The sequence below is a fragment of the Thermococcus sp. ES12 genome (genome assembly GCF_012027515.1).
GTDB classification, from domain to species: Archaea; Methanobacteriota_B; Thermococci; order Thermococcales; family Thermococcaceae; genus Thermococcus; species Thermococcus barossii.
Genome location: NZ_SNUP01000002.1, coordinates 108,434 through 162,959, shown reverse-complemented (window position 1 = coordinate 162,959; position 54,526 = coordinate 108,434). Strand labels below are relative to the sequence as shown.

At 54.6% G+C, this 54,526-nt stretch carries 58 protein-coding genes, 4 tRNA genes, 1 rRNA gene and 1 other RNA gene (2 of these 64 cut by a window edge); 28 read left to right on the top strand and 36 right to left on the bottom strand.

The genetic code is table 11. From position 1 onward, the window contains the following. From E3E37_RS05655 to E3E37_RS05645, 3 genes are all read left to right on the top strand, one after another. Nucleotides 1-738 (top strand): 23S ribosomal RNA (locus tag E3E37_RS05655) (it extends 2,292 nt beyond the left edge of the window). Nucleotides 739-898: 160 nt separating this feature from the next. Then, a complete protein-coding gene (locus E3E37_RS05650; RefSeq protein ID WP_167715672.1) occupies nt 899-1,378 on the top strand; it encodes a magnesium-dependent phosphatase-1 in 480 nt (159 codons plus the stop codon). A 1-nt stretch (nt 1,379) separates the two neighbouring features. Further along, nucleotides 1,380-1,946 (top strand): DUF366 family protein, encoded by a 567-nt coding sequence (locus E3E37_RS05645; protein WP_167715670.1) that lies wholly within the window; start codon nt 1,380-1,382, stop codon nt 1,944-1,946. On the opposite strand, the gene E3E37_RS05640 is transcribed toward E3E37_RS05645, so the two are convergent. Further along, nucleotides 1,940-2,551 (bottom strand): hypothetical protein, encoded by a 612-nt coding sequence (locus tag E3E37_RS05640; RefSeq protein WP_167715668.1) that lies wholly within the window; start codon nt 2,549-2,551, stop codon nt 1,940-1,942. The genes E3E37_RS05645 and E3E37_RS05640 overlap by 7 nt on opposite strands. 236 nt (nt 2,552-2,787) lie before the next feature. Further along, on the bottom strand, nt 2,788-3,468 hold the full coding sequence (locus tag E3E37_RS05635) for a PhoI (protein ID WP_371731690.1): 681 nt from the start codon (nt 3,466-3,468) through the stop codon (nt 2,788-2,790). A gap of 128 nt (nt 3,469-3,596) precedes the next feature. Here E3E37_RS05635 and lysS point away from each other — a divergent pair, with 128 nt between their 5' ends. Both lysS and E3E37_RS05625 read left to right on the top strand, forming a co-directional pair. After that, nucleotides 3,597-5,177 carry a lysine--tRNA ligase gene (lysS, locus tag E3E37_RS05630; RefSeq protein WP_167716310.1) on the top strand — a complete coding sequence of 527 codons (1,581 nt, stop codon included), beginning with the start codon at nt 3,597-3,599 and terminating at the stop codon, nt 5,175-5,177. 122 nt (nt 5,178-5,299) lie between these two features. Continuing rightward, the gene (locus E3E37_RS05625; RefSeq protein WP_167716308.1) at nt 5,300-5,884 is read left to right on the top strand and encodes an indolepyruvate oxidoreductase subunit beta; all 585 of its coding nucleotides are present in this window, start codon (nt 5,300-5,302) and stop codon (nt 5,882-5,884) included. A gap of 10 nt (nt 5,885-5,894) precedes the next feature. Here E3E37_RS05625 and E3E37_RS05620 read toward each other — a convergent pair whose 3' ends face one another. Continuing rightward, nucleotides 5,895-7,061 carry an MFS transporter gene (locus tag E3E37_RS05620; protein WP_167715666.1) on the bottom strand — a complete coding sequence of 389 codons (1,167 nt, stop codon included), beginning with the start codon at nt 7,059-7,061 and terminating at the stop codon, nt 5,895-5,897. Between the two features lie 88 nt (nt 7,062-7,149). Between E3E37_RS05620 and E3E37_RS05615 the strand changes: the two genes are divergently transcribed. From E3E37_RS05615 to E3E37_RS05600, 4 genes are all read left to right on the top strand, one after another. Further along, nucleotides 7,150-8,064: a phosphate uptake regulator PhoU gene (locus E3E37_RS05615; protein WP_088865255.1), complete on the top strand. Its 915-nt coding sequence runs from the start codon at nt 7,150-7,152 to the stop codon at nt 8,062-8,064. 66 nt (nt 8,065-8,130) lie between these two features. Beyond that, nucleotides 8,131-9,051: an isoaspartyl peptidase/L-asparaginase family protein gene (locus E3E37_RS05610; RefSeq protein ID WP_167716306.1), complete on the top strand. Its 921-nt coding sequence runs from the start codon at nt 8,131-8,133 to the stop codon at nt 9,049-9,051. Further along, entirely contained in the window at nt 9,051-10,235 is a 1,185-nt protein-coding gene (locus tag E3E37_RS05605) for an MFS transporter (protein ID WP_167715664.1), read from the top strand. The genes E3E37_RS05610 and E3E37_RS05605 overlap by 1 nt, the downstream gene beginning before the upstream one ends. Before the next feature lie 2 nt (nt 10,236-10,237). Further along, a complete protein-coding gene (locus tag E3E37_RS05600; protein WP_167715662.1) occupies nt 10,238-11,185 on the top strand; it encodes a radical SAM protein in 948 nt (315 codons plus the stop codon). Here the strand turns inward: E3E37_RS05600 and E3E37_RS05595 are convergent. Next, nucleotides 11,175-11,666, bottom strand: coding sequence for a hypothetical protein (locus E3E37_RS05595; RefSeq protein WP_167715660.1), 492 nt, complete (start codon nt 11,664-11,666; stop codon nt 11,175-11,177). The two genes, E3E37_RS05600 and E3E37_RS05595, sit on opposite strands and share 11 nt — an antisense overlap. Continuing rightward, complete coding sequence (locus E3E37_RS05590; RefSeq protein WP_088865250.1) at nt 11,666-12,592, bottom strand: serine/threonine-protein kinase RIO2; 927 nt, start codon at nt 12,590-12,592, stop codon at nt 11,666-11,668. Before E3E37_RS05590 ends, E3E37_RS05595 begins: the two co-directional genes overlap by 1 nt. 98 nt (nt 12,593-12,690) lie before the next feature. Between E3E37_RS05590 and E3E37_RS05585 the strand changes: the two genes are divergently transcribed. Then, nucleotides 12,691-13,815: an MFS transporter gene (locus tag E3E37_RS05585; protein ID WP_167715658.1), complete on the top strand. Its 1,125-nt coding sequence runs from the start codon at nt 12,691-12,693 to the stop codon at nt 13,813-13,815. Here E3E37_RS05585 and E3E37_RS05580 read toward each other — a convergent pair. Then, nucleotides 13,802-14,998 (bottom strand): proteasome-activating nucleotidase, encoded by a 1,197-nt coding sequence (locus tag E3E37_RS05580; protein ID WP_167715656.1) that lies wholly within the window; start codon nt 14,996-14,998, stop codon nt 13,802-13,804. The genes E3E37_RS05585 and E3E37_RS05580 overlap by 14 nt on opposite strands. A gap of 219 nt (nt 14,999-15,217) precedes the next feature. Between E3E37_RS05580 and cas6 the strand changes: the two genes are divergently transcribed. Continuing rightward, entirely contained in the window at nt 15,218-15,967 is a 750-nt protein-coding gene (gene cas6 / locus E3E37_RS05575; RefSeq protein WP_088865247.1) for a CRISPR-associated endoribonuclease Cas6, read from the top strand. Here the strand turns inward: cas6 and E3E37_RS05570 are convergent. Then, nucleotides 15,924-16,832: a glycosyltransferase 4 family protein gene (locus E3E37_RS05570; RefSeq protein ID WP_167715654.1), complete on the bottom strand. Its 909-nt coding sequence runs from the start codon at nt 16,830-16,832 to the stop codon at nt 15,924-15,926. The genes cas6 and E3E37_RS05570 overlap by 44 nt on opposite strands. A 56-nt stretch (nt 16,833-16,888) precedes the next feature. On the opposite strand from E3E37_RS05570, the gene E3E37_RS05565 reads away from it, so the two are divergent. Both E3E37_RS05565 and E3E37_RS05560 read left to right on the top strand, forming a co-directional pair. Then, nucleotides 16,889-18,211 (top strand): glycosyltransferase, encoded by a 1,323-nt coding sequence (locus E3E37_RS05565; RefSeq protein WP_167715651.1) that lies wholly within the window; start codon nt 16,889-16,891, stop codon nt 18,209-18,211. A gap of 5 nt (nt 18,212-18,216) precedes the next feature. Continuing rightward, entirely contained in the window at nt 18,217-18,582 is a 366-nt protein-coding gene (locus E3E37_RS05560) for a DUF2304 domain-containing protein (RefSeq protein ID WP_088865244.1), read from the top strand. Here E3E37_RS05560 and E3E37_RS05555 read toward each other — a convergent pair. Genes E3E37_RS05555 through E3E37_RS05545 form a run of 3 tightly spaced genes read right to left on the bottom strand, consistent with a single transcriptional unit; the run spans nt 18,579 to nt 20,279 of the window. Then, nucleotides 18,579-19,115: a cytidine/deoxycytidylate deaminase family protein gene (locus E3E37_RS05555; protein ID WP_167715649.1), complete on the bottom strand. Its 537-nt coding sequence runs from the start codon at nt 19,113-19,115 to the stop codon at nt 18,579-18,581. The two genes, E3E37_RS05560 and E3E37_RS05555, sit on opposite strands and share 4 nt — an antisense overlap. A gap of 6 nt (nt 19,116-19,121) precedes the next feature. Continuing rightward, nucleotides 19,122-19,907, bottom strand: coding sequence for a M48 family metallopeptidase (locus E3E37_RS05550; protein ID WP_088865242.1), 786 nt, complete (start codon nt 19,905-19,907; stop codon nt 19,122-19,124). Between the two features lie 6 nt (nt 19,908-19,913). Next, complete coding sequence (locus E3E37_RS05545; RefSeq protein WP_088865241.1) at nt 19,914-20,279, bottom strand: BlaI/MecI/CopY family transcriptional regulator; 366 nt, start codon at nt 20,277-20,279, stop codon at nt 19,914-19,916. Nucleotides 20,280-20,420: 141 nt separating this feature from the next. On the opposite strand from E3E37_RS05545, the gene E3E37_RS05540 reads away from it, so the two are divergent. Continuing rightward, nucleotides 20,421-20,498: transfer RNA gene (locus E3E37_RS05540), tRNA-Arg, on the top strand. 349 nt (nt 20,499-20,847) lie between these two features. Here the strand turns inward: E3E37_RS05540 and E3E37_RS05535 are convergent. Continuing rightward, nucleotides 20,848-20,925 (bottom strand) — tRNA-Val (locus E3E37_RS05535). Nucleotides 20,926-20,967: 42 nt separating this feature from the next. After that, complete coding sequence (gene dph5, locus E3E37_RS05530; protein WP_167716304.1) at nt 20,968-21,762, bottom strand: diphthine synthase; 795 nt, start codon at nt 21,760-21,762, stop codon at nt 20,968-20,970. 103 nt (nt 21,763-21,865) lie between these two features. Between dph5 and E3E37_RS05525 the strand changes: the two genes are divergently transcribed. Beyond that, nucleotides 21,866-22,597, top strand: coding sequence for a helix-turn-helix domain-containing protein (locus tag E3E37_RS05525; protein WP_088865239.1), 732 nt, complete (start codon nt 21,866-21,868; stop codon nt 22,595-22,597). A 2-nt stretch (nt 22,598-22,599) separates the two neighbouring features. Here the strand turns inward: E3E37_RS05525 and E3E37_RS05520 are convergent, their stop codons facing one another. Further along, on the bottom strand, nt 22,600-23,385 hold the full coding sequence (locus E3E37_RS05520) for a 4-phosphopantoate--beta-alanine ligase (RefSeq protein ID WP_167716302.1): 786 nt from the start codon (nt 23,383-23,385) through the stop codon (nt 22,600-22,602). Nucleotides 23,386-23,589: 204 nt separating this feature from the next. Between E3E37_RS05520 and E3E37_RS05515 the strand changes: the two genes are divergently transcribed. Next, a complete protein-coding gene (locus E3E37_RS05515; RefSeq protein ID WP_167715647.1) occupies nt 23,590-24,432 on the top strand; it encodes a sulfide/dihydroorotate dehydrogenase-like FAD/NAD-binding protein in 843 nt (280 codons plus the stop codon). After that, entirely contained in the window at nt 24,433-25,872 is a 1,440-nt protein-coding gene (gene gltA, locus E3E37_RS05510) for an NADPH-dependent glutamate synthase (RefSeq protein WP_167715645.1), read from the top strand. It abuts the gene before it with no gap. A gap of 12 nt (nt 25,873-25,884) precedes the next feature. Here gltA and E3E37_RS05505 read toward each other — a convergent pair whose 3' ends face one another. Together E3E37_RS05505 and radA are read right to left on the bottom strand one after the other, a co-directional pair. After that, nucleotides 25,885-26,349, bottom strand: a complete 465-nt coding sequence (locus E3E37_RS05505) for a hypothetical protein (RefSeq protein WP_167715643.1) — start codon at nt 26,347-26,349, stop codon at nt 25,885-25,887. 219 nt (nt 26,350-26,568) lie between these two features. Further along, a complete protein-coding gene (gene radA / locus E3E37_RS05500) occupies nt 26,569-27,570 on the bottom strand; it encodes a DNA repair and recombination protein RadA (RefSeq protein WP_167715640.1) in 1,002 nt (333 codons plus the stop codon). A gap of 129 nt (nt 27,571-27,699) precedes the next feature. On the opposite strand from radA, the gene E3E37_RS05495 reads away from it, so the two are divergent. Beyond that, nucleotides 27,700-28,599, top strand: a complete 900-nt coding sequence (locus tag E3E37_RS05495; RefSeq protein WP_167715638.1) for an MBL fold metallo-hydrolase — start codon at nt 27,700-27,702, stop codon at nt 28,597-28,599. On the opposite strand, the gene E3E37_RS05490 is transcribed toward E3E37_RS05495, so the two are convergent. From E3E37_RS05490 to E3E37_RS05480, 3 genes are read right to left on the bottom strand one after another with little or no spacing between them, the layout of a single operon-like run. Beyond that, the gene (locus E3E37_RS05490; protein WP_167715636.1) at nt 28,591-29,382 is read right to left on the bottom strand and encodes an SDR family NAD(P)-dependent oxidoreductase; all 792 of its coding nucleotides are present in this window, start codon (nt 29,380-29,382) and stop codon (nt 28,591-28,593) included. The two genes, E3E37_RS05495 and E3E37_RS05490, sit on opposite strands and share 9 nt — an antisense overlap. Before the next feature lies 1 nt (nt 29,383). Beyond that, entirely contained in the window at nt 29,384-29,935 is a 552-nt protein-coding gene (locus E3E37_RS05485) for a TetR/AcrR family transcriptional regulator (RefSeq protein WP_167715634.1), read from the bottom strand. Further along, nucleotides 29,925-30,419, bottom strand: a complete 495-nt coding sequence (locus E3E37_RS05480; protein WP_167715632.1) for a flavodoxin family protein — start codon at nt 30,417-30,419, stop codon at nt 29,925-29,927. Before E3E37_RS05480 ends, E3E37_RS05485 begins: the two co-directional genes overlap by 11 nt. Before the next feature lie 95 nt (nt 30,420-30,514). Here E3E37_RS05480 and E3E37_RS05475 point away from each other — a divergent pair, with 95 nt between their 5' ends. After that, entirely contained in the window at nt 30,515-31,687 is a 1,173-nt protein-coding gene (locus E3E37_RS05475) for a nicotinate phosphoribosyltransferase (protein WP_167715630.1), read from the top strand. A 64-nt stretch (nt 31,688-31,751) separates the two neighbouring features. On the opposite strand, the gene E3E37_RS05470 is transcribed toward E3E37_RS05475, so the two are convergent. The 4 genes from E3E37_RS05470 to E3E37_RS05455 form a co-directional block, all read right to left on the bottom strand. Beyond that, nucleotides 31,752-31,955 (bottom strand): ferredoxin, encoded by a 204-nt coding sequence (locus E3E37_RS05470; RefSeq protein ID WP_088865231.1) that lies wholly within the window; start codon nt 31,953-31,955, stop codon nt 31,752-31,754. Between the two features lie 160 nt (nt 31,956-32,115). Beyond that, nucleotides 32,116-32,325, bottom strand: coding sequence for a ferredoxin (locus E3E37_RS05465; RefSeq protein ID WP_232460767.1), 210 nt, complete (start codon nt 32,323-32,325; stop codon nt 32,116-32,118). 228 nt (nt 32,326-32,553) lie between these two features. After that, nucleotides 32,554-33,081: a metal-sulfur cluster assembly factor gene (locus tag E3E37_RS05460; RefSeq protein ID WP_167715628.1), complete on the bottom strand. Its 528-nt coding sequence runs from the start codon at nt 33,079-33,081 to the stop codon at nt 32,554-32,556. A 62-nt stretch (nt 33,082-33,143) separates the two neighbouring features. Continuing rightward, entirely contained in the window at nt 33,144-33,884 is a 741-nt protein-coding gene (locus E3E37_RS05455) for an ATPase (RefSeq protein WP_167715626.1), read from the bottom strand. A 92-nt stretch (nt 33,885-33,976) separates the two neighbouring features. On the opposite strand from E3E37_RS05455, the gene E3E37_RS05450 reads away from it, so the two are divergent. Next, nucleotides 33,977-34,933, top strand: a complete 957-nt coding sequence (locus E3E37_RS05450) for a DNA methyltransferase (protein ID WP_167715624.1) — start codon at nt 33,977-33,979, stop codon at nt 34,931-34,933. Here the strand turns inward: E3E37_RS05450 and E3E37_RS05445 are convergent. The 3 genes from E3E37_RS05445 to E3E37_RS05435 form a co-directional block, all read right to left on the bottom strand. Then, nucleotides 34,930-35,544, bottom strand: a complete 615-nt coding sequence (locus E3E37_RS05445; RefSeq protein WP_167715622.1) for a hypothetical protein — start codon at nt 35,542-35,544, stop codon at nt 34,930-34,932. The genes E3E37_RS05450 and E3E37_RS05445 overlap by 4 nt on opposite strands. A gap of 36 nt (nt 35,545-35,580) precedes the next feature. Further along, nucleotides 35,581-36,531, bottom strand: coding sequence for a DNA adenine methylase (locus E3E37_RS05440; protein ID WP_167715620.1), 951 nt, complete (start codon nt 36,529-36,531; stop codon nt 35,581-35,583). Between the two features lie 99 nt (nt 36,532-36,630). Continuing rightward, nucleotides 36,631-37,083 (bottom strand): plasmid mobilization protein, encoded by a 453-nt coding sequence (locus E3E37_RS05435; protein WP_167716300.1) that lies wholly within the window; start codon nt 37,081-37,083, stop codon nt 36,631-36,633. Between the two features lie 132 nt (nt 37,084-37,215). Between E3E37_RS05435 and bpsA the strand changes: the two genes are divergently transcribed. Beyond that, nucleotides 37,216-38,271, top strand: a complete 1,056-nt coding sequence (bpsA, locus tag E3E37_RS05430; RefSeq protein WP_167715619.1) for a N(4)-bis(aminopropyl)spermidine synthase — start codon at nt 37,216-37,218, stop codon at nt 38,269-38,271. Nucleotides 38,272-38,290: 19 nt separating this feature from the next. Here bpsA and E3E37_RS05425 read toward each other — a convergent pair whose 3' ends face one another. The 11 genes from E3E37_RS05425 to ffs form a co-directional block, all read right to left on the bottom strand. Beyond that, entirely contained in the window at nt 38,291-40,069 is a 1,779-nt protein-coding gene (locus E3E37_RS05425; protein ID WP_371731689.1) for a hypothetical protein, read from the bottom strand. Nucleotides 40,070-40,102: 33 nt separating this feature from the next. Beyond that, nucleotides 40,103-42,076, bottom strand: coding sequence for a S8 family serine peptidase (locus E3E37_RS05420; protein ID WP_167715617.1), 1,974 nt, complete (start codon nt 42,074-42,076; stop codon nt 40,103-40,105). 292 nt (nt 42,077-42,368) lie between these two features. Beyond that, the gene (locus tag E3E37_RS05415; protein ID WP_167715615.1) at nt 42,369-44,186 is read right to left on the bottom strand and encodes an aldehyde ferredoxin oxidoreductase family protein; all 1,818 of its coding nucleotides are present in this window, start codon (nt 44,184-44,186) and stop codon (nt 42,369-42,371) included. Between the two features lie 189 nt (nt 44,187-44,375). Next, nucleotides 44,376-45,503 (bottom strand): tungsten cofactor oxidoreductase radical SAM maturase, encoded by a 1,128-nt coding sequence (locus E3E37_RS05410; RefSeq protein ID WP_167715613.1) that lies wholly within the window; start codon nt 45,501-45,503, stop codon nt 44,376-44,378. Nucleotides 45,504-45,629: 126 nt separating this feature from the next. Further along, a tRNA-Gly gene (locus tag E3E37_RS05405) sits at nt 45,630-45,707 on the bottom strand. Nucleotides 45,708-45,719: 12 nt separating this feature from the next. After that, nucleotides 45,720-45,796 (bottom strand) — tRNA-Phe (locus E3E37_RS05400). 55 nt (nt 45,797-45,851) lie between these two features. Further along, nucleotides 45,852-46,739, bottom strand: coding sequence for a hypothetical protein (locus E3E37_RS05395; protein WP_167715611.1), 888 nt, complete (start codon nt 46,737-46,739; stop codon nt 45,852-45,854). Between the two features lie 14 nt (nt 46,740-46,753). Further along, nucleotides 46,754-47,473 carry a 7-cyano-7-deazaguanine synthase QueC gene (gene queC / locus E3E37_RS05390; protein WP_167716296.1) on the bottom strand — a complete coding sequence of 240 codons (720 nt, stop codon included), beginning with the start codon at nt 47,471-47,473 and terminating at the stop codon, nt 46,754-46,756. A 156-nt stretch (nt 47,474-47,629) separates the two neighbouring features. After that, nucleotides 47,630-48,535, bottom strand: coding sequence for a dihydroorotate dehydrogenase (locus E3E37_RS05385; RefSeq protein WP_088865223.1), 906 nt, complete (start codon nt 48,533-48,535; stop codon nt 47,630-47,632). 35 nt (nt 48,536-48,570) lie between these two features. Further along, nucleotides 48,571-49,569, bottom strand: coding sequence for a pyridoxal-phosphate dependent enzyme (locus E3E37_RS05380; protein ID WP_088865222.1), 999 nt, complete (start codon nt 49,567-49,569; stop codon nt 48,571-48,573). A 49-nt stretch (nt 49,570-49,618) separates the two neighbouring features. Beyond that, nucleotides 49,619-49,932: signal recognition particle sRNA (gene ffs, locus E3E37_RS05375), an RNA gene on the bottom strand. Nucleotides 49,933-50,055: 123 nt separating this feature from the next. Here ffs and E3E37_RS05370 point away from each other — a divergent pair. From E3E37_RS05370 to E3E37_RS05340, 7 genes are all read left to right on the top strand, one after another. Beyond that, a complete protein-coding gene (locus E3E37_RS05370) occupies nt 50,056-51,492 on the top strand; it encodes an FAD-dependent oxidoreductase (RefSeq protein WP_167715609.1) in 1,437 nt (478 codons plus the stop codon). Beyond that, entirely contained in the window at nt 51,489-51,995 is a 507-nt protein-coding gene (locus E3E37_RS05365) for a 4Fe-4S binding protein (RefSeq protein WP_167715607.1), read from the top strand. Before E3E37_RS05370 ends, E3E37_RS05365 begins: the two co-directional genes overlap by 4 nt. Further along, nucleotides 51,992-52,183, top strand: a complete 192-nt coding sequence (locus E3E37_RS05360) for a hypothetical protein (protein ID WP_088865219.1) — start codon at nt 51,992-51,994, stop codon at nt 52,181-52,183. The genes E3E37_RS05365 and E3E37_RS05360 overlap by 4 nt, the downstream gene beginning before the upstream one ends. 20 nt (nt 52,184-52,203) lie before the next feature. Next, nucleotides 52,204-52,476 (top strand): (2Fe-2S)-binding protein, encoded by a 273-nt coding sequence (locus E3E37_RS05355; protein WP_088865218.1) that lies wholly within the window; start codon nt 52,204-52,206, stop codon nt 52,474-52,476. Continuing rightward, nucleotides 52,469-53,635 (top strand): FAD-binding oxidoreductase, encoded by a 1,167-nt coding sequence (locus E3E37_RS05350; protein WP_167716294.1) that lies wholly within the window; start codon nt 52,469-52,471, stop codon nt 53,633-53,635. The genes E3E37_RS05355 and E3E37_RS05350 overlap by 8 nt, the downstream gene beginning before the upstream one ends. Nucleotides 53,636-53,708: 73 nt before the next feature. Beyond that, nucleotides 53,709-54,386, top strand: coding sequence for a UMP kinase (gene pyrH, locus E3E37_RS05345; RefSeq protein WP_167716292.1), 678 nt, complete (start codon nt 53,709-53,711; stop codon nt 54,384-54,386). 66 nt (nt 54,387-54,452) lie between these two features. Next, a protein-coding gene (locus E3E37_RS05340) for an NAD(P)/FAD-dependent oxidoreductase (RefSeq protein ID WP_167716290.1) crosses the window boundary here: on the top strand, nt 54,453-54,526 show its 5' end (the start). Its footprint extends 1,246 nt past the window's final position; the window shows 74 of its 1,320 coding nt (coding positions 1-74); its start codon is at nt 54,453-54,455; its stop codon lies beyond the right edge, outside the window.

Below are 54,526 nucleotides of genomic sequence, written 5' to 3'. Positions count from 1 at the left end.
CCGTACGGCTAACCCCCGATGGGGGGACAGCGGTAGGTGGGCAGTTTGGCTGGGGCGGCACACCCTCGAAAAGGTATCGAGGGTGCCCTAAGGTCGGCTCAGGCGGGTCAGGAATCCGCCGTAGAGTGCAAGGGCAAAAGCCGGCCTGACTGGACCCGTAACAGAGGCGGGTCCAGCCGCGAAAGCGTGGCCTAGCGAACCCCTGTGCCTCCCCGGTGGGGGCCAGGGATGACAGAAAAGCTACCCTGGGGATAACAGAGTCGTCTCGGGCGAGAGCCCATATCGACCCCGAGGCTTGCTACCTCGCTGTCGGCTCTTCCCATCCTGGCCCTGCAGCAGGGGCCAAGGGTGGGGGTGTTCACCCATTAAAGGGGAACGTGAGCTGGGTTTAGACCGTCGTGAGACAGGTCGGATGCTATCTACCGGAGGTGTTGGCCGCCTGAGGGGAAGGCTCCCCCAGTACGAGAGGAACAGGGAGCCGCGGCCTCTGGTCTACCGGTTGTCCTACAGGGCACAGCCGGGCAGCTACGCCGCGTCCGATAAGGCCTGAAAGCATCTAAGGCCGAAGCGGTCCCCGAAAATAGGCGGCCACTCCCAGGCGCAGGGGGTCGGGCGACCGGTCCTTTGCCTGGGACGAGGGCTCGGGAAGAAGACCCGTTTGATGGGGCGGGGATGTAAGCGGGAAGGGAAACCGACCCGTTCAGTCTGCCGCTCCCAACAGCCCGAGGTTTCTGCCTCTGAAAGGGGGGCTGGGCATTTGATAGGTCAATCGGCCTGTGCACGGTCCTGGCCCTAAATCTCGTTTCTGCTGGTTTGTTTTATCGCAATGTTAAACCTCGGTAAAGATGCTTTTCCACAACCGTTAAAACTCCGTCAGCGGAGCTTTTTTGGTGGTTTGATGAAGCTTTTGGTTCTCGACCTGGACGGCACACTCTGGGATCACCCCGACGCCTCCCGACTCAGCCCACTCTACGAGTTCCACGGCGATTATCTGGTTGATTCCAACGGGCAAAAACTCCGTCTCTTTCCCGGCGTGAGAGAGTTCCTCGAGTGGGCGAGTGGCAGGTTCATTCTGAGCATAGCGAGCTGGAACATTGAAGAGCGTGTCAGACCAATCCTTGAAGGCTTTAGTCTCTGGGACTACTTCCTGTTCCCGAAGATAGAGAACCACCCGAACAAGGCTGACATGATTAGGACGACAATAGGGGAACTCCAATCAACCGGCTATGACGTGGATGGGGTTATCTATGTGGATGACAGAACCCTTCACGTCGAAGACGTGCGAAAGGCCCTCCCGAATCTCAAGTTCATCCACATGTGGGTCGATGCAAAAAGCTTTGAGGAGCTGAGGGAACTCCTTGAAAGGATGGGGTGGTAACATGGAGCTGATGATCGTTAAAGAGAAACGCATCGACTATGACGGTTCTGCTATAGGAAGCCACTGGGCTTACAGGAACTTTGGAATACTTGGCAACTCACTCGTCGTCTTCCGGGGGAAGTGCAATGTCAAGGTCGAGGAAATGATTGACATCGAGGATCTCCGCCAGAGCAAGGAAATCAGGAGCGACGACATGGTGCACTACATAATCGAGGTCTTCGATTTGGTGAACACTCTCTTCGCCTCAACCCTTCAGAAGCTCTTCATAGCAAGGCTCTGCGAGGTTCTGGCTGAATACGGCGTGAAAACCACCAGAAAGGGCGACGACATCTACGTCAACGGAAAAAAGCTCAGCATTTCGATAGCCACTGTTTCCCCGGTCAGCGTAAAAATCCACATCGGGATAAACGTTGAAGCTAGGGGAATTCCTAAGGGTGTAGATGCCATCGGCCTGAAGGAGCTCGGTATAATGGACGTTGAGGGGTTCATGGAGAGGACCGGAAAGGCCCTCGTGGAGGAGTTCAAGAAGGTGAAGAAGGACAGCCTCAAGGTAAGATGGGCTCAGTAGAGGAGGAACAGAACGCTCCCGACCAGCGGAACGGCCAGGTTATCATCGAGCCAGGGCTGGTATTCCGCGAGCATCAGAAGGGCAGCCCAGCCTATTTTTCCCATTGCACTCGCGTCGAGGAAGATGAACGCTATAATGACCGCCGTTACGAGATAGCCGAGACTTCCCGTCCAGTGCTTCCTCAGTTTCACGTTGAAGCCGTGACGTTTGAAGTAGAAGTGCCTGATTATCCCGGTGACGCCGTCGCTTATTGCCATGGCAAGCAAAAGGGCCGTCGCATAGCTTCTCGGCAGGATCAGGGGTATAGCCGAGGCCGAAAACGCGAAGAACACCTCGCCGTAGTTGTGCTCTATCTGGTACCACGAGAACTCCCTTCTCTTCAGATGTGGCCAGAGCTGAAAGACTCCGAAGATGAACGCCGCCGCACTGAAGACTTCCTCTGGAATCAGGCCGTAGTAGAACATCAGAACAGCAGGAACGATGCTGAAGTGGATTATCTTCCTGTTCACCCACGCCCATTCCGGCCCGAGCTTTTTTGTAAGACCTATCGCGAGCAGTATGAACGCCGCTGCGATGGCCGCATAGATGACCCAGCCAGGGAGCATGCTTTCCACCAAAAAATGAGAGGGGGTTGGGGTTAATATGAGTTGCCCCCGAAAGCCCCTCCAGCGGTCTCCAGCACCGTGATGAAATCACTCGCATGGACTACAATGTACCAGTCATCCGTTCTTGTCAGCTCTCCCCTGGATTTTCCAACAAGCTCGCCATAAAGTCCCTGAATTTTGACCCTTGGCTCCGTTGTCGAGAGCTTGAGAGTTATCTCGACCGGCCTTCCGTTCTCTCAAACGATACCGACTTTCAGTCCCGCCCTTGTCTCCCTCCTCTTCTTCAGGCCGAGCTTCAGGTAGCCGAGCCGTTCCTCAGGGACGCCGTTTTCCTCCGCTTTCTCCATGAAATACTCCTCCGCAAGCGTCAGCCCGTGAAGCCCAAGGGAGTATCCGAAAACCGGGATTCCGAGGTCTTTTCCCCTCCTCCCCTTGTAGGCGTAGACCTCTATCCTTCCTCCCGAGCCTCGGGAGGCAGTGTAAAATCCGTTTCCTTCGCCGTTCCGGAATTCAGTGAGGAAGTCCAAGAGCCGTTCGTATGCAGAGAACGGCAGCGAAAAGCTCGCCCATGTCCCCCAAACACGGGGAGGAACCGAGACGAAGCCGAGCTCCTCAAGGTGATATTCCTTGGGCCTGGGCCTGAGCACCAGAAAACCCCTTTCCGTGAGCTCAAGCTCCAGGGAAGACCTCTCGCCCGGAACCACGCTAAACTTGCCATCGTCTTCAAAGTCCCTCGCCTTTAGAAGGCGGCCCCTGCGAACCCGCCGTTCCCCCCGCGAGCTGACGACCACTGGGATGGGTGTTTTCTTCCCGCTCTCCCTGTCGTATGGTACCTTAAAGCCGGCCTTGAGCAGTTCCTCCTGGATCTCCAGTGAGGCCGGGAAGAAGACCTGAATCCTCAACGGTTCCAGTTCCATGGGAATACCTCTTGTTACTTCGGGAAGTAGTTTTACTATCGTAACTTATAAAATTTTCCCTCTTCAAGTTGTTTTGACGCAAGCTTAAGCTTAAAAGCCCCTCCGCAGAGCTAAGCCCGGTGGTGAGAATGGTTCACTGGGCGGATTACATGGCTGAAAAGATAATTCGTGAACGTGGTGATAAGGAGGAGTACGTCGTCGAGAGCGGGATAACGCCGAGCGGTTACGTTCACATAGGCAACTTCCGCGAGTTCTTCACGGCCTACATAGTGGGCCACGCTTTGAGGGACAGGGGGAAGAAGGTCAGGCACATCCACATGTGGGACGACTACGACCGCTTTAGAAAGGTGCCGAAGAACGTTCCAGCGGAGTGGAAGGAGCACCTCACGAAGCCGGTCAGGGAAGTCCCGGACCCATGGGGCTGTCACGATAGCTACGCCGAGCACTTCATGGAGCTCTTTGAGAGTGAGGTGGAGAAACTTGGAATTGAGGTGGACTTCCTCCATGCCTACGAGTTGTACAAGTCAGGGGAATACGCCGAGGAGATAAGGACGGCTCTTACCAAGCGCGGCGAGATAAAGGCCATACTCGACAAGTACCGCGAGAGAGCGAAGCAACCCCCTCTGGAGGAAGACTGGCAGCCGGTTATGGTTTACTGCCCGAGTTGCAGGAGGGAGGCTGAGTTCGTAGCCTGGGACGGCGAGTGGAAAGTTTCTTACCGCTGTCCCCACTGCGGGAGCGAGGGCGAGACCGACATAAGGGAGGGCAACGTCAAGCTAAGGTGGAGAGTTGACTGGCCGATGCGCTGGGCACACTTCAAGGTGGACTTCGAGCCCGCTGGAAAGGACCACCTAGCCGCTGGAAGCTCATACGACACGGGAAAGGAGATATCCGAGAAGGTCTTTGGCTGGAGGGCACCCCTCACTTTGATGTACGAGTTCGTTGGAATCAAGGGGCAGAAGGGCAAGATGAGTGGCTCGAAGGGTAATGTGATACTCCTCAGCGACCTCTACGAGGTTCTTGAGCCAGGAATAATCCGCTTCATCTACGCCAAGGCGAGGCCCAACAAGGAGCTCAAGATAGACCTTGGCCTCGGCCTGCTCAACCTCTACGACGAGTTTGACAGGGTGGAGCGCATCTACTTTGGCATTGAACGGGCCAAGAATCCCGAGGAGGAGGCCGAGCTGAAGAGAACCTACGAGCTTTCGATGCCGAGGGTTCCGGAGAGGCTGATAGCACAGGCTCCCTTCAGGTTCCTCGTTACACTCGTCCAGATGCCGCATCTGGACGAAAACGGAATAATTCGCGTCCTCCAGGAGCAGGGGCACGTTCCTGGGGAGCTGAGCAGTGAGGACGTTGAGCGCATAAGGCTCCGCATAAGGCTCGCCAGAAACTGGGTTGAGAAGTACGCTCCCGACAACGTGAAGTTCAGCATCCTGAAGAGGCCACCTGAGATCGAGCTGAAGCCCGAGGTCGGGGAGGCCATGCTCGAGGTCGCGGAGTGGCTCGAGGGCCGCGAGAAGTTCACCGTTGATGAACTCAACAACGCGCTTTACGATGCCGCCAAGAAGCGTGGGATACCCAGCAAGGAGTGGTTCAGAGCACTCTACAACCTCTTCATTGGAAAGGATCGCGGTCCGAGACTGGCCCCGTTCCTTGCCTCGCTCGATAAGGAGTTCGTTGTTAAGCGCCTTCGCTTAGAAGGCTGATTTGAGTTCTTACAAATCTTTTCGCCATTTTCCTGTGGTATTTTCGGGCTTTAATCCAGCCAGTCGAATGTTCTTGACAACAGGTTTTTATCCGCTCCCTCCAATGCATTTCGGTGGTGCCCATGGAGTTCAACCTCATAATCACCGGAGTCGGCGGTCAGGGCGGTTTAACGCTCTCGCGCATAGTCGGGAACGCGGCGATGCACGAGGGCTACAACGTCCGCATAGGAGAGACCCTTGGAATGAGCCAGCGCTACGGGAGCGTTCTGAGCTACCTGCGCTTTGGAGAGGAGGTCTACTCGCCCCTCATCGAGGAGGGCAAGGCCAACCTCATGCTGGCCCTCGAGCCGGCCGAGGCACTAAGGAACGCCCGCTTTCTGGGTAAAAGCAGCGTGGCCGTCATCAACGCATACCCCATACACACCGCAACGACCCTCGTCGGCAAGGAGCGCTATCCGGAACTCAATGAAATCGAGGAAGCGGTAGCAAAAATTTGCCCGGTTCACATGATGAACTTCCAGCGCGAGGCGGATAGGATAAACCCCAGAACGCTTGGAGTTTTAATGCTCGGATACGCCTATGGAAATGGCCTCCTACCGCTCAGGAAGGAGTCCCTCTACGAGGGTATAAGGCTCACCCTGAGGGAAAAGCTCTGGGAGGTCAACTTCAGGGCCCTGGAGCGGGGAATCGAACTCGCGAAGGGCTGAGCTTTTCTTTTCACTTGTTGTGCTTTATAAAGAAGGCGTAGAATATCGCCGTCGCTATCACGTAGAGCGTCGCCGTTGCGTAGAAGGGATAACTCAGGGACATTCCGAAGAGCAGACCGCCGACGTAGTTCCCGCCGCCGCGCATAAAGGTGGAGAAGGCTCTTCTGATTCCCGCCGCGGTCGCCTTCTCCTCCGTTGAGAAGAATCCCATCATGAAGGAGTCGTTTATGGGCCACACGATGTTCATGAGGATCGAGCGGATTATGTAGAGGGCCGCCGCCAGCAAGAAGGTCTCTATCGAGGGGAATATAGCGAAGAGAAAGGCCGCCATGCTCTGGAAGGACGTTATGACCCTCACCGGCCCTATCCTGTGAACCAGCCTCGGAAGGCCGAAGGAGCCCAGGCCCATCGCCAGCTGCTGGAGGAAGAATACTCCGCTTATAGCCGCGAGCGTCTGTCCGAACTGGAGCTTGAAGTAGAGGCTCATGTAGGGTATCGTTATTCCGGCACCGAAGCCTATCAGAGCACTCGGCAGGGAAAACTTGAGCATCTTCACGACCAGCTCGCGGCTCCAGTTTATCTTCGGGTTCCTGACCGGGACGTCGCTTATCATGAGCAGCGCCGGGATCACGAGGGCGAACTGGAGGAGCGCAAGCGAGACGACCAGCCGGTAGGCGGTCCCCTCACTCACCCCCAGTTCGGTGAAGAAGTCGGGTGCAAAGCCCGCTATCAGGACTCCGAGGGCGTTGAATATTGTTCCTAGGCCAAAGCTTATCGAGAAGGCGTGGTGCCTCTGCCCCTCTCCGACCTCCTCACTGAGGAGGGCGGTAAAGTTTGGCTGTCTCATACCAATGTTGGCGCCGACAAGGAAAAACCCAAGGGCGAGGACGTAGTCGTTTACCGCCGCCACCTGGAGGAGTCTCCCGGCCAGCCCAAGGAGGGCGGAGATGATGAGGGTTTTTCTGTAGCCAAGCCTAAGTGAAACCTGACCCGCTATCAGGAAGAACAGCCCGCCGGTAAACGTCTGTATCGAGAAGAACGTCCCCATCTGTGCCATGTCGTAGCCGAGAACGGCCAGATAGAACGGCATAATGAATATGGAGAACTGGAGGAAGAGCTGACCCGCTGCGTTCGCCGCTATGAGTATCTTCGCGTCCCTGCCGTAGCCTGAGAGCATGGTGAAACGTCCCTCATAGCGTTTATAAGCCTATCGAATCGAAGCCTTTTATACCTCCCGCGCCTTCTATATATTGACGGTGATATCTATGGAGTTCCGGAAGATACAATTTACCGGCAGGAGTTCATACATAATCTCACTCCCCAAGAAGTGGGTCAGGGAGCACGGGCTTGCCCAGGGCGACGTCGTTCCGCTCCTCATAAACCCGGACGGCAGCATAACAATCTTCCCCAAGGAGCCAAGGGAGGTAAGCGAGAAGAAGATTCTGGACATCTCGAAGGAGTACTCGCCCGATATGGCGGTCAGGCTCGTTATCTCTGCCTACATCCAGGGCTACGACGTCCTTGAGATTCACCTCGTCGAGGAGATGCCCATATACAAGGTCAAGATAAGGAAGGTTCTCCAGAGCCTTCCGGGGGTCGAGATAATACTCGATGAGCCCCAGCGCATGGTCGCCAAGAGCCTGCTCGACGAGGAAGAGGTTAATCTCGCGGAGCTCCTCAACAGGATACGCTCCCTAATAATCTCTATGCTCGGTGACCTTGAGCTCCTCATTCAGAACCCCGGTGACGCCGAGATTCTACGCGACATAAACGACCTTGAGAACGAGCTGGACAGGTTCTACTTTCTCATAATCCGGGCGGTGAACAGACTGCTCAGCAAGCGCGGTGTTACAGAGGAGAGCGGCATAATCAGGAGAACCTTTGACCTGCTCGGCATACTCTTCATAGTCAGGAACATCGAGCGCATAGGGGATCACATAACGCGCATAGCCGAGAACCCCAGCGAGATAAACGTGACCTACCTGAAGGAGAAGTTCGAAGGGATGATGGCACAGATAGAGGAGAGGGACCTGGGCAAGATAGACAGGCTCATGCTCGAGCTGAAGGAGGAGATACGTTCCATCGACTACCGCCAGTCAATCGCGCTTGAGAGCTACCGCAGGATTCTCGAGTACCTTGAGAACATCGGCGAGACGATAATCAACATGGCGCTGAGCTGAGGTTCCTGTCTTTTCGTTTCCACAACCCTTTTAACCGTTCGAGGGCTTTTTATTACGGTGGTTCTCATGGTCGCGATAATAGTTCACGGCGGTGCCGGCACCATAAGAAAGGAGGAGCGCATCCCGAAGGTTATCGAGGGTGTCCGGGAGGCGGTTCTGGCAGGATGGCGTGAACTCAGGCGCGGTTCCGCCCTGGACGCGGTCGAGGAAGCGGTGAAGGCCCTTGAAGATAACCCACTCTTCAACGCTGGAACCGGCTCTGTTCTGACCCTCGACGGCAAGGTGGAGATGGATGCCGCTATAATGCGCGGAAAAACCCTCGATGCAGGAGCCGTTGCCGGAATCTGGGGGGTCCGGAACCCGATAAGCGTCGCGAGGAAGGTGATGGAGAAGACCGACCACGTGCTCCTCATCGGGGATGGTGCCGTGAAGTTCGCAAGGCTTCTCGGCTTCAAGGAGTACGACCCGGTTACCGACGAGAGGCTGAAGCAGTGGGAGGAGCTGAGGAAGAAGCTCATCGAGAGGGGCGAAACGAAGCACTGGAAGAAGCTGAACGAGCTCATCAAGGAGTACCCCGAAGTCCTCAGGAGCACGGTCGGAGCGGTAGCTTTCGACGGCGAGGAGGTAGTCGCTGGAACCTCAACCGGGGGAGTTTTCCTCAAGATGTTCGGAAGGGTTGGTGACACGCCGATAATCGGCGGCGGCACCTACGCCAACGAGGTTGCCGGGGCTTCCTGCACTGGCCTCGGCGAGGTCGCGATAAAGCTGGCGTTAGCCAAAAGTGCCACCGACTTCGTCAGATTAGGCATGGACGCCCAGAGCGCGAGCGAAGCCGCGATAAGCCTCGCGACCAAGTACTTTGGCCCCGATACCATGGGCATCATAATGGTTGACTCCAGGGGCAACGTCGGCTTCGCAAAGAACACCAAGCACATGAGCTACGCCTTCATGAGGGACGGCATGGAGGAACCGGAGGCTGGTGTTTAGTGGGCGCTACCAGGGACATCTGGTACCTGCACTTCGCGACGTTCTTCTTCTTTCTCGGAATAGCCCTAGTCGGTCCTCTCATATCGCCCTTCGCGATATCCCTCGGCGCCGACCCGTTTCTGGTTGGAATAGTCGCCGCGGTCTCCGCGGTCGTGGCCCTCGTGACGAAGCCCCTCGGCGGCTTCCTCGGCGACAGGGGGCTGAGGTTCCACCTGATGGTGGCCGGGACGGTTCTAGGCATCGTTGCCGGGGTTCTCTACGTGCTCTCCTACTACACATCCCAGCTCTGGCTCTTCGCCCTCGGCAGGGGGCTTCACGGTTTCGCGATGGGCATATTTTTTCCGCCGAACCTCTCCACGGCCATAGACCTCGCGCCTAAGGGCCGCGTTGGCGAGACCCTTGGCTGGAGGGGCACGATGTTCTCGCTCGGCAATCTCATCGGTCCCGCTTTGGGGGGCTACATAACCGACTTCTCGGGCTTCACCGTAGCCTTTTCAGTCGCGGCCTTTCTTTCGCTAGTCTCCACGCTTCTCGTCCTCAACGCCTACCGTCACGTGGGCAAGCACCTGCCCAGGCGGAGGAAGAGCGAGGAGAGGGCCAGCTACCGGCAGCTCCTCAGCCCCTTCTTCGTCTTCGCATCCCTTGGCCTGCTCTTCATGAGCCTCGCCTACAGCGGCCTCAACACGTTTTTGCCTGCCATCTACAAGGTCTCGGGCCTTGGAACGGCCGCCTTCGGGACTTACGCCAGCATAATGGGCGCCTCCTCCCTCTTTACAAGGGTCATAGGGGGAAGGCAGGCCGACCTCAGGGGCCCCGTCAAAGTAGCCTCTTTGGGTCTTTCCCTAATCATAGCGGCCTACGTTATTCTCAACGCTCGCCTCTTCCCTCCAGGGGCCTACGTCAGCGCCGCGATAATCGGAGCCGGCTTCGGTCTGGCCGTTCCGTCGCTCCAGATGATGGCCCTGGCCTACCTCCCCGAGAGGATACGCTCCTTTGGCTCGGGCATATACACGATGTTCTTCGACCTCGGTTTCCTCATCGGTCCGGTTCTCCTCGGTTACGTGGCCAAAGCTTCGGGCTACGGCGCCGTCTTTCCGCTTCTCCCCTGGATAGCCTTCCTGGCCCTGCTCTCGGTTCAGCTCCCAAGGTTTTTAAGCTCTGGAAGTGAGCCTGGTGGGGGGTAGAGATGCTCGTCAGGGTCTCCTACGGAACGGCGATAGCTATGGGACTGATAAGGGCCAGAATGCTTGCCAGACCAACCACCGCGTACCTCATGACCTACCATGAGGGTCGCTGTCGAAACAACTGCGCCTTCTGTCCCCAGGCGAGGGAGAGCAGGGCGGACCTGAAGAAGCTCTCCCGAATAACCTGGCCAGCTTTCGAGGTGGAGGAGGTCGTTGAGGCCCTGCCCTCGGGCCGCTTTGCGAGGATATGCCTCCAGACTGTTGACTATCCAGGTCTGGTTTCCGATGTTGTCGAGCTCCTCGACCTTTTCCAGCCGCTGGGCCTTCCGGTCTCGGTTTCGATAACCCCTGTGGGCAGGGATGTACTTGAGGAGTTCAAATCGAGGGGCGTTGACTACATTGGCGTCGGCCTGGATGTGGCCAGCGAAAGGCTCTACCCGGAGATAAAGGACTCCCTCTACTCGTGGGGCGAGATGTGGCGTTTCACGGAAGACGTCATCGGGGTGTTTGGTGAGGGGAGAGCTCTCGTGCACCTTATAATAGGCCTCGGCGAGACCGACAGGGAGGCAGTCGAGACCATCTGGAGGGCGTACTCAATGGGGGCCTGGGTTTCCCTCTTTGCCTTCACCCCCATAAGGGGAACCCGCCTTGAGAACTCGAAGCCTCCGAGCGTTGAGAGGTACAGGAGAATTCAGTTGGCCCATTACCTGATAAAAGAAGGGCTTGCAGAACCGGGAGATTTCGAGTTTGACGGGAATGGCTCCCTGGTGGGATTTGGACTCGGGAGGTACGAACTCGCCGAACTCGTTCCTCCGGAAGCGTTCGCCACCCACGGCTGTCCCGGCTGCAACAGGCCATATTACAACGAAAGACCAAAGAAAGAGCCCTACAACTTCCCAGAAAGTCCTGGCAGGGACTACGTGAGGCGCGTTCTGGACTCTATCCTTTGAGGAGCCCGATTATCTCGTTGAACTCTTCCAGCGAAAACCGCTCCTCGACCTTTTCTCCCCTCGCTATCCTCACGAGGGCTTGAACGAAGCGGTGGAGCTCCTCATCGTCCTTCACCAGGCCCAGCGTAACGTCCATTCCTTCGGCGATGTCGCCGAGCCTTTTCTCTTCCTTCATTATGAACAGAACGTCTCCGAGCCTCTTCACCCCGAGCCGGTACAGATCCTCGTTCGGGGCCCTGTGTATGCCCCTTAAGGCACACTTGACCGCTCCGCGGTAGTTGTCCTCCTGGAGGAAAATCTCCGCGAGTCTGAAGCAGGCCTCGAAGTAGAACTCCGGCTCTTCCTCCCTCGCGAGCTCCATTATCTCGTCAAGTTTCCACTTGGCGGTTTCAAGGTCTCTGGCGTTCTCCGCCTCTAGGGCCTCCCGGAAGAGCCTCATAATCCTCTCACGTCTGTTCAGCGGTTCGTATTTTATCACCATCATCCCTCACCCCTGCTCTCAAGCCAGGCCTCTTCAAATGCCGGCCAGATATCTTCAAATCTTCTCTCCACGCGCCACCTTCTCCTGAACGCGTTGAGGAGAACCGTGAGGTCCCTTTTGAGAAGCTCGTAGCTTTCGGGACGGGCCGTTGTAACGTACTGGGCCCAGTCAATTATCAGAACCCCTCCGTCGCTGGTCAGAACGACGTTGAACTCGCTCATGTCGGAATGAACTATGCCAAAGCGGACTATTTTGAGGTACTCCTCCAGAACGCGGTCGAGTATCTCACCGGCCTCCCCCTTCGTCAGGTCGGTATCCTTCAGCTCCGCCAGTTCGGTTCCGTCTATGAACTCCATAACGACCACGTGCCGGTTCCACGCTATCGGCCTCGGAACCCTGGCTATCGGGCTGAGCAGGGTCAGCGCCTCGTACTCCTTCTTCGCTATGAGCCTCGATACGTAGAGCCAGCTCGTGTGTCTCTTGTCCTGGAATACGTGCCCGTGATAGGCCGCTTTTCTCGATGCGGTTCTTCCACCGATGCGGTTGAACTTAACTGCCACCTTCTCGCCAGAGGGTGTCACCCCAACATAAACGTCGGCGTCCTTTCCAACGCCTATCTGGGCGGTGCTTATGGCCTCAACCACTCCCTTCCTGGCCAGGGCCCTTATCGCCAGAACATCGTAACCGTGTATCGTGAGCTGGTAACCGATGTAGCCTATATCGCTCCTCCGTCTGACCAGGGACATGTCATCGAGCTTGCCCAGCCTGAAGGATGCGGTTTCCACGTCAACCCTCGCGAACCTGGCTATGTCCTCCAGCGGGACCCACCTGTGGTGACGCATGTTCAGCTCTACCCCTCTGAGTATCCTGAAGTCCAGGTCACGTAGGTTGGGGTAGGCCTCAAGTGCCAGCAGCTTGCTCACCATCTCCCTTCCCTGAGGTCGGTTTCCGGCAGGGATTTATAAAGGTAGTTGGCCGTTCCTGTCCAACATGCTTTTAAACGTTAAACTGCTTATCGAAGAGCATGAGGAAGAAGCTCCTTGCCCTGGTAAGCCTCGGCTGGGTCTTCAACTACGCCCACAGGATGGCCATCCCGCCCCTTATTCCGATGATAAGGGCTGAGCTTGGCATAAGCAACGCCGAGGCGGGACTTCTGATGACAGCTCTATTGCTTCCCTACGCCTTAATACAGGTTCCCGCTGGTTATATCGGGGACCGCTTTGGCAGGAAGAGGCTCCTCGTCCTGAGCATAATCGGCTACTCCCTCTCATCGGCCCTCATAATTTTCGCACGTCATTACCGGGAGCTTCTCGCGGTCCGGGCGCTGTACGGCATCTTCTCCGGTCTGTACTACGCCCCGGCCACCGCGCTTATAAGCGATGTTTACAGGGAGAGGAAGGGCTCCGCACTGGGCGTCTTCATGGTGGGCCCTCCAGTGGGGAGCGGGTTGGCTCCTCTGATAGCCGTCCCGGTGGCGATGAATCTTGAGTGGAGATACGCCTTTCTTGTGCTCTCGGCCATGAGCCTCGTAATTGGCGTTGCCCTAGCCTTCGCCGTCAGGGGGGAGGTCTCCAGGCCCTCCGGGGTTAGGTTCTCAATCCCGAAGAACGTTTTCCTTCTCAGCGCCGCGAACTTCATAGTTCTAGCGGCTTTCTTTGGTCTCCTCACGTTTCTGGTTTCTTTCCTCGTGAGCTCCGGCGTTTCTTTTGAGACGGCATCCCTGCTGTTCTCCCTCCTTTCCGTTATAGGGATAGCCGGCTCTCTATTCGGCGGCCGGCTGTACGACAGAATAGGAAGGGAAAGCATCGCCGTGGTCTTCGGGCTCAACGCCCTCCTGACCCTTCTCCTGGCCCTCACGGCTTCCCCCTGGGTGATAATCCCCCTCGGGTTAACGTTTTACTCAGTGGGCGCCGTAGTCACAGCGTACACCTCGGAAAAAGCAACCGGAGAAAATCTCGGCTCCGTCATGGGCTTCGTCAACATGGTTGGATTCTTCGGTGCAACGGTGGGTCCGTACCTGACAGGGCTCCTCATCGACGGTTTCGGCTACGCAAGGGCCTTTCTCTCGATACCCGTCATGTACCTGCTGGCGTGGGGAATAATCCGGGTGGAAGAAAAGCTGGAAAGAAAGGAAATCAGCCGTACATGACCTCGTGCATGGCTATCTGCTGGGCCAGCCTCTGTTCCGCCCCGAAAACCTTCTCTATTGCCTTGAGGAAGTCATCCTGGGTGACATATTCGCGCCTCGCCCTTATGGCGAACATTCCCGCCTCGGTCGCTATGGCCTTCAAATCGGCACCGCTCGCTCCTTCGGTCATCTCCGCTATGATGCGCAGGTCAACGTCCCTGAGGTTCATCTTCCTCGTGTGCACCTTGAGTATCTCCAGCCTTCCCTTGAAGTCCGGGAGCGGGACCTCTATGAGCCTGTCGAACCTACCGGGTCTCAGCAGGGCGGGGTCGAGTATGTCCGGCCTGTTGGTTGCAGCGATAACCTTAACGTTTCCACGCGGGTCAAAGCCGTCCATCTCGGCGAGAAGTTGCATTAGGGTTCTGTTCACTTCCCTCTCGCCGCCGGTGGTTTCGTCCATCCTCTTCGCTCCGATGGCGTCTATCTCGTCTATGAATATTATCGTCGGGGCCTTCTCCTTGGCGAGTTCGAACAGCTCGTGAACCAAGCGGGCGCCCTCGCCGATGAACTTCCTCACCAGCTCGCTGCCGACGACCTTTATGAAGGTGGCGTTGACCTCGTGGGCGAGGGCCTTTGCCATGAGGGTCTTTCCACAGCCCGGAGGACCATAGAGGAGAACACCCTTTGGCGGTTCGATTCCGACCTTCTCGAAGAGCTCCGGGTGCCTGAGTGGGAGCTCTACCGCCTCTCTCAGCTCCTGAAGCTGTTTGTCCAGACCTCCGACGTCCTTGTAGCTAACCTCAGGCCTCTCGATGACCTCGAAGCCGAGAACGCTCGGATCCTTCTCGCTGGGGAGGACCTCCACGACGGCCATCGTTCTCTGGTCAAGGGCAACCCTTGCCCCTGGTCTCAGATTTTCCCGCTCTATCCAGGGGGCTATTCTTACAACGAAGCGCGGTCCGTTGTAGTTCTGGACTATTGCCCTGTCCTCGTCAAGCAGTTCGAGGAGCGTGCCCGCGAAGGCAGGGGGTTGCCTCAGTCTAGACATCTCCATCCTGAGGCGGGAAAGCTCCCTCTCCAGCCTCTCTTTATCGGCCTCCAGGGTTCTCACCTGGAGTTCAAGCTGTCTAATCCTCCTTTTGAGATACATGATGTAATCATCGTACTCGTCCGATGGTTTAACTCCGACGTCTTCAACGCTCATAACCTTTCACCTCTCACGTTTCAAACTGTGTAGAAGGGTCTTTTTAACTCTATCCTTTCCATGCATGCTTTGGGGCACCCGGCTTTATATACCTTTGGTGCGGAACGTGCGGATTTTTCCTGACTTAATTTTGAAGTAATGGAACCATGGTTTATTTGCGAAATTCTTATTAACTTCGAGTACCAACTATAAAGGGGTTATAGCAAGGGGTGGGATGTAATGAGAGTTGAGATAAAGTTCAGGCCCGCAAAGGAGGGCACGATTCTCCCGTTCAACTATAACTATGACGTTTACACCCAGCTTCTTGAGAAAATGGCCATAGTTTCGCCCGAGATAGCCCGGGAGGCTGAGGTGAGTCACGTTGATTACTTCACCTTCTCCCGTATCATGGTCAGGAAGCGTGAACTTATCCCCGATAAGGGAATAAAGGTGCTCTCCGATGACGTTTCCCTTTACGTCTCGTCTTCCTCCAGCGAGCTGATAAAGGCCGTGGTTGAAGGCTTCATTGACAGCCCGGTTCTCCAGCTGGGCGATGCGGCCTTCATAGCGGACGACATCAAAATCTTGAAGGAGCCCAGAATACGGGATGGGGCGCTCTTTTCAACGCTCAGCCCGATAATGGTAAGAACGGTCAAGCTGAGCGGCAACAAGATGAAGATATGGGACCTGTATCCAAGCGAGGAGGCCTTCTTCGACAAGCTCCGCAAGGTCATGCTGATGCGCTACTCGGCAATAATGGGCTCTATGCCCGAGGAGAGGGACTTCACGATAGAGGTGATAAAGTTCAAACCCGTCAGGATACTGGTAAGGGATACCTACTACCGCGGCTCCCTCATGATATTCCGCTACCATGGCTCCCTGGAGATAGCCCGCTTCGGCTATGAAAACGGCTTCGGTGAAAAGACCCGCTACGGCTTTGGAATGGTCAAAGTGATTGATGAAGAACCCAGACGAGAAGGCCAAGAGTGAGTTCTATCAGCCACACAACCGCGACCAGTTTGGGCTCAGTCACTTTAACCCTTCTCATTATCATTCCCAGAAAGCTGGGATACGGGGGTGCCTGAAGGGTCCCGTCTGGCAGGACCATCGTTCTCCCGTGCCTCCTTACGCCAAAACGAACTCTCGTTGCCTTTATCGTGAAGTCCAGAAAGTGGGGAAGCAGGAGCAGCGCCGCGTACGCCTCGACCTTTCCAGCAATCGCCACGAGGCCTACGAGTGCCCCAACGCTGAGAGTTCCGGTGTCGCCCGGAAAAACCCTTGCGGGGTATCTGTTCCACCAGAGAAATCCGAGAATCACTCCCAGGCCGGCAAGGGCAACTAACCTCGCCTCTCCATCTGTTATAACTGCCAGAACACCGAGGATTATGGCGGACGTCCCCATCTCCAGGCCGTTGAAGCCGGCCAGCAGGTTCACCAGGTTTGCCGAGCCGGTGACGAAGAGTACCGCGAAGAGGGGATACAGGATGCCGAGATTGATGGTGTAGCCGAATACGTTAATCTCCGGGGCGATGTTGAAAAAGGCCACCGGAACCGAGACTATAAGTGAGAGAACGACCTTGTGAAGCTGTCTCAGGTTCGTCAGGTCATCCACGATTCCAACGACCCCGAAGAGCAGGAAGACCATGAGAATCCTCGCGATTTCCCCGCTCACGAAGGGTGCCAGGGCCACGGGGAGTGACAGGAGAACGGCCAGGCCCCCCATTTCCGCAACTTCCGGCTGATTCACCTTGTGAATGTCTCTCCCGACGATTCCGGCTTTTTTCATCCTCGCGGCTATATATGGGGTTAGGATGAGCGTCAGGGTTAAACCTATAAGCGGAGCGGCCGCTATCATATTTGGACACCCTGATTCCTTAGGACTGGCCAAAAATAAACCCTTCGGTGGACACCATGGACGTGAGGCTCGTAGTTTTTGACCTCGACGGGACGCTGGTCGGTGCGCCCAAACCCTTTGCGGAATTGAAGGAGGAGCTCAAATCAAGGCTCTCCGAGATGGGGATACCCGAGGAAACCCTCGGCGACCTGACCCCCATGTACGAGAACCTGCTGAGGCTCTCAAGAGAGACCGGAAGGGACTTCGGGGAGCTTTATTCCATCCTGGTCGAGCTTGAGGTCGAAAGGATAAGGGACAGCTTCCTCTTCGATGGAGTTCTTGACGTTCTGAATTTCCTGCGGGATAGGGGTGTTGAGATGGCGATAATGACAAGAAGCTCCCGTGAGGCGACCATGAAGGCTCTGGAGATGCATGGCATTTCTGAGTATTTTTCACTGGTCTCGACGCGGGACGACGTCTCCCCTGAGGAGCTCAAACCGAAGGCCGGTCAGCTGGAACGAATAATAGGTGCCTTTGGCGTTGAACCCACCAGGGTTCTGGTCGTTGGCGACCACGGCTACGACATCCTACCGGCCAGGGAAATCGGAGCGCTGAGCGTCATGATAACCGGCCATACCGCCGGAAGGATGAGCTTCTCGGTGGATTCCACGCCCGACTTCGAAGTGCAGGATATGAAGGGTCTCCTGTCCCTCCTGGAGAACATTCTGAACACCTACGTCGTAGTGCCGGCCTACAACGAGGAGAAGACCCTGGGGGGCGTCTTGGACGATCTTCTCCGGTACTTCCGGCGGGAGGAAATAGTTGTCGTCAACGATGGCTCCAGAGACAGAACTAGGGAGATAGCCCGCTCGAAGGGTGTTCACGTTCTCACGCACCTGGTCAACAGGGGACTGGGCGGTGCTCTCGGAACAGGAATCGCATACGCCCTCAGGCGGAATGCTAGGCTTATACTGACGTTCGACGCCGACGGCCAGCACCTCGTGAGCGACGCCCTGCGCGTCATGAAGCCCGTCGCCGAGGGGTTGGCAGACTTTGCCGTCGGTTCGAGGCTGAAGGGAGACACCAGCCAGATGCCGTTCGTAAAGCGCTTTGGAAACTTCGTTCTCGATGCGATAACAGCCGCCTTTGCCGGGAAGTACGTGAGCGACAGTCAGAGCGGGTTGAGATGTCTCAGCAGGGATTGCGCGGCCAGGATAAGGATAACCTGCGACCGCTATGCGGTTTCGAGTGAGATTATAATTGAAGCGGCCAAAAATCGGTGCCGCATCGTTGAAGTGCCCATTCGGGCCGTTTATACCGAGTACTCGATGAAGAAGGGAACGAACGTATTGGAGGGAGTTAAGATAGCCCTCAACCTGCTCTTCGACAAGCTGAGGTGATGGGGATGTATGCCGTTCAGTACATAGCCATAGTGGTCGTGCTGGCCCTGATGCTGTACGTGATGGGCAAGTACGGGAAGAAGGAGTTCGAGTGGGGCGATTTCCTCTTTTGGGAGTCCCTCCTCGTGGTGATGCTCCTCATAGCGATATTTCCGATAGAGATTGCAATGGCGATAAAGCAGCTGCTCGGACTTGGCAGGGGTCTCGATGCCCTCTTTGTGGTGGGAATAGGTCTCTCCTACCTGTTAATTCTCAAGGTCTATGTGGCGGTGGACAGGACGGAGAGGGAGATAACCGAGCTGACGAGAAAGGTGGCCATAGAGCTGGAGGAGATAAACGAGAAGCTGGAGAAAATCGAGGAAAAACTCTAATCCACGAACTCCCCGAAGAGCTCCTCCAGAAATGCCTTCACCCTCTCCTTTGGGAGCCTGAACTGCCTTATCCTGACTATTCCCTTCTCCTGTGCCTCCCTCAGGAGGATTTCCGTCGCCTCGTTGGGGTACATCTCCTCGTAAACTATCTCCCTTATGCCGGCGTTTATCACCAGCTTGAAGCAGGTGTCGCAGGGGAAGTGGGTGACGTAGAGCGTCGCTCCCTCAAGGCTTATGCCCTTCCTTGCCGCCATGGCTATGACGTTCTGCTCCGCGTGAACCGCCCTGTGGCAGTGGCCATCAACGATGAGACAGCCCACGTCAATGCAGTGCTCCATGCCTCTCGGGGCCCCGTTGTAGCCGGTCGCAAGGATGTAGCCGTCCTTTACAGCAACCGCGCCCACCCTGAGGCGAGGACAGGTCGCCCTCAGTGAAACGAGCTTGGCTATGAGCATGAAGTACTCGTCCTTGGTCGGACGTATGCGCTTTATTCTCTCGGCCCTTTCCCTGTCCAGTACTATCTCCACCGCCATGGGGCATCACTGCATCATGCGCTGGTTGAACATATTGTTGCCGTGAATTTCAACGAGTATCCTGAATATCCTCTCATCGTAGCTCGGGTGGGTTTCTATCCTCGGAACCTTCTGGCGCCTCTCTATGGAGGGCTCTATGCTGGGCACGGCGCTCAGCCTTACATCGGCCCTCAGGTCCTCATAGTACTTGAGCTCCTCAAGGGCGTGCTTTAGGCTCATGGGCACGTCCAGGAGTCTGAGAGCCGACTCGTCTGCCAGGAATTCCCTGCCCTTAAGGAAGTTTGCCCTGGCGACCTCGTAGAGGCCGTAGAGGAGCAGTGCCGCCAGCGTAACGCTCGGCCTGTGTGCGAGGAGTATCAGGATTCCGGTGAAAACCATCATGAGGTACCTGCCGTACGCCAGTACTGGGAACACCTTTGTGTCACCGTTCTTTATGTGGCCGAGCTCGTGGGCGGCAACGGCAAGAATCTCCTCCCTGTCGAGCACCTCGAAGAGGCCGAGGGAGAGCACTATGGTGTTTTTGAAGGAGTACGCGTTCGGTATGTAGTCGTCCAGAATGTATATCCTGGGCATTGGGATCCCGGCTTTTCTGGCCATCTCTGCTATGCCGTCGTAGAGCCAGGGCATCTCGCTTCTCTGGAGGGTCACGTAGTTGCCCTTGACCTCCCTTGTGGATACCCAGAAGTAGAGGAGCAATATGGAGCCGAAGGCGGCCGCTGCTATCTTGAGGCCAAGCTCCTTTAGGGCCATCACCGCCAGTAAAACCTCAAGGGCCATGATGATGAACAGCATCTTTCATCACTTTTTAATTCTGGACAGGTACGCGTAGGTCGCCTCCTTGAAGTTCGTCATTAGTGCATCGAGGATGCTCTGAACGACCTTCTCCTCAAACTCCTCCCTGGTTGTCGTTATGGAATAGACGTATCTCATCCCGCCCCTGCCCTTCTCGACGCTCCTCTTGAGAAGGCCGCGCTCGCACAGGCGGTTCATGAGGATGCTTATGGTGGAGCGCCTTATGTCCGGATGCTTCACCTTCATGTACTCGTAGACCTGGCCTGCGGTGGCGACCTGAACCTTCCACATGTGCTCCATTATCTCGGCTTCGAGGGGTGGGAGAACAGCCTTTATACCCTCTTCGGTGAGCTTGAATTCGTGCGGTTCCATGGTTCATTCCTCCTTCTCCTATCTTAAGTAGGGTGCCCAGGATAAAAAGTTTTTGCACTTTTCGATACTCCAATGCACACTTGGGTTCATTCTCAAGAGTGATTAGGTTTTTAAATTCACTCCGGGAATACCTATGGGTGTGGGCCGGTGGCCTAGTCGGGACAGGGCGTCGGCCTCCGGAGCCGAAGGTCGCGGGTTCAAATCCCGCCCGGCCCGCCACACCGGGGAGGGGGATTACCTCCTCATAACCCCAGAGTGCCCTTGGGTTCAGGAACAATGCTCTCTGGCCTGTCCGGTGGATTGCTCCTTTTTGACTCCTTTGGGAAGTGGAACACTGCGATTGCCAATTTGAGGGCAAATCCTGTGAAAAACAAACGACTTTTGCTCTTCTCGGGCGAAGAATGTCAAAGCATGAGTTGCTGTCGGGGAGGGGCTTGGATAGAGGTTCACGTTCTTAGCGCTTCCAAAATGAATTTCCCAAATCGATAGTCCCTTCGGACCTAAATGGAGCTACGAATCAAGAGGGATTGTGTGTCCTGATCAACCTCTCGCCAGAAAGGTCGTTTTCTGGTGGGCCCGCGGGGGTTCGAACCCCGGACCTCCGCCGTGTGAGGGCGGCGTCATAACCAGGCTAGACCACGGGCCCTTCCCGGAATTAGTGGGAAGAGGGAGAAATATAAAGCTTTCGCTAAACTTTCGCCAGTATCTCCCTCGGCGCCCCCGCGAAGGCTACGAGGTACTCGGCCTCCACTATGTGTAGCCTGCCCGGAACTACCATCACGTGCGGCTGTCCCCCGAAGTCCTCATTGAGCATGTCTTTTACATAGCCGGCTTTGAGCGTGGGGTTCAGCGAACCGGCCCTGGCCAGAACCACGACGAGCGTGTCCGGGGTGAAGACGTTTTCTTTCTTCATATCCTCCACCTGGAGGAGTATTTCCATCGCCTCATTGGCCCTCATGTAGCGGTTCTGCTCGGCCTTTATGTCGAGGAAGAGCATCGTGTGCAGGCCCCTCTCGCGGTTTTCCCTTATGACGTCGTAGTGGCTCGTGGGGAACCAGTTCTTCTCCGGATAAGCCACGGTAGCGCTCTTGCCGAACTTATATATCTGGAGCCCCGTTATCGCTATAGCGGAATATATGCTCGGGGCGTGGATGACGTAGCTTTCGATTCCCAGTTCCTTGGCCCTTATGCGCAGATCCGCGTGAGTCGTTGCAACCATCGGGTCTCCGGCGGTGAGGAAGGCCACGTCCCTCTCCTTGGCCTCGCTCAGCACTATGCGCTCGAAGTGCAGCTCAACCTCCTCCCTGCTCAGTCGTCTGATAGGCTTTCCTATCAGCTCCTCGATTTTATCGAGGGTGGTCCCCGCGAGCAGTGACGTGTAGAACTCGGCAAAGACAAGGTCACACTTCCTTGCCGTCTCCAGACCCTTCAGTGTGATGTCTCTCTCGTCGTAAAGGCCAAGTCCTATGAAGTAAATCGCCATGAGCCTCACCGGGAAGCGTAGGGCGGGGAGTTTTTAAGCTTGCGGGCTATGATATTAGGCAATCGCCGAAAGGCTTATAACGATTGACGAATATTTTACCAACATGCTTGAAAAGGAGAAAGAAGCCCTAGCCAAGAGAATAGCAGGGGAAATAACCCTCTCCTCTGATCCTGGCAAAACCATGCGCAAATGGCGCGAGATCTTCGGAATCAGCCAGACCGAGCTCGCCGAATACCTCGGCGTCTCTTCTTCTGTCATAAGCGACTACGAAGGCGGCAGGAGGAAGAGCCCCGGTGCATCGACCATAAGAAAGTTCGTAGAGGCATTGCTGGAGATCGACGAACGCCGCGGGGGAAACGTCATCAAGGCCTTCAGCAAGACCATCGGCAGCGAGCTTCCGACGAGCGCGATACTGGACATCAGGGAGTTCGCGTTGCCCCTAACGATCAGGGACCTGGTCGGGGCCGTGAAAGGGGACGTAGTGGCCAACATGCACCTCATAGACAGGCGCATATACGGCTACACGGTCGTGGACAGCATAAAGGCAATCCTTGAGATGAGCAGCGAGGAGTTTCTCAAGCTCTACGGCTGGACGACGGAGCGGGCGCTGATATTCACCAAGGTCACCACCGGGAGGAGTCCGATGATAGCGGTCCGCGTTCAGGGCCTCAAGCCGGCCGTGGTGGTCCTCCACGGGGTCAAGAAGCTCGATGAGCTCGCGGTGAAGCTGGCCGAGCGCGAGAGAGTACCTCTGGTGATCTCCCACGCCTCAAGCGAGGCGGAGCTCATAACCGGTCTCAGGAGACTCGTTGAAAAAACTGAGAGGGAGCTGTGAGCTCACTCCAGGCTCTTCCTTCTCCAGATTCCTTCGCCTGCAAGCCGGGTTAGCCTATCCCTGATGTGAAGGAGCACGTCGCTCAGGGTTCTTCCGTTGTCGTACTCCTCCAGTATCGCGAGAAGCTCTTCCCTGCTGTAGTCCTTCATCTCCCTCGCCAGCTCGGTCATCCTCGGATACGCGCGGACTATGTTATCGACGATGGTTATGTCCGCCATCCTCGCCGAGCGGGAGAGCGGGTTGAGGTCAACGGTTATTACAAACTTGCCCATCCTCACGAGGGCCTCGGTCCTGTCGCCGTCCTCCAGCGGGACGACAACGACGTCGGCCTTCCATATCCCCTCCTCGTCCACCTTCCCGCGCTCGTGCTCAAGGTCCGGGATTCTCTTGGTGGGATTTATGCCGAGGAGCTCCACCTCGGGGTCGTGCTTCCTCAGCTCCTCCGCTATGGCTTTAACGCGCTCCTCCGTGCGGTAGAAGAGGTTTATCTCGAGCTTGGCGTTTAGAGCTTTTGCCAGCTCTATCGTCTCCTTTGGGACAAGGGCCGCAACGTTACCGTTGACTGAGATAACGGGATGCTTCGCCAGGAGAAGCTTCGCGACCGCGGCTCGCATGGCCCTTTCAGCCGGCTCTATGGTTTTTTCCCCTATCAGGTAGTCAAAGGCTTCACCGCGGCCGTGGGCTATCAGCCCTGCCTTTGCCGTCATTCCCTTCTCCATCCCCTCGATGATCTTCTCCCTGTAGTAGAGGCTCCAGTATCGCGGGTGGCTCTTCGGTATCTTCACCATCTGCATCACCCCTCGGGGTTACGCGCTCATACTAAAAAGGCTTCCCAAAGCATAAGAAGCTCTTCCCGGGCTTTAAAGAAGGTTGTTTCGGGCTTTTTTTGGGCGAAAAAGAGTTCTAAACCTTTGGTTCAAAAAACTGTTATAAACCCGAAGTTCAGAACTAAAGGTGAACAAAACTGTTCATTTGCACAGGAGGTTTCATCCATGTACCGAATTACCGCAAAGGAAGAACTCGACGTTAGGGATTTCTTCATGGAGGTCGAGGCACCGCACGTGGCAAGAGCCTGGAAGCCCGGCCAGTTTGTGGTTTTGCTGATACACAAAAAGGGTGAAAGGATTCCAATGTCCATCTACTATGCCGACAGGGAGACCGGAAGGATAGGCATGTTCATCAGGAGGCACGGGAAGACCACCTTCGACCTCTGGGACAACTTCGACGTTGGAGACTCCCTCTACGCCGTTGCAGGACCTCTCGGAACGCCGATCGAGGTCAAGCACTACGGAAACGTCGTCTTCGTCTCCGACGCAGTCTGCGGCCAAGCGGAGAACTACGCCACGCTCAAGGCCATGAAGGAGGCGGGCAACTACACAATCTCCATCCAGACCTTCGAGGACAAAGCCCACTCCTACCCGGAGAAGTTTCTGGCGAAGCCCGTCGCGGACGAGCACTACCTCACCACAGAGGACGGCTCGCGCGGAATCAAGGGGCACTACCTGGACGTTCTGAAGGAGCTCATCGAGAAGGATAAGGTGGACATAGTCTTCGGCGGAGGGAAGCTGGGGTCGCTCAAGAAGCTGGCTGAGCTTACGAAGGAGTACGGAATCCCAACAATCGTCACGGTAAGGCAGATAATGGTGGACGGAACCGGTATGTGCGGTTCCTGCAGGATACTCTACGACGGCGAGATAAAGTTCGCCTGCCGTGATGGCCCGATGTTTGACGCCCATAAAGTGGACTGGGACGACGTCATAAGGCGCGACTCCCGCTTCGTTCGCGAGCAGGAGATTGCAAAGAAGCACTACCTTGAGTCCAAGGGGGTGGTCTGAATGGCCGTAAAGCCCAAGCTCATCAAGGAGCGCGTTCCGACGCCGGAGAGGCCCGTTGAGGAGCGCATTAAGAGTTTCGTCGAGGTCAACCTCGGCTACGACTTCGCCTCGGCGGTTAAGGAGGCGGAACGCTGCATACAATGTCCACCTGAGTATGCCCCATGTATTAAGGGCTGTCCCGTTCACATCAACATCCCGGGCTTCCTGAAGGCCCTCCGCGAGAACGCGGACAATCCGGACGAGGCCGTCAAGAACGCCCTGCGCATTATATGGAACGACAACACCCTGCCGGCCGTTACCGGAAGGGTCTGTCCGCAGGAAGATCAGTGTGAGGCCCCGTGTGTCATGGGAAAAGTGGGGGACCCCATAAACATCGGCAAGCTTGAGCGCTTCGTGGCCGACTACGCGAGGGAGAAGGGAATCGACCAAGAACTTCTCGGGGAGTTCATAGCCGAAACTGACGGAAAAGGAAAGGTTGCCGTCGTCGGCGCCGGGCCGGCTGGACTCACCTGCGCCCTCGAACTTGCAAAGCTGGGCTATAAAGTAACTATCTTCGAGGCTCTCCACGAGGCCGGTGGGGTTCTCATGTACGGCATCCCCGAGTTCAGGCTGCCGAAGGACATCCTCAAGACGGAGCTTGACAAGCTGGAGAAGCTCGGCGTTGAGGTCAAGACCAACTACATCGTTGGCAAGACTGTGACTATTGAAGAGCTCCTCCAGGAGTACGACGCCGTCTTCATCGGCACCGGAGCTGGAACACCCAAGCTTCTGAACATACCGGGCATCCTTCTCGACAGGATATACAGTGCCAACGAGTTCCTGACGAGGGTAAACCTCATGAAGGCTTACCTCTTCCCCGAGTACGACACGCCAATAGCCGTCGGAAAGAAGGTCATAGTGATAGGCGCCGGAAACACGGCAATGGACGCGGCGCGCTCCGCGCTCAGGCTTGGGGCTGAAGTTACCATCGCCTACCGCCGCGGAAGGGAGGACATGACCGCGAGGATAGAGGAGATAGCGCACGCCGAAGAGGAGGGAGTTAAGTTTGAGTTCTTCCTCACACCGGTCGAGTTCATCGGCGACGAGAACGGTAAGGTAAAGGCGGTCAAGTTCATGAAGATGCGCCCGCTGGAGGAGCGCGACAGTCGCGGAAAGAGAAAGATAGAGCCAACCGGTGAGTACGTTACCCTTGAGGCCGACACCGTCATCATAGCCATCGGCCTTGAGCCGAACAGGATACTCGTTGAGGCCAGCGGATTTGAAGCCAACCCGGACGGAACGCTCGTTGTGGACGAGAACCTCATGACGAGCATTCCGGGAGTCTTCGCTGGCGGTGACGCGATAAGGGGCGAAGCAACGGTTATCCTCGCCATGGGCGACGGAAAGAAGGCCGCGAAGGCGATAGACGAGTACATAAGGTCCAGAAGGGCTAACGCGTGATTTCTTTCTTTTTCACCACTGTCTTTTTCTGTCGCCGAAGAAGAACTTCATGAATCCCGAGAAGTCCTCGCCGCGGAAGGCCGCGTAGAGTTCCTGAGTTTCCTCCGGCGTTAGCCACTCTATCCTCTCGGGGATTCCCTCCTCGAAGAGGTAAAGTATCTCATCACCCTTTCTGGCCACGTCAAGGGTGTAGATTTTCTTTCCGTGCTTTTTGGCCATCTCAATCTCCCTGACGACGAGGGAGGTGAACTTCCCGACTATCGCTATGGCCACGAATATCTCGGCATCTGGAATCATGTGGTCGGTTGTCCTGAGACCGTAGTCGGAGGGAACCACGAAGTTATTGGAGCCGAGCTTTTCCTCGAGTAGCTCAATGATTGCCCTCTCGGTGTGGGTGTGGTAGAGTATCGTGGGCTCGCTCAGGTAGACGAGCGGCCCGTATTTTTCCTTTTTCTTTCGTCTGAAAAATCCAAACATGAGACCACCTCAGGTGGGGATAATGTCCTCATCGTCTCCTCGGGAGGGATGACACTCATCACTGGTGGCTTTCCAATCTGCATTCCCAAACCTGTTTTTCGGCTAACGGGCATTTGCAGTGGAGTTGTATCATCGGTTAAATGGGTCCTGCTACTCCACTCCTCTAGAAGTGGTGGAAAAAGAGGTTAATAAGCTTTCCTCAAATCTTGGAAGCACGTATTAATCCTCGATACCTCTTTCGGTTATCCTGAACATCGCCTCTTTTTCGGGTAAGTGGGGCGACTTTATCAAACGAGCCACCACCCTGTTTGAGTTTCCACTCCCCTTTTTACGCAGATACAGTCTAAACGTCGAGGTCGCTTCAAGGAGATGGCCACCCCACGGCCGCCCCATTGAGGCATCGTTGGTAATCAGCACCGCCACCCTATAAAGTTCTGAGATACGATGAAGGTTCGATAAATGCTCCGCCAGCCGCTGCTGTCTTTCGGCTAGGACTCTTCTGCCCACGTACTCCCTCCGAAAGTGCGCTGGGATTGAATCAACGACCAATAACCTAACAGGTCTATCTGATTTGACATTCTCACGGATCAAGTCCTCTGCCCTCTCAATAAGAAGCAACTGATGGTTACTGTTGAAAGCCCTGCCGATGTAGATATGCCCAAGAACTTCCTCCTGGTCAAGGCCACGGTTTTCTGCAATCTGTCGTATACGGTGTGGATTAAAGGCGTTCTCGGTGTCGATCCATATGACCGAACCGCGAAGACCCCCTTCGTCCTTGGGGAGCTGGACCATCACCGCAAGAGCGTGGGCAAGTTGGGTCCGACCACTTCTGCGCTCGCCAAAAACCTCAGTTATTGATTCCGTCCATATTCCACCACCAAGAATCGAATCCAAACTATTGCTGCCTGTTGAGATTTTGTCAACCGATTGGAGCTTCTTTATATATTCCTCAGCGCTTATAAACACATCAACGGAGGCAATTTTTCTGGCGGCCCGGATTATCCTGAGCGCTGTACCTTCACTTATTCCCGCAATCTCCTTGAGTTCCACCGGAGAAGCAACGGCTATGGCCTCGATGCTATCGTAGCCTGCCTCACGAAGCTTTTGGGCAGTAACAGAGTCTATCCCAAGCAGCTCGTCAATACCGTTTCTTTGGTCTGTCTCCATCATATCCGGCACCTCCTTTGTGCCCCCACTAAAGAGCATACCCAATTGAATCATTAAAAAATTATGCCTCCATGAAATAGTATTACTTAAGCTACGGACTTTTGATCAATGAAAACCATTGCATCGTAATGGGAACACTAGAATTTTATGCCTAAAAACTGTATCATGACATCGGTGAGTATGATGCGCATCATTCCACTCGCCTCAGAGAGCCTCGGCGTGAGGAGCCTGGCAACGTTCGTGGAAGCCGGTGGAATAAAGTTCCTCATCGACCCAGGTGTCGCCCTCGGGCCGAAGCGCTACGGCCTTCCACCAGCAAGGGCCGAAATTGAGGCCCTTCACCGGATGAGAAGAAAGCTCCAGGGCTACGCAAGAAGGGCCGACGTGGTCACGATTTCCCACTACCACTACGACCACCACACCCCCTTCTTTGAGGGCCTTTACGAGAGCTCAAGCGAGGAGTACGCCAGAGAAATCTATGCTGGAAAGCTCCTTTTCATAAAGCACCCACGGGAAAACATAAACTTCAGCCAGAAAAAGAGGGCTTGGGTCTTCCTCAAAAACGCCGAACCAATAGTGAAGAAGATAGAATTCGCGGATGGAAGGAGTTTCGACCTCGGCGGGGTTAGGCTTGAGTTCTCACCGGCGGTTCCCCACGGGAGCGAGGGCTCAAGGCTCGGCTTCGTTGTGATGACGCTCATAGATGACGGAACGAGGTTCATTCACGCGAGCGATATTCAGCTCCTCAACAGAAAAGCGGTGGAGTGGATAATCGAGAAGGTCCCGGACCTGCTCATAACCGGCGGCCCGCCAACATACCTCGGTAAGCGCGCTGAGGGGAGCTGGGAGACGGGCATTAAAAACCTCAACGAGATAATCCGAGAAACGGGGGCGGAGATAATCCTCGACCATCACATAGTGAGGGACAAAAACTACCCGCGCTTCTTCGACGAGCTGGAGGAGAGGCCCAAGACCTTCGCCGCCTACCTGAAGGTCGAGGACAGGCCGCTAGAAGCCTACAGGAGGGAGCTTCACAAAAGGGAAGGGGGCGAAAAGGTGGAACTGCCCTTCAGGCTAAGTTGACAGGAATCCCCCGTCCACGGGGATCACGGCTCCGTTGATATAGCTGGCAAGGTCGCTCGCGAGGAAGAGCATCACCCTCGCCACCTCGTCCGGCTGGCCGAAGCGGCCCATCGGAAGGCGCGCGTTGAAGTTGAAGGATATGCCTATCTTCTCCATGTCGAACTTCATTATCGCCTCCTTCTTGAGCCTCTTCACGCCCTCGGTCTCTATTCCGCCGGGGACTATAACATTTGCCCTGATTTTCTTCCCGTAGTCCCTCGCTATCGCCCTCGTCAGCGCAACGACGCCGAGCTTGGCTGCGTCGTAGTGGGCAAGGCCCTTCGCGAAGGGCAGGAAAGCCTCTATCGAGCTGACGTTGATGATGACGCCGCCTTTATCCTTTCGCGCCCTGACGAAGTGCTGGCACATCCAGAAGACGGAGTGGAGGTTTATCTCCATGACCTTTTTGTAGAAGCCCTCATCGACCTCCGTGAAGTCTCTGAACCAGTATACGCCGGCGTTGTTGACGAGTATGTCCGGCTCGCTGCCCTCTAATTCCTTCCAAAGCGCGTCTATCTCGATTTTCCTGGAGAGGTCAACGCGGTGGGTGTTAACGCTCACCCCGAACTCCTCGGCGAGGGCCTTCGTCTCCTCCAGCCCGGACTCGTTGAGATCCACGAGTTCTAAATCCGCCCCGGCCTCTGCAAATCTAATCGCCGCCGCGCGGCCTATTCCAGATGCCGCGCCCGTTATCAGGGCCCGCCTCCCCTTCAGGGAGACGAGTTCGTTTAGGGGTTTGTCCATCTCATTCCCCCCTCAGCATTCTCACAACTTCTTCTTTCATGTCCTCCACGGAAAAGAGCCCTCCCCCGGAAAGGAGGTGGTGAAGGGCCAGACCGTCCACCACGGCGCCCAATAATACCGCCTTTCTCATCGGCTGGTCAACGCCGGATTCCATTAGGATAGTTGCCACGGGGTTCAGGTATCTGCGGTAGAACTCGTTCCACTCGGCACCTCTATCCAGTCTCAGGCTTTCCTCGTAGAGTTCGAGGAAGAAGCGGGAGAGCTTGGGGCTGTCCGTTATCATCTCGAAGGCAGCATCCACCAGAGTTTCAAGCTTCTCCTGACTGGAGAGCCCCTCCAGCCTTGTTGTGAGACTCTCCAGCCATTCGTCGAGAAGAGTGAACAGAACCGCCTTTGCAAGCTCGTACTTGCTCGAGAAGTGGTGGAAAAGGCCGCCCTTTGAGACGCCAGCTTTTCTGGCTATCTCATCCATCGAGACCTCGTGGTATGACTTTTCCTTGAACAGTTCAAACGCCGCCTGAATAATTTTCTCCCTCGTTTTCTCACCCTTCATTCTCTCCACCTCCAGGATGCTCGATTTCTTCCAGCACATTTTCCCTCTCATAGGCCTCAAGGACGCGTTTTATCCATTCTTGGGCCTCCCTTAGGGTTTCGGGGTTTTCTTTTAGTATCCAGCCGTCGAAGACCTTGCGGGCGATTATCCTGCCCTTGATGGGTTCAGCTATCAGGCGCATGTAGCGCCTCTCCGTGTAAGCCTTTCCGAGCCTTCCAAACTTGTCGGCTATGCAGAGTATGAAGACGGCAACGTTCTTTCCTTTCAACCCGTCCTTCGAGAGGATGAAGTTTTTGACGCTCGGAAGCGGACGCTCGTAGTATATCGGCGCCCCGACGATTACGAGGCTGCAGTCTTCTATATCCGGATTTTCCGTGGCTCTGAGGACCTTAACCTCCACCCTCCCCCCGATGGCGTCGGCCATGACCCTGGCGACTTTCTCGGTCGAGCCCCTCTCCGAGTCATAGATGATGCAGACCTTCATTATTTCACCTACCGACCAGTCGGTTTTTATGTGTATAAAGGTTTCGCCGGAAAGCCTTAAATCGGATAGCGAGAACTCTATTCAGGTGAAGAGAAATGAGGGATTTCTACATTGCCCACGAGGATGATATAAAAGCCGGAAAGACCACCGACGTTTACTTCATCAGGACGCGGAAGATACTCGTCGAGAAAGGCATTCACAGGAAGGTTTTGGCGGACGTCACGACCACAGGCCTGCCGAAAGGCTGGAAGTGGGGTGTTCTGGCGGGAATCGAGGAGGTTGCCAAGCTCCTTGAAGGCCTGCCGGTGAACGTCTACGCGATGAGAGAAGGCACGATATTCCACCCCTACGAGCCGGTTCTTCAGATCGAGGGCTACTACGAGGAGTTTGGAGTTTATGAGACCGCCCTGCTCGGCATGCTCAGCCAGGCGAGCGGCATAGCGACTGCGGCGCTGAGGGTGAAGATAGCGGCCAACTTCAAGCCGGTCTACTCCTTCGGCATAAGGCACATGCACCCTGCCATCGCCCCGATGATAGACCGCTCGGCCTTCATAGGCGGCTGCGACGGGGTAAGCGGCGTCCTCGGCGCGGAGATGATGGGAGAAAAGCCCGTCGGGACGATGCCACACGCGCTGATCCTCACCGTTGGCGACCAGGTCAAGGCCTGGAAGTACTTCGACGAGGTGGTTGAGCCCGAGGTTCCGAGAACGGCTCTCGTTGACACGCTGTGCGACGAGAAGTTCGAGGCCTTAATGGCGGCTGAAGCTTTGGGAGAGAGGCTCACCGCCGTCAGGCTCGACACCCCTGGCTCAAGGAGGGGCAACTTCAGGCGCATCATAGAGGAGGTTCGCTGGGAGCTCGACCTGAGGGGCTACGACTGGGTTAAAATCTTCGTGAGCGGTGGCCTGAACGAGGATAGCATAAGGGAGATAGTTGACGTAGCCGATGCCTTTGGCGTTGGCTCAGCAATAGCGAGCGCGAAACCCGTGGACTTCTCCCTTGACATAGTAGAGGTCGAAGGGAAGCCAGTAACCAAGCGCGGCAAGCTGAGCGGGAGGAAGCAGATTTACCGCTGTGAGAACGGCCACTACCACAGGGTTCCAGCGGATAAAAAGCTGGAAAAGTGCCCTGTCTGCGGGGCGAAGGTCGAGCCGCTCCTCAAACCGCTCATCGAGAACGGCGAGATCGTTGCCGAGCTTCCGAAGGCGAGGGAAATAAGAGAATACGTTCTGGAGCAGGCGGAGAAGTTCGGACTCGGTCTGGAATGACCCTCTATTCTATTTTCGAACCTTTCAGAAAAGCAATATGCAATGAAGGGAAAAAGAAGAGGCTTCAGGCCTCCTCGATGTAAATGCAGCTGACCGGGCAGGCCTCGGCGGCCTCGACAGCGCAGTTGTAGAGGTTCTCGTCCTCGATAACCTCGACGATAGGAACGCTCTTGCCCTCGTCGTTCATCTCGAAGACGTCCGGGCAGAGGCTTGCACAGATGGCATCTCCGATACAAACGTCCTGGTCAACCCTAACCTTCCAAGCCATGGAACATCACCGGTTTTAGATGAACCCCGGTGAATATAAACTTTTCGATGGTCTGGAGTGTGGAGAAATGCCCAATGAGAAATATGGGGACTCTGATGACCATTTGATTACAGGATTGCTTAAGGATGGCCGCAATCACAGGGAGAAAAGTAAATGGGATTTATTCAATCTGTTCCATGTATATGCATGCCGCGGTACATGCCTCAAGGGCTTCTTTGACGCAATCATAGAGGTCTTCCCCTATGATGTCAACCTTAGTTCTGGCCTTTCCCGTTTCTTCGTCCAGCTCGAAGACCTCTGGACAGAAGCTCACACAGACAGCATCCCCAACGCAGTACTCTTCATCTATCCAGACCCTCCACTTTGCCACGGGAATCACCTCTCTACAATTGTAAAGTTTGAAATATAAATTTTTCGCATGAATCATGATAAACAGAAAGAGTTTTCTGAACAACATAAAGCAACTTGCTGAAATTAAACAAATCTGCCGACAACTATAAACAAAAACGTTTATTCATGGAATGGGGAAACCATCAAAACGGAGAAGAAAAGCAACCGACCCCATCCTGCCGTGAAGTGGGGCTTAGGAAGGGAGGAATCAGTAAAGGCCCAACCTCTTCTTGTACTCCGGACTGATTCTGTCGGGAGTCCACGGCGGGTCAAAGGTGAGCTCTATCTCGGCGTCTCTAACCCCCGGAATCTCAAGAATCTTGTCCTCCACAGCCCGGAGAATCCACATGGTGAGCGGACAGCCAGGGGTCGTCATCGTCATCTTGACGTAGACCGTGTTGTCCGGATTTACCCTCAACTCGTAGATGAGGCCTAAGTTCACCACGTCAATGCCGATTTCAGGGTCTATGACCTCCTTGAGTTTCTCAAGTATCGTTTCCTCGCTGATTTGAACGTCCCCTTCGGGAACCTCTCTTTTCTTTGGTTGCTTGATTTCTATCGCCTTTATCCCTTCCAGTTTTCCAAGCTCGGTCTGGAGTTTTATCAGCGTGGAATCATCCACTTCCCTTGACAGCTCTATAAAGAGCGTCCCGTCTTCCCTAACTTCAACCGTTTTGACGAGGTCATCGTCTATGAGATCCTTCATCTTCGCCAAGACATCCACTTCCGTTACCATTCACATCACCGAACTCGAATTTTAGGAGACACATTTAAACCTTTTGGGCCAGAAATGAGTAACTACCTGGACAGCACGTCCAGTATCAGCGCCTCGGCCATCTCGGGCGTTAATGACCTCGCCCTCAGCTCCCGGAGGACCCGCTGTATTGCAAACCGCTTTACGCTCGGTGCCCTCCTGAAGGTCTCCCACAGGAGTGGACAGCCGAACCTGAGATCGTACTTTCCTCCAATCAGCTCGATTATCTCGGCCTTGTCGAGGGCAAGGAATGCGGGAAGGTTGAGGGTCACCAGCCCATCGGTCTCGTAGATCGATATCAGCCCCGAGCTTAGAAGGTCGCCGCTGGCGAGGATCCTTATCCCGTTCTCCCGAGAGTAGCGCTCAACGGCCTCCATCACCATCGCGTGGCATTTACCGCATATGGGAGCGCCCTTGTCCATCTGCTCGGTTATCACGTCGAGGTAGCCGGGCACGTCAACGAAAACCGCTCCCTCGGAGCTGGCCCTCTCAATCACTCTCCCGCTCATCTGGGGAAGCCTGGCCGTTACGGGCACGACGTCGAAGCCAGCCCAGCGGAGTATCCTTAGCGTCGCCGTGCTGTCGGAGCCGGCGGAGAAGGCCAGGGCTATCTTAACTCCAACGGGAGAGCGGTCGAAGTCCTTCCCGCTCAGCCGGTATTCCACCAGCGCCCTCAGCCGCAAATATGCTTTTTCTCCGATTATCAGTCTAACTCCTTCAAGGGCCTTGAGGTTGTACTCGAGGCGGTAGCGCTTGACGAAGTCGTTTCCCACGGGGCCTATCATGTTCGTTCGATTTCTAGTTCCCATTTATAAAGTGCACGGGGAGACAAAAGGGTTATTTGCTGTTGTTCTGAAGATGATAACGGGGACTCAAGATGAGAGAAGTTCCGTTTGGGGAGTATCTGGAATTCATAAAAAAGCACGATCACGTTATTATAGAGGACCAAAGAATAGAGATTGGAAAACCCATTCCAATCAAAACATTTCAGCCTCAGAACTTCAAGCTTGAAATAACGACTGTATGGAGCTTTCCAGAGCGTGGGAAATGGGCAACTCATCACGCGAATGCAAAATACAGGGGCAACTGGGCCCCCCAAGTTCCCCGGAACTTAATCCTGCAGTATACAAAACCCGGAGATGTCGTTTTAGATGCATTTTTGGGAAGCGGAACAACGCTGATAGAGTGTAAACTGCTCGGAAGACACGGGATCGGGGTTGACATAAATTATGAGGCTCTAATGGTGGCATGGGATAGATTGAATTTTGAGTATGATCCCCGTAAAGAGGGACAGCCCACGTTAAGTTCATACCTTGGACTAAAAGAGAACATTGAGTGGGTGGAGCCCCAAATTCGTCTTTATCAGGGCGATGCAAGGAAATTAGACAAAATTGGAGACGAAAGCATAGACCTAATAGCTACTCATCCACCTTACGCTAATATCATTGGATACACAAAAAGATCACGTTCTCTTGTGAAAGGAGATTTATCCAACGTTAAGTCAATAGATGAGTTTGTTTCAGAAATGAAAAAAGTTGCTGAAGAGTTCTATAGGGTACTAAAACCCGGGAAATACGCGGCTATTTTAATGGGAGACACTAGACGCTACAGACACTATGTTCCAATAGCATTTAGAGTTATGAAAGTGTTTTTGGAGACTGGATTTATATTAAAGGAGGACATTATTAAGGTTCAGCACCATATGAGGGGTACAGAACCCTGGAAAACAAGGAAAAGAGACTTCTATCTAATTGCACATGAACATCTGTTCGTATTCAGAAAATCGGGAGAAGGGGAGAAAATCGGAAAGTTCAGGGAAAGTAAAGTGGTCTAGCTCTTCCAGAGCTCAAAAAGAGAGACACCGTATTTCTTCGGCGCAGGCCTATTTCGAACGGCAGTCGTTATTATCTTGTCTATATCCCCGTATTCGCTCTGTGCGATCCATCGTATGAACCGCATAAGAAACTCTCGGGGAGGATCAAGTTTGCTCTCTTTGCATCCCCTGCTACCATAGTTCCAATCCTGCTCTGCCATTAATAATGAGCCATAGAAAACCGTTACATCAGGGGGATCGAGTTCCATTGAGAAATTTATACCTCGAACGTCGTCCAGAACCTCATTTATGTCCTCTCCGTGATTGATCCGTTCAAATGCCAAAAACACGGCCCTTGCATGCTTTTCATCACTTATCCGCTTAAGATACAGATCAAAGAATAACCGAACATGCGTTGGGGCAAATTCTTTTCTTCCCTCAGGTTGAAGAACGACTTTAAAATCCCCCGTGCATATCTTATCCGTTCTGACAATGTAGACCTTGGTTCCGTTGGAGCCAGAATATAACAGGATCCTCCCACCTTCTTTGATAACTCTACGGGCCTTTTTAGTCTCCTTTATTTCTGCAGGTTTTATTTTTTGAACTATCTCAAACACATCATCCACTTTCACGGACTTCACCAGATATCAAAAAGAAGGTGGAACTTTTTAAACAGATCGCTCTGCAACGGTTAAATACTCAACAAGCGGCTTAGAGACCATCGAAGCCTTTGATCTACCATTGTTGACAAGAAGCTTTGCCCTCTCTAACCCCATCTGTAATTCTACTGGAACATTCGTAACAAGCATTTCAGGGACTTCACCCCTGCGATCGGCTTTTGAGTTTATTGGCCTCTTTGCGTAGATCTTGAGTATTTCAAACCCGTCTATCCCTTCATACAGCTCACGAACCGGCTTTACATAAGAGTTGCTTAGGATAAAGTAGACCCCTCTCTCATGAAGCTCAAGGCAGACGTCCCTGAGGCGTTCCTGGTCTTCTTTGCTGAAATCCTCCTTAGAATAGCTTGTAAAACTGGCGGTTTCTGAAACCGGGTGATAGGGAGGATCAAAATAAACCAAGTCCCCGGGCTTGGCAACTCTTAGGATATAAGTGAAGTCTTCGTTGTAAATATCGAGCTTTTTCAGAACTTCACTAGCCTTCCTTAGGCGTTCTTCGTCCACTATCTTAGGGTTTTTGTATCTACCAAACGGGACATTGAACTCGCCTTTCCTATTCTCGCGGTATAAACCATTAAAGGCAGTTTTATTTAAGTACAAAAGCAGGCTAGCGAGTCTGATATTCGGAATTTCAAATCCGTTTCTAACTATCTCATTGAACTCCTCACGAGCCTTGTAGAAGTACTCCTTCTCATTTCTGTGCCCCTTCGCATCTTCAATTAGCTCATCAACATGGTCTCTAACGACGACATAGAAGTTTATGAGTTTGGGATTTATGTCGTTTATAGTACCTCTTTTGGGCTCCATCCAGAAAGTAACGGCACCGCCGCCAAAAAACGGCTCATGGAACGTTCTATTCCTAAAGTCCTTTGGCATTAAAGCAACAATTTCATGTAATATCTGTCTCTTCCCCCCAGCCCACTTAAGGATAGGTTCTGCCATCGATTACATCCCCCAGCCATTATTTAGGCCATGCCCTAATAAGGCATTCGATAAAATTACGTGCAACGTAAATATAAAATTTTTGGTGCAACACAATATTCATGATTTATACCCAAGACCCAACTTCTTTCTAATGTAATTGGATATGTCCAATCCCTCCTCCTGTGCTTGTTTAGAAATGGCCTCATACTCCTCCTTAGTAACGCGGATTGATAACCACCTATTCCTCTTGTTTTTGGCAGCTAACGTTCTAGCTTCAATTTCCCATATTTCTTTGAGGGCTCTAGCTTTTTTCTTGAGTAGTTTGGTGCTGTTTAATCCCGAAAATTCCCTAGCAAGAATTTTCTTGAAATCAGAAACTAACTGATGATCTCCTTTGGAATATTTAGCAAACTCATTCACGGCAAGTTCGATGGCAGCGGCAGGATCAGATATTTCTTCTCCGGTAGTTAAGATAACTTCAAACGCTTTAATGCCTGCAACCGGAATTTTGAGTTTACGGGTCACAGGTGCTTGCAGACTTAGAAGTCTCTCTATAATGTTCTCGAACATTTCTGTCACCAACGAGTATCCAAAAGGGACATACAAAAAGATTATGTTGAGACTTGGTTCCCGGGAAAAACCTTAAAAGAGACCCACACCAACCCCGTTTACGAACCCAAAATCCTTCTGGAGGTGCTTGCGATGAGGGAGATAGTGGAAAAAGTCAGGGAGAAGACGAGCATTCCGGTTTACGAGAGAACCGTCGAGAACGTTCTGAGCGCCATCCAGGCGAGCGGTGACGTCTGGAGGATAGTTGACCTCAGCGAGGAGCCGCTTCCGCTGGTTGTGGCGGTCATAACGGCGCTCCACGAGATGGGTTACGTGGCATTCGACGGTCCGAACGTCGTCCTCACCCAGAGCGGCAGGAAGCTGGTGGAGAAATACGGAATCGGGGCGAGGAAGGACTACACCTGCTCCCACTGCGAGGGTAAGACGGTCGAATTAGATGCCTTCAGCGACCTGCTCGAGCAGTTCAAGGAGATAGTGAAGGACCGCCCGCAGCCGAAGCACGACTTCGACCAGGCCTACGTTACGCCAGAGACGACCGTCGCCAGGATAGCCCTGATGCACACGAGGGGAGACCTCGAAAACAAGGAGGTCTTCGTTCTCGGCGACGACGACCTGACCAGCATAGCCCTCATGCTCTCCGGCCTTCCGAAGAGAATAGCTGTCCTCGACATTGACGAGAGGCTCGTGAAGTTCATCGAGAAAACTGCAGATGAACTCGGCTACGAGAACATCGAGATGTTCACCTTCGACCTCCGCGAGCCGCTCCCGGACTACGCGCTCCACAAGTTCGACACCTTCATAACCGACCCGCCCGAGACCGTTGAGGCGATAAGGGCCTTCGTCGGTAGGGGAATAGCGACGCTTAAAGGGCCCGGCTGCGCCGGCTACTTCGGCATAACGAGAAGGGAAAGCTCCCTCGACAAGTGGCGCGAGATCCAGAGGTTGCTCCTCAACGAGTTCAATGTTGTCATCACCGACATCATCAGGAACTTCAACGAGTACGTGAACTGGGGTTATGAAGAGGAGACGCGCGCCTGGAAGCTCCTGCCGGTCAAGGTCAGGCCGACCTACAACTGGTACAAGAGCTACATGTTCAGGATCCAGACGCTCGAGGGTTCGAAGGGCTTTGAGGAGAGGATCACCGTCGGCGACGAGCTCTACAACGACGAGGAAGCCTCGACCACCTGAAAATCAAAAAAGAAGGGAATTACTTCTTCCCTTTTCTCCTGCCTCTCAGGACCACGATTCCGGCCAGGCTAATCAGCAGGACTCCGACCCCAATGTAGAAGTAGGCCGTTTTTCCTTCCTCAGTCTCAGGTTCGGCGGCGCGGAAACCATTGACCCCGTAGGCGGTTATTGTCAGGGGGTTCTTCGACGGGTAAATGACGACGTAGCCGTCCAAGCCCGTAACCACCGCCTCCCCCGTTGCGTTGCCGATGTAAGAACCGTTCTCCACGAGCAGGAAGGTGGCGTTGGCCAGTTTCGCCGTTTCACCCTCACTCACGGGTGCTGGAATCTTCGCGTAGAGCAGACCCCGAAGGAAGGAGACCGCCCTCTCGTAAATCTCAGAGTCCTCAAGCCCCGCTTCCTGAAGCGCCCAGGCTACCCTGGCCGTCGAAGTGATTCCGGCTATAGAACCCTGGGTGTACGGAAACGCTCCGTTGGGATACTGCCTCTCCGCAAGCAGGCTTAGGACCTCATTGAGCTCCCTGTCCATTCCAAATTCGCTGAAAACTATAACCGCGTGGGCGAAGTAGTAGGTCGGCACGTTGTAATAGACTGGGTTCCCAGTTTTCGGGTCAGTAGTTTCGCGCATCCACGTCAGGTTCCTACTGAGGTAGTCCAGCGAGGGGGAGTAGTTGTAGCTTACGTTGAGGAACCTAAAAACCTCCACAACGTATTCGGTGTTGTAGAAATCCCTCCAGACGCCGTCCTTCTCGGTTGAAATGAGGTAGTCCACCTCGTCGTCGTAGTCCAAGCCCATGAGGGCCTTAACCCTCGCGAGCTCCGCCACCTGCCAGGGAAGAAGACCGGAGATGCTGGAGGGCAACTCGGGGGTCTCGTTGCAGAGAAGGCGGTAGTCGGCGAGGATTATCTTCTCCCAGTCGTCGGTGGGGTTTATCTTGGAGAGGTACGGGCAGGCTATGGGGCGGAGCTCCTCAAAGCCTTTGATTTTGGAAACGCTCAGCAGATCAAGGACGCGGTAGTGAAGGACGCCCCAGAAGCCGAAGTGCTCCCTCTTGAGCAGTTCCTCGCGGTATTTCTCATCTCCCGTCGCGTAGAGTGCCATTGCCACAGCGACTGTGGAGTCAAAGTCCCCGCTAAGCTCCACCTCCTCGCCGAGGTAGGCGAGGGCAAAGGCGCGGTAGGCTTTCATCTCGCCTTCCACTTTCATCTCCCTGAGCCGCTCCTTTTCACCGAGCGCCATGTAGCCAAATATCCACTCCATATCTGTCCTGGGCTCGGTTCCCATCAGCCAGCCCTGGGCGCGGTTTATGGCCTCTTCCACCTGCTTCCTGAAGCCCACGAGGGTCTCGTTGATGTAGCCCCCATCGACGAACTCCCTGAGAGCTATTAACGCCAGTGCCGTGTCGGTGTAGTCGTTCCAGGAGCCGTCCGGGTTCTGCTTGTATATCAGCCAGTAGGCGGCGCTGTTGAGGGTCTGGACGTACCTGCCGCGGGTGATGTTTTCGCCCCTCATCAACGCGAGCATTGCCATGGCCGTGTACTTGGCCTCGTGTTCCTCCCCGTTGGCAAAACCCCAGGAGTCAAAGGGTGTCCTTATCTGCATGAGCCACTCGCAACCCTCCAGAACCTTTTCATATTCTCCAACACGATAGAAAGCCAAAATGGCAAAGGCCGTGTCAGGAACGGTCGGCTCGTAGACGTAAGGCCTGATTTGAGAGCCGGCATGAACCGGTACGGCTGATAAGAGCATGAGCGTGAGCAGTATTATAGATAGAAACTTCCCCATTTCAACCACCACCTCACAAACAAAAGAAAGAGGGGTTAAAAGGGTTCACCCGTAGTAGACCTTGCCGTAGAGGGTGTAGTAGGCCCATCCGTAGGTGCTGTAGGCGTAGACGAGGAACGTCCAGTCACCGGGGGCGGGGTTGCTGTACTCGACGTGCTCGTTGCTGTTATAGCTCTCGGAGCGGTCCACGAGGTTGCCGTTGGGATCGTAGAGATAGAGATCAAGGTCATGGGCACTGGTGTCGAAGACGAGGTCGCCGGTTATCTTGGTCGCGCCGCTGTTGACGGTCATGGTGAAGCTGTCGCTCTTGTCGTTATACTCGTGAACGTAGCCGGTGAAGGTCTTCTCATCAACGGTGGGCTGGGTTCCTCCACCACCGCTGGATTCACTGAGGGAGCCATCACTAACTACATCTACCTGGTAGTTGGCTGAACCGCTGTAGCTGACCACCTTGAGACTCCATGTTCCGGAAGTTGGGTTGTAGTAGCCGACCTTTTCGAAGCCGTAGTATGCGGTGTATGAGTAATCGACTTGGTTGCCGTTCGGGTCGTATAAGTACAGGTCAATATCGCTTCCGCCGTTGTCCCAGTAGAGCGTTGCCGTTAGGAAAGAAGCGCCGCTTACCGTGAACTGATGAGTCTGGCTTCCCTTGTCGGCGACGTAGCCGGTGAAGACGAGCTTGGATAGGCTGTCGTAGTATGCAGCCTTGTAAGCGTTCACCCTGCCGGCACCGTAGGCGATATCTACTATCTCATCCGGCTTGACGATGTCTGCTGTCTCTATGAGCGCCGTTTTGACCTTGTCTGGACTCCAGCTTGGGTGGGCCTGGAGGAGGAGGGCAGCTATCCCTGCTACGTGGGGGGTAGCCATACTGGTTCCGGGGGCGGCGGTGTAGTATTCGTTTATCGGTTGCCCCATGCTTGTCCCGCTGGCACGGGCGGCTATAATCCAGTTGCCCGGGGCCACAACCTCGGGCTTGAGCCTGTTGTCGGCGGTTGGCCCTCTGCTTGAGAAGTCGGTTATGACATCGTACTTGTCAACGGCTCCCACCGTTATGACCTTGCTGGCCGCTGCCGGGGAGCCGACGGTGTACTTGTCAGGCCCGCTGTTTCCAGCGGCAACGCAGACTACTATTCCAGCGTCCCAGGCGTTGTTGACTGCCTGGCTGAGTGAGTCGGTGCCATCTGAACTCTGGCTTGACCCTAGTGAGAGGTTGATAACCCTTATTCCGTACTTGTCCTTGTTCTGGACCGCCCAGTCCACACCGGCTATGATGTCTGATATGCTTCCTGAACCGTCGGCACCAAGGACTTTGATGCCCACGAGCTTAGCACCGGGGGCCATTCCCTTGTACTTGCCGTTGCTGGCCGCTCCGGTTCCTGCAGCTATGCTCGCAACATGTGTTCCGTGCCCGTTATCGTCGTATGGGCTTGAGCGGCCATTAACGTAGTCCATCCAGCCGATAACTTTGCCCTGCAGATCAGGATGAGAGGCATCTATACCCGTGTCAATAACAGCAATCGTTATTCCGGAGCCATCATATCCGAGGTTCCAGAGGTTGGTTGCCATAACCTGTGCTGCGGACTCGTCAAGGCCCTCATACTCCACGTTGACTTTCACAGTGTAGTCTTCCTGGATAAACTTTATTCCTGAAACTTTGGTTCCTCCGAAGAACCCTGCGTCTATCATGCCTGCCACTGCAAGGACATCTTTAACTTTCATTTTCACAGCAACTGCGGGGATTATCTTGTAGGTGTACTTGACTTCCGTTCCCATAAGCTTGAGAATTTTCAGAGCTCTGTCGCGGCTTCTGGTACTCTCGAACATTATCACGGTGTTTATCTCGGAGTTCCAGCTCATTCTCTGTACCTTTTTGAAAAGCCCTGGGGTGAGGAGGCCATAGTTCTTTTGCTGTATGTCGTTATTCTGAACAACGGGCTTTGTTGGTGCTGCAACGGCCATTCCTGTTATGAGGCCTATCAAAAAGAGGCCCAGCACAACAGCCTTCAATCCTTTCATTCTTGAACACCTCAATTCATAGCCACTTTAATTTCAGCATCCGGGTACAATACCCTTCATCAGAGTCCCATATGGGGCAGTGGCAATATAAACTTTTTGATCTTAAAACGTATTCTTGCGCATTATCTCGATTGAGGAATATTTTTTGGCTTTTTCGTAAATCATAGACACAACAAATCGTAAGTTGTGATTGCGATGATTGCAACAAAAGGTTGATATGTGCGGTCCTGTAACTTGCGCATTCGATAGCTGGGCAAAATAAGCATGGAAAAGGAAAAGACAAACCTAAGCTTCAGAACTCGTCCAGGCCGAGTTCTTTTGCCTTCTCCTCGGTTATCTTTCCGTCCTCGGTCCAGCCGCGGAACTTGTAGTACTTCGGAAGCATCAGGTGCAGCCTGACGACGTGGCCCTTGTTCGGCCCGTTCCTGACCGGCTCCTCAAGCAGTCTCTTCGGCAAGGTGTCCTCCTTGAGCGGGTCGAGGCCGGCCCTGAGGTTGAAGAGCCTCTCGGCGTTCCAGATACGCTCTCCAATCTTGAGGTAGTCCTCGGTTGAGAAGTCCCAGCCGGTGGCGGCGTTTATCATGTCGCGGTAGTCGTCGGCGCCGAGACCGAAGGTTGTGAAGACACACAGTCCAGCGGCGTCGATGAGAGCTGTGAGGTCCTGGAAGAGTATGACCATCTTTATCTTCTCATCGCCGATGTCGTGCGGGTCCATCTTGTACGGGTAGCCGAGGATCTCGGGGCTTATCATGTACTGTTTGATGTGGCAGCCACCACGGTTGTTGGTGGCGTAGCCGAGGCCGTGTCCCTCGGCTCCCCTTGGATCATAAGCCGGAAGCTCCTGCTTCTTGACGCCCATGAAGTACTCGGTTCCACCGTACATCTCCGCCAGGCGGTAGCCGCCCTCGGCCAGCTTGTCGCCGAAGCCCTCCCTCTTAGCAATCTTTTCAATGTAGTAGTGGAGAACCTCCGTGTTGCCCCACCTGAAGGGCGGCGCCTCCTCGCCGAGGTCCTCCTGCTTGAGAAGGCCCTTCTCGTAGAGCTCCATCGCAGTCGCAAGGGTTCCGCCGAGGCTTATGGTGTCCATACCGTATTCGTCGGCCCAGTGGTTGGCCTCGATGATGCTCGCGAGGTCGTTAATGCCGTTGTGTGCTCCGAGCGCCCAGATGCTCTCGTACTCCGGCCCCTCTGTGACTCCTGTGGTCGGGAGCTTGTTCACCCTACCACAGCCTATCGGACAGGCGTAGCACGGCTTGTTCCTTATCAGGTACTTGGCCGTCATCGCCTCACCGCTCTGCTCCTCAGCGTACTCAAACTGGCTGTACTGGAAGTTCCTCGTCGGGTAGAGGCCGTTCTGGTTGATTATGTTCACGAGGACGGCAGTTCCGTACTTCGGCAGTCCACCGCCGGCAACGGGGTCATTCCTCAGCTTGTCGGTCTTCTCCTTGACGACGCTTGTGAACTTCGCCCTGTCGGCCACTTCAACGCGCTTGTGGCCGCGAACGACTATCGCCTTCAGCTTCTTGCTTCCCATTACAGCACCGACACCGCCCCTACCAGCTGCCCTGTGCTCGTCGTTCATAACCGCGGCGAACCTGACGAGGTTCTCTCCAGCCGGACCAATTAGGGCCGCCCTTATGCGCTTGTCCCCGATTTCCTCCTTCAGGGTCTCCTCGGTCTCGGTAGAGGTCTTGCCCCAGAGGTGGCTCGCGTCCCTGAGCTCGACGCTCTCGTCGTTTATGTAGAGGTAAACCGGGTGGTCGGACGCTCCCTCTACTATGATGGCGTCCCAGCCGGCGAACTTGAGTTCAGCACCAAAGAATCCGCCCGAGTTCGCCATGGCTATGTAGCCGGTCAGCGGGCTCTTGGTTATCACCATATACCTTCCACCGGTCGGGGCCGTTGTTCCGGTCAGCGGGCCGGTGGTGTAGATAATCTTATTCTCCGGGCTAAGCGGGTCAACGGTTGGGTCCATCTCCTTCAGGAGGAAGTAGATTCCGAAGCCCCTCGTGCCCAGCCACTTCTTTGCGAAGTTCTCGTCAAAGTGCTCTTCTTTAATGGTTCCGTCCGTCAGGTTCACTCTCAAAATTTTTCCCCAGTACGCAAACATATTTCGAAGCCTCCAGCAGTTCTTGGAAGCATTTTTGTACATTGATGCTAATAAATTTGACGAAAGCAAAAAAATGCAACATTGATGTCATGATAAGCACATTAGTTTAACAAACATTGGGGTGGATTTTTTCGAACTTAAAAGTTTGTTAACCAGAAGGAAAAATGTGATAAAAGTATGAATTTAACTTCACCAATATCCTTTCATGCCCTTCTCTGGTATCGGGCAGAGCACTATACGCCTCGACCAGAGGCAGTCGGCACAGCTCGGCTTGTTGCTCCAGCAGTCTGACTCGGTATCCCACACGAAGGAACAGGACTCGTTCAGAGGACAGTCGGCACAGCTCGGATACAGCGAGTTCTTGACGACGAAGCGGAACCACGAGTAATCCCTGCTGGTCCATATATCCTTCAGGCTCTTTTCCTTGACGTTTCCAAAGGAGTACGCTATCACCCTCTTCTCCCTTCCGAAGACTATCTCTGGATAGGTGTGGAGGAAGCGGTAGCACGGGGCCACCTCGCCGTCCCACCGTATGACGGCCACGTTCTTCTCCACGAACTCGCAGTGCCTCTCCGTTCTCAGGGAAAACTCCGCGAGTTTGTAAATGTATCCGTGGTATACAGCCTCAAGCTTGTCTATTATCGGCTTCATGTCAACGCTCCCGTCGTAGACTATCAGCTCCGCGTGCTCCTTCGTTATTGGAATCAGGTTTGAGATGAGGACGGTATCCACGCCCAGGGATCCAACGTAGTGGACGATGTCTATGAGCTCGGTGTAGTTCTCCTTGGTGACCACCACCTCAACCCCTATGTGCGGAACGTCACTGTTGAGCCTCTTCTTGACTTCCTGGATCTTCCTGATTCTGGAACCCGTTACGTCTGGCTTTATGTGGCCTATGTCCACCGGTTGGGTGGGCACCGAATCCACCGAAAAGTATATCAAGTCGAGACCGAGCTCAACGAGCTCCTCTATGCGTTTGTCCGTGAGAAGAAAGCCGTTGGTACTTATTCCCAGCGCAAACCCCCTCTTCTTAACCTCCCTTGCCATATCCATGAAACGCGGATGAACTGTTGGTTCACCTATGCCCCCGAAGTATATCATCTCCAGCTCGGGTAGCTCCTCGGCATCGTCGAGAATCTTCAGAAACAGCTCCCAGTCCATATCGCCCTCCGGATCCTCCCAATACTGCTTGAAGCACATCTCGCACCGGAGGTTGCAGCGGTTGGTTATCTCGATGTACAGATACTTCAAATCGGGTTTTTTGGGAATTAGAACGAAAGCACCGTTAAGCTCGAACCTATGAGCGTCTTTCTCCAACGTAGCCCACCTAAAGACGAAGTAAACCGGTGGCCTTTATAACGTTTAGTGGACAGATATGGGCAGTCAGAAACCTCCTATAGCGTTGAACCATTGGAATGTGCGGACGATCCGAGAAGCGGGTTGTGGTGCGGTGGCCGGGATTTGAACCCGGGTCACCGGCTTGGAAGGCCGGTGTCCTAGACCAGGCTAGACTACCACCGCGTTGAGAGAAAGTGGTGGGGCGAGGGGGATTTGAACCCCCGACACCCGGATCTTCAGTCCGGCGCTCTCCCAGGCTGAGCTACCGCCCCACGCCCAATGGATAGGGTAGAGGGCGAATTTATAAATCTTGCGGTAGTGAGAAAGTTAACGTCGAGACTTCCGTCTCTTAATTCTCTTGGTTTTTTGCCGACATTGTTTGCCTTTCATCTTTGAATACAAAATCAAAACAGGAACATTGCGTGCCCTTAGTTTTTTAATCCAAGCCCTTAATGTTTCGCACTGTCTAAGCTGGACTTTTGATTCTGGGATTACTAGCACCACTATGATATGTTCAAAGTATTCCCCGTATTTCTCAACTTGTCCCCATAGACGATCAAGCTCACTTAGGCTCCTAAGTACTTTGATCTCAATTCCAACTTTGTTTGAAATTGCAATGTCCATTTTTCCTAGCTTTATCACTCGTCTTTTCCCCTTTTGTACCGAGATTTCTTTTTCGATCTCAACTAATTTTGTGAGCTCTGGATATTCGACGCTAAGCCTTCCTTTGATAAACGCCGCGATTTGATTTCTGACTTCGGCTTCATCTGAAACTGTAATCTTTGCTACTCTCTTGTGTTTTCGCGAGAATGGCTTTCCCACATGTATGATAAACGATTGAAGGACTCGCATTACGTAGTTCTGATAATCAATTATGTCTTCTGTCAAAGTTTTTTGTTTTGAAACTTTTATTCGGGAGTTTTCCAAGATCTCGTTAATTATCTCCTCCTTCCGAGATGCCTTGAGTTCTATGTTGAGCGAAGACAAAGATTCAACAAGTTGGTTCTTGGGTATTCTATCTAACAACTCATAAATCTCCTGTTCCGCATAATTGTCTTTCAGAGTGTTTATTAACGTTAGAGCTAGCTCTTTTTTGTTTTCTGATGATCTAACTCCAATTCCGAGGTCTTCAAGGATAGTTTTCAGCTCATTTTTATTGAATGAAGATGAAATAGCAAAAATAACTCCTTCCAAATAGCGTTCTCGTTTATCCATCTGGGAACCCCCAGTCAAATCCTCGGCTCAACCGCATAAACCGTCCTGTCTTCTCCGAGAGCCTCCATCAAGCCTCTATGGCGTCTGACGCAGCTTTCACACTCGCCGCAGTGTATCGGCTTTCCGTCCTCGGTGAAGCCCTTCGGCATGTAGCAGGAGTTGGAGTACTCGTACTTCGCGCCCAGCTCCTTCAAAAGCCTTGCTATTCCCTTCTTGTCGAGGTCTATCAGCGGGGCGACGACCCTCACATCGGCCATTGTGCCGTATTTCAGCATCTCGTTCATTCTCTCCACGAACTCGGGCGTGTTGTCGGGGAAGGTGGCCCCTTCCTCCGCATTGAAGCCGACTATTATGTCCCCGCCGCCGAGCGCATCGAGGAGAGATGCAGCAACGCTTATCAGGACGACGTTTCTAGCTGGAACCCAGACGCTCTTGGCAGTCTCCTGGGCGACACTCATGTCCTCAAGCTCCTCCGCGGTAACCCTTGGAGTCTCGCCGCCCACTAGGGTTGTCCCGCGGAGCTTTGAGAACTCCTCGAGGAAATCAAGCCGTACCACCTTCAGCGAGACGTCCAGCTCCTTCGAAAAGAACTCCGCTACCCTGTTTGTAACCCTCTCCTCATTGCTTCCGTAGTTGACTGTGAGCATTATGACCTCATCGTAGTTCCTCTTTGCCCAGTAGAGACAGGCCGTCGAATCAAGCCCACCCGAGAACAGCACCACAGCGCGCTTCATTTTTCCCACCCCGCTCAAATCCGATTTTGATGGTTTAAAGTTTTCTGGGAGTTCGATGTCACTTGTGGCCTCGTTGAGAGCTTCTTCTGTGGCTTTCTCTATTTCTTCGGGACTCAAATCCCTGCCCAACGAGATTGTTTCCCATTCCTTCATGTTTTACTCCTCCAGCGCCAGTCCGACTATCTCCTCAACGCTCGAAAAGCCTTCTTCTTCAAGATACCCCAAAATTCCATCGTTTATTTCCCTGAATACTTTCCACCCGCGGAGTGAGACAGCGGTGCCTATCTGCAGAGCTGAAGCTCCAGCAAGGAGGAACTCGACGGCATCCTGCCAGGTGGTTATTCCTCCTATTCCTATAATAGGAATATCAAGCGTTCTCGCCAGGTCGTAGACCGCACGAAGGGCGACCGGCTTGATTCCAGGTCCGGAGTAGCCACCAACGCGGTTGCTGAGAACCGGCCTCCTGGCGTAAACGTCAATCGCTATGGCCTTGAGGGTGTTTATTGCCGAGACTGCGTCAGCTCCGGCCTTTTCCGCGGCCAGACCGAGCTTGGTTATGTCATCTATGTTGGGCGTCAGCTTCGCTATGACCGGTCTATCGGTGGCGTCCTTGACGGCCCTAACGACTTTATAGACGTTCTCTGGGTTTTGCCCTATCTCCATGCCGTAGCCTTTTGCGTGGGGACAGCTGAGGTTCAGCTCAAAGGCATGGGCAACGCCGCTGAGTTTCTCAGCCAGAAAGGCGAACTCTTCAGGCGTTCCACCGAAAATTGAGACTATGAGCGGGAAGTCAAACGTATAGCCCTCGACCATCTCAAGAAATCCCCTCCAGCCTGGGTTGGGCAGTCCCATCGCGTTGATGAGACCGCAGGGCAGTTCGACGATGGTGGGATTATCGTAGCCCTCCCTCGGTTCGATGCCGATGGATTTCGTAACCACGCCGCCGGCGCCCTCCTCGTGCGCCCTAATCCACTGCTCCGGCACCTTGTCGTTTATTCCAGATGCGAGAATGAGCGGGTTCTCGAATTTTATCCCGAAAAGCTCGACCTCAAGGCTCGCCATCTTAACACCTCGAAGTCAAAAAAGATGGAGTGGCTTTAAGGGTTTTGCATGAGTCTGAGCATCTCCTCGCCGTAGTGGAACAGTCCGGGCGTCCCTCCCGTGTGGATGAAGAGCACGGTTTCGCCGAGCTCCCCCGTTTGGGCCAGCTCCATGAGGCCGTGGAAGGCCTTTCCGGTGTAGACCGGGTCGAGGAGTATCCCCTCAAGCTTCGCCACGAGTCTTATGGTTTCTCCCACCTCTTTCACGATTTTCCCGTAGGCGCCGAAGCTGTAGTCGTGTATCCTTGGCTTTTTGATTTTGCACTTAGCTCCAATGAGTCTCCGCGTTTCCGCGGCCAGCTCCAGTATCCTGTTCTCCATGCTGCCCGTGAATATCCCGACGCCCATTCCCACGGGCTCGGTTCTGCTCCCCAGAAGGCTCAGACCGAGGGTTATCCCCGCCAAGGTGCCACCGCTGCCGACGGCATCAACCACGGTGTCAAACTCGATGCCGAGCTTTTTCGCCTGCGAGGCTATCTCCCCAGCTCCCCCCACATATCCTAGGGTCCCGACCGGGGAGGCGCCGCCTATCGGGATCAGGTACGGCCTTCTGCCCTCCGCCCTCAGCTCCTCGGCTATCTCTTCCGCCATTGGAACCAGGTCTGCCGTCTTCTCTGCCTCAAAGACCCTCGTTTCTATTCCAACAAGCTTGTCGAGGAGGTAGTTCCCCTTGAGCTCCTCCTTCCCCCTGAGAACCAAAATGACGTCGAGACCGAGGCTCTTCGCGGCCAGCGCTGTCACGAAGGCATGGTTGGAGTGCACGGCACCGAGGGTTATCACCGTATCAGCGCCGCTGGCTATAGCATCTCCGAGCAGGAATTCGAGCTTCCTTATCTTGTTCCCGCCGATTCCAAAGCCCGTGAGGTCATCGCGCTTGACGTAGACGTCAGCGCCCACCATCGAGCTTATCTTCGGAAGGTACTGAATCGGCGTCTCCCATCCAATGAGTTCTACCCTGGGGAACCTCGCGAGAAGTGAGCCTATCTTTGGATGCATTCATAATCACCAGGAACCGGTACGCGAAAAAACACTAAAAGTTTAGTGGCGGCGGGCGCGCCCGGGGGTGGGAACCCTCCACCGTTCCCTTCCACCGGGGCTCGCTCACCCCCGCTACCCCACGAGCGCCGAACGTCCCGCCTACCGCTGCTCCCTTCCGGGCCTGGCGGGGTTCGGCGGGTAAAGGGCGTTAGTCCGGCCCTCCAGCCGGACCCCGCCCACCGCCGGCCCCGTGGGACGAGGGATCACCGTTGTGCCCCGGCTTCCGGGGACGGCTTCGGGAACCGCCCCCCGGGCTTCGGCCCCGGCATATCGACGGTTTCCGGTTACAGGGGACGCCGAACCCCCCGGCCTAGCCCGCCGCCAGAGTAATCTAAAGCCGCCGATATATAAAGCTTTGGTAGTCCCTGAAACCAAAGGTGGGTAACCATCGGGTTGAAAAATTTTCATAAATGCGCGAACGAAGAGGTGCATGGGTGATACACCGTGCGCTTAACTGAGCATCCTGTTCTGCGTTTTGAGCGCGGCAGAGAGGTTACAATATACTTTGAGGGAAAGCCCATCAAAGCCTACGAGGGGGAAACGATAGCAACGGCCCTCCATGCGGCAGGAATACGGGTCCTGAACTATTCAGCCAACGAGAAGAGGCCCAGAGGTCTCTTCTGCGCCATCGGAAAGTGCTCCTCCTGCCTGATGGTCGTGAACGGGATTCCCAACGTGAGGACGTGCATAACCCTCGTCGAGGATAGCATGGTTATAGAGCGCCAGCACGGAAAGGCCAAGCTGCCGAGGGATGCAAAGCCACCGGAGTTCAAGGACGCGAAGGTAGTGAAGGCGGACATCGTGATAATCGGCGGCGGTCCTGCAGGTCTGATGGCGGCCATACACGCGGCGGATGCTGGTGCGAAGGTTGTTCTCTTCGATGAGAACCCCATGCTCGGCGGCCAGCTCGTCAAGCAGACCCACAAGTTCTTCGGAAAGCGTGAGCAGTTCGCAGGGGTCAGGGGCGTTGAGATAGCGAAGATTCTGGAGGACGAGGCGAGGAAGAGGGAGAACATCGAAATATTCCTGGAGACGTCTGCTGTTGGAATCTTCCAGGACGGCGACGAGAAGCTCGTTCTGGCGGTTAAAAACAACCGTGAACTGATAGAATTCAGAGGAAGGGCGGTCATAGTGGCGACCGGTGCGATGGAGAAGATGATACCCTTCGAGAACAACGATCTGCCCGGAATCTACGGTGCTGGAGCTATACAGACGCTCATGAACACCTACGGCGTCAAGCCCGGTGACAGGGTTCTTATCGTTGGGGCCGGCAACGTGGGACTTATTCTGGCGTATCAGCTCATCCAGGCGGGCGTTGAGGTGAAGGCGATAGTCGAGGCCATGCCAAAGGTCGGCGGCTACTTCGTCCATGCTGCCAAGGTTAGAAGGCTTGGAGTCCCGATACTCACGAGACACACGATTCTCCGTGCCGAGGGAAAGGAGAAGGTTGAAAGGGCGGTCGTAGCTCAGCTGGACGAGAAATGGCAGGTCATTCCAGGAACTGAGAAGACCTTCGAGGTGGACGTTATAGCCCTCGCCGTTGGACTGAGGCCGAGCATCGAGCTCCTCCACCAGGCCGGCTGTCAGATACGCTACGTACGCGAGCTGAGCGGCCACGTTGCGGTCCGCGACGAGTGGATGGAAACAACGGTCGGGGGAATATTCGTCGCCGGGGACTCTGCGGGAATAGAGGAGGCCACGACGGCCATGCTTGAGGGCAAGGTCGCCGGAATCGCGGCAGCGCTGAGACTCGGAATAGCGGACGAAAGCTGGCTGAAGGAGATGGAGAAAGCCCAGAAGGACCTCGTAGAGTTCCGCTCCGGCCCGTTCGGCAGGCACGTGCTTGAGGGGATTAAGAAGGTTCTGGTGGTGAGAGAATGAGTGGAATTCCCTCTTACCTTAGAAACGGCTACATAACGCCCGAAGAGCTTCAGGAGTTCATTCCGCTTCCGAGCGAGGAGAGGCTGAGGAAAAGACCGGTTGCGATTCCGGAATGCCCGCAGGAGATTCCGTGCGCCCCGTGCAGGGAGATATGTCCGACCGAGGCCATAAGCATGCCCACCCCGAACGATTTACCGATTGTGGACTACGACAGGTGCATAGGATGCTCTCTCTGCGTCCAGATATGCCCCGGCCTGGCCTTCTTCATGATGCACTACGTCGGTGATAAGGCAAGGATAACGATGCCCCACGAGCTTCTTCCGCTGCCCAAGCGGGGCGAGGAAGTAATCCTGCTCAACAGGGTCGGCGAGCCGGTCGGAAGGGGGAAGGTGATCACGGTAGTTCCCAGGGAAAAGAGCAAGGGAGATACACCGATAATCACCGTTGAGGTGCCGATAGAGCTGGCCTGGGAGGTTAGGGCGATTAAGGTGGTGAGAGAATGACCGTCGAGATCCTATCCGATGGGTGCCAGGAGATGGAACACCTCAGTAGGGTTCACACTCACATGCCCGAAGGGCACATTTCAGGGGTGAACAGTGGAGTGGCATCACTTGTGAGGGCACCCAATGTTGTGGAAGCCTGTGTTGGAGTCAGAAACATTCCGCCAGCGCTTTCGAAGAAAGGGCTGTGAGGGGTCGAGAGGTGATAAAAATGGCCGGGAAGAAAATAGTCTGCCGCTGTAATGACGTGACCGTTGAGGAGGTCGAGGCGCTCATCGATTCTGGAATTACCGACATCGAGGAGCTCAAAAGGCTCCTCCGCATAGGAATGGGCCCCTGCCAGGGAAGGACGTGCATCCCGATAGTGCTTGGCATACTCGCGAGGAAGACCGGAAGAAAGCAGGAGGACATTCCGCTGCCCCGTGCGAGGGTTCCGACCAGGCCGGTCCGCGTAGAGGTCATAGTGGGTGGTGCCGATGAGTAAAATAGCCGTAATCGGCGGGGGAATAATAGGAGTTGCCACCGCCTACGAACTGGCCAAACTTGGGGAGGAGGTAATCCTCTTCGAGAAGAACTACTTCGGCTCGGGCTCGACTTTCCGCTGCGCGACGGGAATCAGGGCGCAGTTCACGGACGAGGCCAACATCAGACTCATGAAGTACTCCGTCGAACGCTGGGAAAAGCTTGAGGAGGAGCTCAACTTTGATATAAATTTCAGGCAGACCGGCTACCTGTTCCTTGCCACGAGTGAGGATGAGGTTGAAGCCTTCAAAGCAAACATAAAGCTCCAGAACAGGTTCGGTGTCCCAACGAGGCTCATCGACATGGATGAGGCCAGGGAGATAGTGCCGATCCTCAACACCGAGCCCTTCCTGGCTGGGGCGTGGAACCCGAAGGACGGGAAGGCGAACCCCTTCAAGACGCTCTTCGCTTACCTGTTCCGCGCGAGGGAGATGGGTATCGATGCGCGCGAGCACACCGAGGTGGTTGGCTTCGAGCGCGAGGGGAACACCATAACGGCCGTGAAGTTCCGCCACAACGGGAGGATCGAGAGGGTTAGGGTAGATGCCGTCCTCAACGCGGCCAACGCTTGGGCGCCGCTCATCAACGAGATGGCTGGCTTAAAGCGGAACCTCGTTCCCATCACCGCCTACAAGCACCAGCTCGTCAAGACCGAACCCCTCGAGCCTGGACAGGCAGAGCCCCTCGTCTGTCCGCCGAGCTGGAACGACGCCTACATCATCCAGGACGGCGAGGACGGTGGAATAATCTGCGGTGCAGGGATAGAGCACAAAGCTAAAAGCTTAAACGACGTCGAGCCGACCTACGACTTCCTGCGCGGTGTTCTCAGCTATGCCGTGAAAATCGCCCCGCCGCTTCGCTATGCGCACATCGTCCGTCAGTGGGCAGGGTTCTACGCCAAACCGCCCGACAGCAACCCTGCGATAGGTAAACTCCTTGATAACTTCTACATTGCGGCTGGCTTCAGCGGGCACGGCTTCATGATGGCCCCGGCAGTTGGACAGGCCATGGCCGAGCTGATGACCAAGGGAAGGAGCAGCGTGCCGCTCGACTGGGAGTGGTACGACCCCTACCGATTCGAGCGCGGTGAGCTGAGGAGTTCGGCCTTCCAGATAGGCTGACCCCTTTTCTTTATCATCTTCCCGGCAAGAAAAAGGTTATAAAGGGGCCCCGATTAGCATCGTGAGGGTCATCATGAGGATAGTCTTCGATATAGGCGGTTCGGTTCTTGTCCCGGACGATCCTGACATTGATTTTATCAACGCCATCGCCTACGAGCTCGTTAAGATAAGCGAAGACCACGAGGTGGCGGTGGTAGTCGGCGGCGGAAAGGTTGCCAGGAAGTACATTAAAGCAGCGAAGACCTTCACACCCAACGAGACCTTCAAGGACTACATCGGAATCCACATCACGCGCGCCAACGCGATGCTCCTCATAGCCGCTTTGGGGGAGAAGGCTTACCCCTTCGTGGTTCAGGACTTCAGGAAGGCATGGGAAGTTATACAGCTCAAGAAGATACCGATAATGGGCGGAACTCACCCGGGCCACACGACCGACGCTGTCGCTGCCCTTCTCGCCGAGTACCTCCAGGCGGATCTTCTGGTGGTCATCACCAACGTTGACGGCGTCTACGACAGCGATCCAAAGAAGAACCCGAACGCGAAGAAGCTTGACAGGATAACCGTTGACCAGCTCGTCGAGATTGCCATGCAGGCCGAGAGCAAAGCAGGTGGAAGCGGCGTCGTGGATGCCCTGGCTGCCAAGTTCATCCAGCGCGGCAAGATAAAGACCTACATAGTCGGGAAGAGTGATGCCTATCACCTCTTCGACGTGGTGAGGGGGAGGCACCGGGGAACGGTAGTGGAGCCGTGAGGTTCTGATCTCCCCACCAAGGCCAACTTTTTATACCTCCTCGCCCTTCTCCCTCCGGTGGTGCTCATGAAAATCGTCGTAATAGGTTCTGGAACCGCGGGAAGCAACTTCGCCCTCTTTATGAGAAAGCTCGACAGAAA

What these genes read in the sequence shown, in the direction of transcription:
- E3E37_RS05595 (WP_167715660.1), bottom strand. Translation starts at nt 11,666, where the DNA reads ATGGTGATAAAATACGAACCGCTGAACAGACGTGAGAGGATTATGAGG.
- E3E37_RS05495 (WP_167715638.1), top strand. Translation starts at nt 27,700, where the DNA reads ATGCGCATCATTCCACTCGCCTCAGAGAGCCTCGGCGTGAGGAGCCTG.
- E3E37_RS05620 (WP_167715666.1), bottom strand. Translation starts at nt 7,061, where the DNA reads ATGCTCTCAGGCTACGGCAGGGACGCGAAGATACTCATAGCGGCGAAC.
- radA (WP_167715640.1), bottom strand. Translation starts at nt 27,570, where the DNA reads ATGATTCAATTGGGTATGCTCTTTAGTGGGGGCACAAAGGAGGTGCCG.
- gltA (WP_167715645.1), top strand. Translation starts at nt 24,433, where the DNA reads ATGGCCGTAAAGCCCAAGCTCATCAAGGAGCGCGTTCCGACGCCGGAG.
- E3E37_RS05570 (WP_167715654.1), bottom strand. Translation starts at nt 16,832, where the DNA reads ATGATAGCGGCCGCTCCGCTTATAGGTTTAACCCTGACGCTCATCCTA.
- E3E37_RS05635 (WP_371731690.1), bottom strand. Translation starts at nt 3,468, where the DNA reads ATGGAACTGGAACCGTTGAGGATTCAGGTCTTCTTCCCGGCCTCACTG.
- E3E37_RS05470 (WP_088865231.1), bottom strand. Translation starts at nt 31,955, where the DNA reads ATGGCTTGGAAGGTTAGGGTTGACCAGGACGTTTGTATCGGAGATGCC.
- E3E37_RS05505 (WP_167715643.1), bottom strand. Translation starts at nt 26,349, where the DNA reads ATGTTTGGATTTTTCAGACGAAAGAAAAAGGAAAAATACGGGCCGCTC.
- queC (WP_167716296.1), bottom strand. Translation starts at nt 47,473, where the DNA reads ATGAAGCGCGCTGTGGTGCTGTTCTCGGGTGGGCTTGATTCGACGGCC.
- E3E37_RS05615 (WP_088865255.1), top strand. Translation starts at nt 7,150, where the DNA reads ATGGAGTTCCGGAAGATACAATTTACCGGCAGGAGTTCATACATAATC.
- E3E37_RS05355 (WP_088865218.1), top strand. Translation starts at nt 52,204, where the DNA reads ATGGCCGGGAAGAAAATAGTCTGCCGCTGTAATGACGTGACCGTTGAG.
- E3E37_RS05490 (WP_167715636.1), bottom strand. Translation starts at nt 29,382, where the DNA reads ATGGACAAACCCCTAAACGAACTCGTCTCCCTGAAGGGGAGGCGGGCC.
- E3E37_RS05350 (WP_167716294.1), top strand. Translation starts at nt 52,469, where the DNA reads ATGAGTAAAATAGCCGTAATCGGCGGGGGAATAATAGGAGTTGCCACC.
- E3E37_RS05585 (WP_167715658.1), top strand. Translation starts at nt 12,691, where the DNA reads ATGAGGAAGAAGCTCCTTGCCCTGGTAAGCCTCGGCTGGGTCTTCAAC.
- E3E37_RS05640 (WP_167715668.1), bottom strand. Translation starts at nt 2,551, where the DNA reads ATGCTCCCTGGCTGGGTCATCTATGCGGCCATCGCAGCGGCGTTCATA.
- E3E37_RS05625 (WP_167716308.1), top strand. Translation starts at nt 5,300, where the DNA reads ATGGAGTTCAACCTCATAATCACCGGAGTCGGCGGTCAGGGCGGTTTA.
- E3E37_RS05420 (WP_167715617.1), bottom strand. Translation starts at nt 42,076, where the DNA reads ATGAAAGGATTGAAGGCTGTTGTGCTGGGCCTCTTTTTGATAGGCCTC.
- dph5 (WP_167716304.1), bottom strand. Translation starts at nt 21,762, where the DNA reads ATGGCGATTTACTTCATAGGACTTGGCCTTTACGACGAGAGAGACATC.
- E3E37_RS05590 (WP_088865250.1), bottom strand. Translation starts at nt 12,592, where the DNA reads ATGGTGAGCAAGCTGCTGGCACTTGAGGCCTACCCCAACCTACGTGAC.
- E3E37_RS05545 (WP_088865241.1), bottom strand. Translation starts at nt 20,279, where the DNA reads ATGGAACCGCACGAATTCAAGCTCACCGAAGAGGGTATAAAGGCTGTT.
- E3E37_RS05455 (WP_167715626.1), bottom strand. Translation starts at nt 33,884, where the DNA reads ATGATAGGCCCCGTGGGAAACGACTTCGTCAAGCGCTACCGCCTCGAG.
- E3E37_RS05645 (WP_167715670.1), top strand. Translation starts at nt 1,380, where the DNA reads ATGGAGCTGATGATCGTTAAAGAGAAACGCATCGACTATGACGGTTCT.
- E3E37_RS05525 (WP_088865239.1), top strand. Translation starts at nt 21,866, where the DNA reads ATGCTTGAAAAGGAGAAAGAAGCCCTAGCCAAGAGAATAGCAGGGGAA.
- E3E37_RS05560 (WP_088865244.1), top strand. Translation starts at nt 18,217, where the DNA reads ATGTATGCCGTTCAGTACATAGCCATAGTGGTCGTGCTGGCCCTGATG.
- E3E37_RS05610 (WP_167716306.1), top strand. Translation starts at nt 8,131, where the DNA reads ATGGTCGCGATAATAGTTCACGGCGGTGCCGGCACCATAAGAAAGGAG.
- cas6 (WP_088865247.1), top strand. Translation starts at nt 15,218, where the DNA reads ATGAGAGTTGAGATAAAGTTCAGGCCCGCAAAGGAGGGCACGATTCTC.
- E3E37_RS05380 (WP_088865222.1), bottom strand. Translation starts at nt 49,569, where the DNA reads ATGCATCCAAAGATAGGCTCACTTCTCGCGAGGTTCCCCAGGGTAGAA.
- E3E37_RS05385 (WP_088865223.1), bottom strand. Translation starts at nt 48,535, where the DNA reads ATGGCGAGCCTTGAGGTCGAGCTTTTCGGGATAAAATTCGAGAACCCG.
- E3E37_RS05580 (WP_167715656.1), bottom strand. Translation starts at nt 14,998, where the DNA reads ATGAGCGTTGAAGACGTCGGAGTTAAACCATCGGACGAGTACGATGAT.
- E3E37_RS05365 (WP_167715607.1), top strand. Translation starts at nt 51,489, where the DNA reads ATGAGTGGAATTCCCTCTTACCTTAGAAACGGCTACATAACGCCCGAA.
- E3E37_RS05415 (WP_167715615.1), bottom strand. Translation starts at nt 44,186, where the DNA reads ATGTTTGCGTACTGGGGAAAAATTTTGAGAGTGAACCTGACGGACGGA.
- E3E37_RS05450 (WP_167715624.1), top strand. Translation starts at nt 33,977, where the DNA reads ATGAGAGAAGTTCCGTTTGGGGAGTATCTGGAATTCATAAAAAAGCAC.
- bpsA (WP_167715619.1), top strand. Translation starts at nt 37,216, where the DNA reads ATGAGGGAGATAGTGGAAAAAGTCAGGGAGAAGACGAGCATTCCGGTT.
- E3E37_RS05515 (WP_167715647.1), top strand. Translation starts at nt 23,590, where the DNA reads ATGTACCGAATTACCGCAAAGGAAGAACTCGACGTTAGGGATTTCTTC.
- E3E37_RS05565 (WP_167715651.1), top strand. Translation starts at nt 16,889, where the DNA reads ATGGACGTGAGGCTCGTAGTTTTTGACCTCGACGGGACGCTGGTCGGT.
- E3E37_RS05440 (WP_167715620.1), bottom strand. Translation starts at nt 36,531, where the DNA reads ATGGCAGAACCTATCCTTAAGTGGGCTGGGGGGAAGAGACAGATATTA.
- E3E37_RS05555 (WP_167715649.1), bottom strand. Translation starts at nt 19,115, where the DNA reads ATGGCGGTGGAGATAGTACTGGACAGGGAAAGGGCCGAGAGAATAAAG.
- E3E37_RS05475 (WP_167715630.1), top strand. Translation starts at nt 30,515, where the DNA reads ATGAGGGATTTCTACATTGCCCACGAGGATGATATAAAAGCCGGAAAG.
- E3E37_RS05485 (WP_167715634.1), bottom strand. Translation starts at nt 29,935, where the DNA reads ATGAAGGGTGAGAAAACGAGGGAGAAAATTATTCAGGCGGCGTTTGAA.
- E3E37_RS05600 (WP_167715662.1), top strand. Translation starts at nt 10,238, where the DNA reads ATGCTCGTCAGGGTCTCCTACGGAACGGCGATAGCTATGGGACTGATA.
- lysS (WP_167716310.1), top strand. Translation starts at nt 3,597, where the DNA reads ATGGTTCACTGGGCGGATTACATGGCTGAAAAGATAATTCGTGAACGT.
- E3E37_RS05480 (WP_167715632.1), bottom strand. Translation starts at nt 30,419, where the DNA reads ATGAAGGTCTGCATCATCTATGACTCGGAGAGGGGCTCGACCGAGAAA.
- E3E37_RS05550 (WP_088865242.1), bottom strand. Translation starts at nt 19,907, where the DNA reads ATGCTGTTCATCATCATGGCCCTTGAGGTTTTACTGGCGGTGATGGCC.
- E3E37_RS05395 (WP_167715611.1), bottom strand. Translation starts at nt 46,739, where the DNA reads ATGGATAAACGAGAACGCTATTTGGAAGGAGTTATTTTTGCTATTTCA.
- E3E37_RS05650 (WP_167715672.1), top strand. Translation starts at nt 899, where the DNA reads ATGAAGCTTTTGGTTCTCGACCTGGACGGCACACTCTGGGATCACCCC.
- E3E37_RS05460 (WP_167715628.1), bottom strand. Translation starts at nt 33,081, where the DNA reads ATGGTAACGGAAGTGGATGTCTTGGCGAAGATGAAGGATCTCATAGAC.
- E3E37_RS05520 (WP_167716302.1), bottom strand. Translation starts at nt 23,385, where the DNA reads ATGGTGAAGATACCGAAGAGCCACCCGCGATACTGGAGCCTCTACTAC.
- E3E37_RS05435 (WP_167716300.1), bottom strand. Translation starts at nt 37,083, where the DNA reads ATGTTCGAGAACATTATAGAGAGACTTCTAAGTCTGCAAGCACCTGTG.
- pyrH (WP_167716292.1), top strand. Translation starts at nt 53,709, where the DNA reads ATGAGGATAGTCTTCGATATAGGCGGTTCGGTTCTTGTCCCGGACGAT.
- E3E37_RS05360 (WP_088865219.1), top strand. Translation starts at nt 51,992, where the DNA reads ATGACCGTCGAGATCCTATCCGATGGGTGCCAGGAGATGGAACACCTC.